Consider the following 56371-nt stretch of genomic DNA (forward strand, 5'->3'; position numbering starts at 1 on the left):
GCGATATGTTTCCCGAAACATATCGGAGGTGCCCCCGTGATCCGTCGTCGCGTTGCAATTGCCCTGGGCCTTGTTGCATCCCTCTATGTCTGTCTGCCGCTCTCCCTGCCGGCTGCCGCCGAAGAGCCCCCGGTCATAGCAGCAGCGGCAGATCTGCAATTTGCCGCGACCGAGATCGCCGCCGCCTTTGCCGCCGAGACCGGGAAAGAGGTGAAGCTGTCCTTCGGCTCGACCGGCAACTTCGCCACCCAGATCCGCGAAGGCGCGCCGTTCCAGATGTTCATGGCCGCCGACCAGAAGTTCATCGCCGACCTTCATGCCGAGGGGCTGACCCGCGATGAGGGCACACTTTACGCCGAAGGCCGCATCGTTCTGATGGCGCCGCATGGCTCGGCACTGAAGCCGGACGAGGCGCTGGACAATCTCGCTGCGCTGATCGAGGAAGGTAAGCTGACGAAATTCGCCATCGCAAACCCCGAACATGCCCCTTATGGCCTGCGCGCGATGGAGGCCTTGCAGCATCGCGGCCTGTGGGAGAAGATTCAGCCTTACCTCGTTCTGGGCGAAAACGTCAGCCAGACTGCGCAGTTCGCGCTTTCCGGCAATGCCGAGGGTGGGATCATCGCTCTTTCTCTCGCGCGTGCCCCCGAAGTTGCTGCCAGGGGCGAGTTCGCGCTGATCTCGCACGACTGGCACGAACCGCTGTTGCAGCGCATGGTTCTGTTGAACAACGCGGGCCCCGTGGCCGAGGAGTTCTATGCCTACATCCAGTCGCCCAAGGCGCGCGAGATCATGGTGAAATACGGCTTTGTTCTGCCAGACGAGGGCTGACCTTGGACTGGACTGCCCTTACCCTTTCGCTGGAACTGGCCGCCTGGACGGTGGCGATCCTTCTGCCGGTCTCGGTCCTGGCAGGCCGCTGGCTGGCCTATGGCCGGTTCAGGGCCAAGGGCGCGGTCGAGGCGCTGGTGATGCTGCCCCTGGTGCTGCCGCCCACGGTGTTCGGCTTCTACCTGCTGGTGGCCTTCGGGCGGAACTCTCCGGTCGGGGCCTTCTGGCAGGAAACCTTCGGACACCAGCTCGTGTTTACCTTCGAGGGGCTGGTGGTCGCCTCGGTCATCTTCAACCTGCCCTTCGCGATCCAGCCCGCCCAGCGCGGGTTCGAGGCCATCGCGGTGGAACTGCGTGAGGCGGCGGCGACCTGCGGCATGTCGCCGTGGCGCAGCTTGTGGAAGGTCGAACTGCCACTTGCCTGGCCGGGGCTGATGACGGCGATGGTGCTGACCTTTGCCCATACGCTTGGCGAATTCGGCATCGTGCTGATGGTCGGAGGGTCCATCCCTGGCGAGACCAAGACCATCGCCATCGCCATCTACGACCGGGTGCAGGGCTTCGACATGCGCGGTGCCGGCATCATGTCGGCGGCGCTGGTCGCCATCTCCTTCACCGCCATCGCCATCACCTACTGGCTTTCGGCCCGCATCGGGCGGAGGCTGGCGTGACGCTCTCCGTGGCGCTTCAGGCCAAGGCGCCTATCCCGCTGGACGTGGCCTTCTCGGTCGCGCCGGGGGAACTTCTGGCGCTTGTCGGCCATTCCGGGTCGGGCAAGACCACGATCCTGCGCAGCATCGCCGGGCTGTGGCGACCCGCGACCGCCCGGGTCGCGGTGGATGGCGAGGTCTGGCTCGACACCGGATCCGGCATCGCCCTGCCCACGCATCGCCGGCATGTCGGTGTGGTGTTCCAGAACTACGCGCTTTTCCCGCACATGACGGCGGCGCAGAACGTGGCAGCCGCCATGGACCGCCCCGACCCTTCCGAAGCCGCGCGGCTTCTGGACCTCGTGAACCTCCACGGCCTGTCCGACCGCAAGCCCGCCCAGCTTTCGGGTGGCCAGCAGCAACGGGTGGCTTTGGCCCGGGCGCTGGCGCGGAAACCGGCGGCGCTTCTTCTGGACGAACCCTTCTCGGCGGTGGACCGGGCCACGCGGGAACGGCTGCATGCCGAAATCCTTGCCCTGCGCGCCCATCTGAAGATGCCGGTGGTGCTGGTCACCCACGACATGAACGAGGCGCAGCTTCTGGCCGACCGGATGCTGGTGATCGAGAAGGGCAGCGTCGTGCGCGAAGGCACCACCGCCGCCGTGATGGCCGACCCCGACGCCCTGCGCGCCATGGGCATCCGCGAGGTCGCGGCCCTGCTGCCCGCCATCGTGGCCGGCGAGGAGGAGGACGGCCTGACCCGTCTGACCACCGCCACCGGGCCGCTGTTCCTGCCGGGCATCGGCAGTCCGCCCGGTACGCGGCTGCGGGTGCGGATCATGGCGCATGAGGTGATCCTGTCCCGAACCAGGCCCGAGGGGCTGTCGGCGCAGAACATCCTGCCCTGCACCGTCACGACGATCCGCCCCGGCGACGGACCGGGCGTCATGGTCCACTTGGCCGTGGGGGCGGACGAGATCCTGGCGCGCATCACCCGCCGCGCCGCTGCGCAACTGGCCCTGCAGCCGGGTGATGCGGCCCACGCGGTTCTGAAATCCCTGTCCGTCGCGCGCGACCACATCGCCGCCGAACGTGGTCGGGGCTGAGCCGGCATTGGGCCCTGTCTGCCACAGCCTTGTGGCAGACAGGCCGTCGGGGTGTTGACGATCCGCTGTCCCAGGCCATAGGCGACTAAGCCGCGTCTGGCGCGCAGCGCGACCGGTGCCGGGTATCAGGTTTCCGGGCGACCGGGCTGAACGAAGATGGCCAGACGGCAAGACAAGGCCATGAGAGCTTGAACATGGAAGACGAAGAGCATCCGATCCTGAATGCCTTGCTGCGGGCGGGCCTGGTTCTGTCGCTTCTTGCGCTGATTGGCGGGTTCCTGGGCGGGCTGCATCCCCTTGGCGATTCGCTTTCGGTGGGGCGGGCCCATGCGGCCGGGGCGCTGGTCCTTTTCGCGCTGCTGGCGATCTGGGCGGGTCAGCGCCACACGGCCTTCGGGGCGCTTCTGGTGGGTCTGCTTGTCGGGGGGCAGGTTGCCCTGGTCTATCTGTGGCCTGGGCCGCCGGGGCGCTTCCTGCTGTATCAGAAGAACCTTCGCTACGATAACGCCCGGCTTGTGGAACTGGAGGCCGACATTCGCGCCGCCGAGCCGCTGGCAGTCACGCTTCAGGAAGTTTCCGCTCCGAACCTGTCGCTTCTGTCGTCTCTTGCGGATGTCTATCCGCATCAGCACCACTGCCCGGGGCGCGCGGTCGGGGGGCAGGCCATCCTGACCCGGCTGACACCGGTCGCGGGCAGCGGCACCTGCGCCAGGGGCCTTGCCGCAGTGCAGGTGGAATGGCAGGACCACAGGATCTGGCTTGTGTCGCTGCATCTGCAGTGGCCCTGGCCCTATGCCCAGGCCGAACATGTGGCCGAAATCCTGCCGGTCCTGCGCGGGCTGGATGGGCCGGTGCTGCTGGCCGGCGATTTCAATATGGTGCGATGGGCACACTCGGTCGAAGCGCTGGCCGAGGCGGCGCGCGTGATTCCGGCCAGCCCGACGCGCGGAACCTTTCTGGGCTTCGACCCGGTGCTGCGTCTGCCGATTGATCACGCCTTTGCACCCGCGGGCGGGCGGATCACGTTGCGGCCTGCGCTCGGGTCCGACCATCTGGGGATTCTGGCGCAACTGGAGCCCTGAGCATCGGTCGCAGTCCCTCGCCGCCGCGTCACCGTGGCCTTGGTCGCATGCTGCCGATCGCCGGTGGCTTCCGCACGCCCTGCTGGCGTCGGCTTAGCGCAAGGACAAGGTAATGCAAGCGGGAACCCGCCGGGCCAGATACGGCTAATGGCGTCTGTCGCGTTTGATCCCGGCCTGGCCCATAAGCCGCGGATCGAAGGGATAGGTGGTCAGCGTTTCGCAGCCCGTTTCGGTGATCAGCACCTGATCCTCAAGCTTGATCGAGAAGTCGCCCCCTTCGGGCGAGACAAGCGCCTCGACACACAGCACCATGCCGGGTTCCAGCGCGGCATCGAATGCGCCGGGGATCCAGCCGTCGGGGTAATGCACATAGGGCCATTCGTCGCAAAGCCCGACCCCGTGCATCTTGCAGGAATATTTCTGCGCCCAGTATTCCGGGGCAAGCTGGTGGCCCTGCATCACCAGCTCCTCGATCGTGACGCCCGGTTTCAGCCGCGCCTTGTGGTCGGCGATATGGTCCAGTGCATGGTGGAAGGCCGAGACCATCGCGTTCGATGGCCGAGCGTCGCCCACCCACCAGGTCCGGCTGATGTCGATGCAGAATCCATAACAGCCGATCAGGTCGGTGTCGAAGGCCACGATCTCGTTTTCCTGCACGATCCGCGGCCCGCATTCCTGGAACCAGGGGTTGGTCCGGGGCCCCGAGGCAAGAAGCCGCGTCTCGATCCATTCGCCCCCGCGCCGGATGTTGGCGGCATGCAGTTCCGCCCAGATCGCATCTTCGCTGACATTGCCCTTTGGCACGTTTTCCCGCGCGAAGGCCTCCATCTCGGCGACCGCGGCCTCGCAGGCGTGATGGGCGCAGCGCATGGCCAGGATCTCGTCCGGCGTCTTGACCGCGCGGACCCGTTCCGTCACCTCCTCGCCTTCCTCGACGGTGAAGCCCGCGGCCTCCAGCGCGCGCAGGCCGTGGACCATGATCTTGTCCACCGCGAGCCGCCGGTTGGTGCCCGCGTGTTCCCGCATCACCTCATCGACCTGCGCGGCAAAGCCCTTTGCCGCCTCCATCCCTCGGTCGCCGGTCGAGTTGTAGAAGAAGGTCGCGCCAGAGCGAATCTCCTTCACCAAGGGGTTGAAGGTCACGAGGAAGGGCGAGTTCTTGTATTCCCACATCACCATGTGGCCGTCGGCGCAGATCAGGCAGGCGCGGAACGGGTTGTGGGTGTTCCAGAGCTGCATGTTCGTCGTGTCGGTCGCATAGCGGATGTTCAGCGGGTCGAACATCAGCAGGCCCCCGTAATCCCGCGCCACGATCCCCGCGACCAGCCTTTGCCAGCGGTCGTGCCGCATCCGCCCCAGATCGGGAAGGCGCAGCCCTGCTGCCTCCCATTCCCGGAAGGCCAGTTGCGTCGGCCCGATCTCCACCCGGTCGTTGTCGTTGGGCGTCCCGTCCCCCAGCCGCGGCCCGCGCGAGGGGTCAATCTTCCGGCGGTCGCGGTGATAGTCGGTCATGCGGGCCTTCTCCCTGTTCGGGCAAGCATGCCGCCTTGGTCGAATCCGGCCTTGGCCAGCAGCGACGCCCCTGGTCGCAAACGTGTTGGTTGCAGCCGCGCGTGCGGCGTGGTCAAAGACAGCCATGGTCAATCCGATGCAAGACGCGCCGATCCTTCAGGACCGGCTTCCGCTACACCCATGGGCCGACCCGGTGACGCGGCGCCTGCCTGGCATCCAGCCGGTGCAGGGTCGCGACTGGTTGCGTGTTGACGAGGCCTATGCCGCCCAGATGGCGCTGCGTGACCGTCTGATCGCGGCGCAGCCCCAGGTCGTCCACGCCCTGCTGCCCGAAGCACGTCCGGCCGCGGACGAGCTTTACGTCACCGTGCTTGACTGGCTGCGCGGTGAACCGGGCTTTTCCGTGACCGACCACAGCGTTACCCGCCCCGATGGCGAGACGGTCGCCCTGGATGCGACTGAACCGCTGCTGACACTTGGGCGTCTGGTCCAGCAGGATCTTTGCTTGATGGAGGCGCAGGGCGACGAATACAGCCTGACGGGGGCGATCCTGTGTTTCCCCGCAAGCTGGACGCTGGCGCAGAAGATCGGCCGTCCCATGACCGGCATCCACGGCCCGGTGAAGATCTATGATGCCCAGCTTGCCGCCCGCGTTCATCGCCTGCTCAGCGCAATCCGGCCAGAGCAGCCGCTCTGGCGGATGAACTTCTTCACCTACGACGATTTCATGTTGCACCACCCGCGAGTGGAAGGCGACTGGCGACGGCAGCCCACCGGGCAATCCTATGTCCGCTGCGAACGTCAGACGCTTCTGCGCCTGCCGCAGACCCGGGCGGTACTGTTCGCCATTCACACGATTGTCGTCGATGCACGTCAGATCAGCGCCGAGGACTACGCGGCGTTGCGCGCGGCGCTGCACTGAAGGACAGGCAATGCCCGGACTGATCCGCAGAACCCTTCTGGTCGGTGGTGCCGCAGCGGCGGCCGGTGGCCTGGCCCTGTGGCGCTGGCGGCCGGAACGGGCAGCCGAGGTTGTCTATGGCCCCGACCCCAGCCAGGTCATGGACATCACCCGGCCGCGTGGAACGGCGCCTGTCCCCGTGCTGGTGATGATCCACGGCGGGGCCTTCCGCACGGGCGACAAGGCCGATCTGCCCGTCTGGCCCGAGTTTCTGGATTCCGGAATCGCTGTGGTGCGTGTCAATTATCGCCTTTCCGGCACCGCTCGCTGGCCTGCCCAGGGCGATGACTGCCTCGCCGCCGTTGTCCACTTGCAGCGTCATGGGGACCAACTGGGGATTGCGCCGTCCCGAATGGTGCTGCTGGGCCAGTCGGCGGGGGCGTTCCTGGCAGTCTCGACGGCGCTGAGCCTGGTCGAGGTGGGATTGCCGCCGAAAGGGGTGGTCAGTCTTTACGGGCCGATGGATTTTTCGACCATGGATCGTGACATGGCCACCTTGGGCCGAACGCCCGCCATGGGCTCCGCCGATGCAGCCGACAGCCCGGAAAGCCAGCTTCTGGGATATGCCGTGGGCGAAAACCGCCCCAAGGCGCGCGCGGCGGGGCCGATCGGGCGGCTCGACCGCCTGCGCGAGCCGCTGCCACCGCTGTTCATCCGGCACGGCGACGCAGATCCTCTGGTCGCCGACCTGCAATCGAAGCGCTTGCGCGAGGCCTGGATTGCCGCCGACCCGGATGCGCGCATCGACTACAGGCTTGTCCCCGGTGCCGGCCACGGTGGCAACCTGTTCGAGACCGATCCGGTGCGCGGCGAACTTGTTTCCTTCGTTCGCTCGGTGCTTGCCTGACTGGCCTCGGGGTCTTGCGGTCCTCTGGCCGGATCCGGCGAAGGTCTGGTGCCTTAGGTCATTCCGACCGCGCAGATTCCGGATCTGCTGCCTGCCGCACCATCTGGACGATGGGTCGGACGGGTTCGCCGAACCCATGCGGCACGGTGGCCAGCGTCCGCATGCCTGAATGAAGAAAGGGCGCCCGAAGGCGCCCCTTTGCCCCTGTGTCCGAAGGACTTAGCAGGAGTAGTACATCTGGTATTCGACCGGGTGGGGCGTATGCTCGTAGGCGTAAACCTCTTCCCATTTCAGCGCCATGTAGGCTTCCAGCTGGTCCTTGGTGAACACATCGCCCACCAGCAGGAAGTCATGATCGGCTTCCAGCGACTCCAGTGCCTCGCGCAGCGAACCGCAGACGGTCGGGATTTCGGCCAGTTCTTCCGGCGGCAAGTCATAAAGATCCTTGTCCGATGCCGGACCCGGGTCGATCTTGTTCTTGATGCCGTCCAGACCCGCCATCAACAGGGCCGAGAATGCCAGATAGGGGTTCGCCGACGGATCGGGGAAGCGGGCTTCCACACGCTTGGCCTTCGGGCTTTCGGTCCACGGAATACGGACGCAACCCGACCGGTTGCGGGCCGAATAGGCACGCAGCACCGGCGCCTCGAACCCGGGGATCAGCCGCTTGTAGCTGTTGGTCGAGGGGTTGGTCAGCGCGTTCAGGGCCTTGGCATGCTTCAGGATGCCGCCGATGAACCACAGGGCCTCCTGGGAAAGGTCGGCATACTTGTCGCCGGCGAAGAGCGGCTTGCCGCCCTTCCAGATCGACATGTTGACGTGCATGCCTGACCCGTTGTCACCCTTCATCGGCTTCGGCATGAAGGTCACGGTCTTGCCGTAGGCGTGCGCCACGTTGTGGATGACGTACTTGTACTTCTGGATGTTGTCGGCCTGCTCCACCAGCCCGCCGAAGATCATCCCCAGTTCGTGCTGGCAGGTCGCGACCTCGTGGTGGTGCTTGTCCACCTTCATGCCCATCCGCTTCATGGTCGAAAGCATTTCGCCACGGATGTCCTGGGCCTCGTCGATCGGATTGACCGGGAAATAGCCACCCTTGTGGCCCGCGCGGTGGCCGTAGTTGCCGCCTTCGGTCACGGTGTCGGTGTTCCACGCGGCGGCCTCGGCGTCGATCTCGTAGGCCACCTTGCGCGGCGTCACCGAATAGCGCACGTCGTCGAAGATGAAGAATTCGGCCTCGGGGCCGAAATAGGCCGCGTCACCGATGCCCGAGGATTTCAGGTAGGCTTCCGCCTTCAGCGCGGTCTGGCGTGGACAGCGGCTGTAGGCCTCGCCGGTGTCGGGCTCGACCACGTTGCAGTGCACGGCCATGGTCTTTTCGGCGTAGAACGGGTCGATATAGACCGAGGCCGCATCCGGGATCAGCTTCATGTCGGACTGGTCGATCGACTTCCAGCCCGCGATCGACGAGCCGTCGAACATGAAGCCTTCCTCGAAGAAATCCTCGTCCACCAGGTCCGCGACCAGCGTCACATGCTGGAGCTTGCCCTTAGGGTCGGTGAAGCGGATGTCGACGTATTCGACCTCCTCGTCCTTCATCAGTTTCAGAGCCTTGGCAACGGCGCTCATCTGACTGCCTTTCACGATTGAGTGGTTGATGGTTCAGGCCCTTGGGGGGCCGGTTCAGACTGCATCGTCGCCGGTTTCGCCCGTGCGGATGCGGATTGCTTGCTCGATGGGCGAGACGAAGATCTTGCCGTCGCCGATCTTGTCGGTGCGTGCCGCGGAAACGATCGCTTCGATGGCGGTGTCCACCATGTCGTCCGACAAGACCACCTCGATCTTCACCTTGGGAAGGAAGTCCACGACATATTCGGCACCGCGGTAAAGTTCGGTATGCCCCTTCTGACGACCGAAGCCCTTGACCTCGGTGACCGAAAGACCCTGGATGCCGGCTTCCTGAAGCGCCTCCTTCACTTCATCCAGCTTGAACGGCTTGATGATTGCTTCGATTTTCTTCATTGGGCAGGCTCCCCCCGCTTGCGTCTTGCCCCTCTGATCACTTCCCAGCACGGGGGGCAATGTGACAGGGTTGCCGCAAAGGGCAGGGGCGGGGAATTCCCGAATATCTGCTATTTTTTTGTGCAGAACGCCCTTCAGTTGGGCAGAGTGAAAACGGTATGCCGCGAAAATGACCGAACTTCTGACCGCAGCGCAGATGCGTGCCATCGAACAAACGGCAATCTCTGAGGGCGAGGTTACGGGCCTGGATCTGATGGAACGCGCCGGACGCGGCGTGGTCCAGGCGATTTTCGACGAATGGCCAGAACTGAAGGCCACCCCGCACCGGGCGGTGGTTCTGTGTGGACCGGGCAACAACGGTGGCGACGGTTTCGTTGTGGCGCGGCTGCTGCGCCAATGGGGCTGGGACGTGCGGGCATTCCTTTACGGCGATGCAGGGCGTCTGCCGCCAGACGCGCGCGCGAACCACGAAAGATGGAGGGCCCTGGGAAGCGTGGAGCCGCTTTCCGCGCTTGACCGGTCGGCCTTTACGGATGCTGCCGTGGTCATCGACGCGCTTTTCGGCACCGGTCTGTCGCGGCCGGTCGAGCAGGCGGTCTGGGCGGTTCTGGCGATGGCGCAGCAGGCAGGAGCGCGCCTCGTGGCGGTCGATATTCTAAGCGGTATTTGCGCCGACAGCGGAAGGATCATCAGCCTGGGCGGTTTCGTCGAGACCTCCGCCGCGCTGACTGTCACTTTCGAACGCGCCAAGCTGGGGCACGCGCTGGCGGATGGTGCCATGCTGTCCGGTCGCCTCTGCATCGTCCCGATCGGCCTGGAAGGGCAGATGAATGCGCTATGTGGCGGATCGCGCTCGGATGACATCGTGATGGTCGCGCAGGCGCCGATCCTGCGGCTGCGAAAGGCTCAGGGCCACAAATACACGCATGGACATGCCCTTGTCCTGTCTGGTCCCGCTGGCCGTGGCGGTGCTGCACGGCTTGCGGCGCGAGGTGCCCTGCGCATCGGGGCGGGCCTGGTGACAGTGGGTTGCCCGCCAGAGGCAAGCGCCGAGAACGCCGCGCGGCTGGATGCGGTGATGCTGCGAGAAGTGGCGGATGGCCCGGCCCTTGCCCGGACGCTTGAGGACGGAAGGATCAATGCACTTTGCCTGGGGCCGGGGATGGGCACCGGGGCGCGGGAGGCGGGGCTCGTGGCGGCGGCGTTGCAATGGCGGGCTTCGGACGGGCATTCGCAGCGCAGCCTGGTCCTGGATGCCGATGCCCTTACCATCCTTTCCCGAAACCCGGACCTTTTCGCCGCGCTGCACACCGGGTGCGTCCTCACCCCCCATTTCGGAGAATTCGCCCGGCTATTCCCCGATATTGCCGAAAGGCTGGCGGCCCCTGCTACCGAAGGGCCGGCCTATTCGAAGGTAGATGCCACGCGAGAGGCGGCACGACGCGCAGGGTGTGTGGTGCTTTTCAAGGGGCCTGATACGGTGATTGCCGAGCCCTCGGGGCGCTGTGCCGTGAGTCCCGCCTGTTTCGACAGGTCGGCACCCTGGCTGGCCACAGGCGGGTCGGGTGATGTGCTGGCCGGGTTCATCACCGGACTTCTGGCCCGGGGCTTGCTGCCGTTCGATGCCGCCTGCACGGGCGCCAGGCTGCATCTGGAATGCGCCCTGTCCTTCGGGCCTGGGCTGATCGCCGAGGATCTGCCAGAGACCTTGCCGAGCGTCTTGCGCTCACTTGGGGTCTGAATCAGCGCTCTGGCCCACAGACCGTTTCGATCAGGTCAGCAGCTTCCATGCCGCGACCAGCGCCATCAGGGCAAGGGCGATCCCCGCGCCAAGAAGATAGCCCTTGTTCGCTTCAAGAAAGCCGGGACGGCGCGCGGCTGCGATGTGCGCGGTGTCTGGCCGCGCCAACGGTTCGGGTGCGTGGGTAAACAGGCCCTTTTCACCCTGTTCTATCATGTCCAGCCATTCCTGGGCGCTTTGAAGCCGGTCGCGCGGCATCACGCGCATTGCCTTGTCGATCGATTCCAGAAAGCCGGCAGGATAGCCAGGGAAGCGGCCCGAAAGCGGCTGGCAGGGGTCGGACGAACCTTCCGCCACCATCGCCAGACGCCGCTGGCTTTCGGGCGCTGCCTTGCCACTGATCACATGGTAGAAGGTGGCACCCAGCGCATAAAGGTCGCTTGCCGGGCTTTGCTGCGCGCCCGACAGGTAGAATTCCTGCGGCGAATAGCCGTCCTTCACGACGCGTCGTCCTGTCAGCACCCGAGTGGCCCGCATGACCTGTTCGCTGGCCGCGCCAAAGTCGATCAGCACCGGGTTTCCGGTCTGGTCGATCAGGATGTTGTCGGGCGAGATGTCGCGATGCAGGATCCCCGCCTGGTGAATGAAATCGACCGCACTGAGTAACTTCTTCAACATCGCCACGGTTTCTTCCGGCGTGAAGGCCTGGTCGGTCGATTCCAGGATGTCGTGCAGATCCTTGCCGTTGATGAAATCGATTGCCATGTAGGCCGTGTCATTGTCCTCGAACACCTGATGCACGCCGACAATGTTCGGATGCACCAGGCGGGCAAGGCTGCGGGCCTCGTCGATGAAGCCCTGGACGAAGCCGCGGAAATCCCCCGAATGCTTGCGCGAGCGGGCGCGGACGATGCCGCCGGACCTTCGGCAGAGCGTGTTGGGGAAGCACTCCTTGATGACGACGGTGCGATCAAGCGAATCCTTGGCAAGATAGGTGATTCCGAAACCGCCAGAGTTCAGGAAGCCCAGAATTGTGTATTGACCATCCAGAAGCCTTGTGCCCGGTTTCAGATCGTCAGCAAAGACTTCCGGGCCGGCGTGATATCCGTCCGGGTCCAGGCTGGGGTCGATCCGTGTCGGGCCTTGCATCTTGTGTGGTCCGGTCTGCTTTATGTCCTGTCCGGCACTTGTAGCGAGAGCATCGTCCCGACGAACCAAGGGCAGTGCCCAGTGGGGACGTCTGCAATTGGCGATCAGGATACAGACCCGGCCGGTCCGCAGGAAACATGGCCTTGGCACTCCAATTGGCGCATCGCATTGCATCAGGGCGGCCGGATTTCGGCAGCGTCAGAGAGCAGAGCTTTTTCGATATCTGGTAACATTATGTATCATATGAATAATTCGTTCGACTGGCCTGTCTGCCCATACCGGGCGGCTTCGCTATTGCGTCTCGGATCGGCTCCGGCATTGTTGCCTGAAATCAACAGCCTCCGCCGAAAGCCCTGTTGTGGCGGCGGCAAGCAGCATGCGCCCCGAATATTCAGGGTTGCAGGGGTGGCATGAGTTCAATCTGCAAGGGTGCCGCGCAGGCCGCGCGTGATGTTCGCCCTGATTCGCGTCAGCCCGGCGTCCAAGGTCTGGCTCCTGTATCGGGGCCCAGGATGTGGAAGGTGCCGGCAGGAAGCGAATGCCAGTCGCCCGCCGTCCCGTCGGGCCAGATGACCCGCAATTCCGCCCGCTCTGCCGCGCCAAGACCGAAATGCAGCCAGCCGACAGAGCCCGAGACGTGCCCGCCCCCCGCGGCGATCTCGTGGCGCTCGACCGCAGCGCCACGACGGATTTCCACCACCGATCCGATGGCGTTGCGATTGGGTCCGGCCTGTTCCAGCCTGACCTGCACCCAGTTGCCGCCGGGTTCGCCGGTCTGACGCCAGACTTCGGCCGGGGTCCACCGGATGACCACCACCAGGTCCAGAAGGCCGTCGAGGTTCAGGTCCACGACCTGCGCCCCGCGCGCAACGGACATGCTGGCGATGCCTGCACGGTCCCCGGCTTCGACGAAGGTGCCGTCCCCGGCGGAAAGCAGCAGGTTGTTCGGGTCGCGCTCGGCAAAATCCGGCATCTTCGCGACGTTGCCCTTGGCCACGAAAATGTCCAGCTGCCCGTCGTTGTTCACGTCGGCGAACTGCGGATGCCAGGCTGTCGAGGGGCGCAGGTCGCCCCCGGTATAGGGCCGATGGGCCGTGACGCCAGAACGGAAGGCCAGATCGGCATAATCGGGTTTGCCCGAGGCCGGATCCTTCAGGAACTGCAACTTGTTGTCGGCCATCGAGGTCAGGTAGTAGTCTGGGTAGCCGTCCAGGTTCACATCCGCCGTGGCGATCCCCATTCCCCAGATGCGCAGACGCTTCCAGCCCTCGGCCTCGGTATAAAGGCGCGGCGGCAGGCCCGGGTCGAGGTGCCACAGCTGTTCCTGCCCGCCCTTGTAATATTCGCGGTCGTTCGAAACCCGCAGCGCCCACTGGCCCGAGCGGTTCCAGTCGGTGAAGATCATGGACAGCGCGCAGAAGGATGGGGTCAGCGCAATCGGCGGGGCAAAACGGGTGCCGTCAGGGCGATGCAGCCAGTTGTCGGTGCAGGATCCCCAGGGAAACGCCTCTTCGTAACGATCGACGTAGTTGCCGATGGCGATGGTCGGCCAGACCTGGCCCTTTTCCCAGATCGCGGCAAAGGCGGTGGACCAGGCATCGCCGCCATCAAAGCCCCAGGTCTCGGTCGCATCCTCGAACCGGCACTCGCCCAGCCCCCGCATCAGCCGGTTCGACCCGTGCCGCAGCACCACCAGGTCCATCATCCCGTCGCTGTCGATGTCCAGCGGATAGGCGCCCAGCACGGCATCCAGCGCGATGCTGTCCGTCTTTTCGAAAGTCAACGGACCGCCCTGCATGCTGCGGTTCCAATAAAGGCCCGAAGGCCCCGCGCCACCCGAAAGAAAGACTTCGGGAAAGCCGTCACCAGAGCAGTCGAAAGTGGCCACACCACCGCCCACCATGTATTCCCAATCGCCCTCGTAGATCGTGGTCAGGCCCGCTGTTGCGGTCTCGTCGGCGAAGACGGGAACGGATGGCTCGGCCAGGGCAGGGCCGGCAAGGACCACCAGGGCAATCGTGGTGCGCATCAGGCCTCGGTCTTCAGAGCGGCGGCATAGGCCCCCACGGCGCGGCCCTGATCCAGGCCGCGTTCGTTGCCGAAGCGGAAATGGATGCCGCCGTAAAGCCGGGACATTGCAGCCTCTTCTGCCGCCGCGGCAAAGGACGGGAAGCTGCGGACCGGCAGGCCTTCGTCCTCGTGCGTCGCGTCGTCGAAGGCGAACCCTTCGCCAAGAACCGAGGTCAGCACGGTCATTGCCGCCCCCGACTGCGTCGAATGGCCCGACGTGTATTCCGGGAACGGCGGGGTGATGAGAAAGGGTTCCCAGGAAGGGTCGATGTGGCGATTGATGTAGGTTACTGGCCGCAGCAGGTTGTACCTGAATTTCGTCGACCAGCACGAGATGAACGCATCCGCCTGCGCCACGCCCAGCTTGGCCAACGTGGCCGAGATCGCTTCTGCCGGCAGGCTGTCGCGGTCCGCGATCTGCAGCACGATCGAGATCCAGTGTCCGGCCGGTGTCGGTGTCAGCATCGGGTCGTCCGACCAGAACCGCGCGATCAGTTTCTGGTCCTGGGTCAGGTTGCGGCTGGTCTCGTAGACCTCTAGCGCGGCGTCGTGGAAGGCGGATCCCGGCGCTTCGTCGTAATCGGGGTGCGGCGGCGCATCGCAGGCGTCCGAGGATGGCAGGGCAAAAGGCCGGCAATTCGACCACCCGGGCAGAAGAGGCGCCTGTTGCAGACGGATCAGGTTCGTAGGCACCCAGTCCTGCGGGCGGGTGCCGGGGGTGTAATTCATGGGAAAGCCCATGTTCTCGATCACCGCGCCGCCGTCGGCGGCAGCCCATGCAAGGATCCGCTCAGCAATGGCTTCCCCGTGCGCGACACTGCGCGCCACCACCGCGCCGTCGATCCCCGTGCTTGCGGTCTCTCCCATCTTGCGGCCCATCGCCTGCATGGCGCGCAGGCCGGTCGGACCTGTGTTGGCGAACAGTTCGCCTACGACCGCCTGAAGCGCGCCATGCAAGACGCAAGCTTCGTCATGGACGCCGCTTGCGCGTGCGGGCAAGGGGGCAAGATCGCTGAGCTGGCCGGCAAGACTGCGCAGGGCAGGGTTGCCGGATGACAGCGCCTCGTGCGCGGTGATGCCGACATATGCGAAGGCGCGGGCCGCCACCGGGGGCACATAGGTAGCGGTATGGCGGACCAGTTCCAGAACAAGCTTGTGCCAGGTCAGCAGAACCTTGCGCGAGACATCTGCCCTGTCGGCCGCAAGGGCGGGCGGAACGCGCAGCAGGGCTGGCGCGGCAAGCGCAAGGCCAAGAACCTGACGGCGGTGCATCGGCATCGTGTCCTCCCGTGCCATGGGGCCTTTCTGTCATGCGCCAAAGTGTCGGGCAACATCAACCCTTCGTGATCTACCCGCGCCCGGTCAGCCAGTTGCCCAGGGTTGCCAACTTCGATGGCCCCGCGCCGGCCCGGTCCTCGCGCCTGTCAGCGGCGTTCAGCAGGGCATACATGCCGTGCACGCCAAGCCAGCGGAAGGGTTCCGGCTCCCAGTCCCTGACGCGGCGGTTCACCCAGGGAAGGTGCACAAGATCGGTGTCGCGCCCCAGCACCAGATCCGCCAGCGTGCGTCCGGCAAGGTTCGAGGTCGAGACGCCCACCCCGACATAGCCACCCGCCCAGCCAAGGCCGGTCGCCGGGTCAAGACCCACCGTTGCGCACCAGTCGCGCGGCACACCCAGGACGCCGCACCATGCATGGTCGATCCTTGCTTCGCCTGCATCGGGGAAATGCCGGCGCAAGATCGCGACCAGCCGGCGGATCGTTTCGGGGTCTGGCGCGCCGTTGGTGTCGAGACTGGATCCGAACCGGTAGGGCACCCCGCGTGCTCCCACAGTGATGCGCCCCTCGCGCGTACGCTGGCAATAGCAGTAGGCGTTGGCGAAATCGCCCACGATCTCGTGCCCTTGCCATCCTATCCGGTCCCAGAGCTCGACCGGTAGCGGTTCCGTCGCGATCTGGGCCGAGTTCATCGGCAGCCATTCGCGTTTGTGACCCGGCAGGCCTGCCGTGAAGCCTTCGGTGCAGCGGAGGATCAGCGGGGCCCGCACCATGCCCCGATCGGTCGTCACAAGGCCTGTTTCGTAAGAGGTGACGGCCGTCCCCTCGACCAACCGGACCCCGAGCCGCTCTACTGCGGCGGCAAGGCCGCGCACCAGTTTCGCAGGCTGGATGCGCGCCACGTTCGTCACCACCATGGCCCCCAGCGCGCCAGGGATACGAATGCGCGCGGCAAGGTCGCGGGCGTTCATCTGGAAGACCCTGTCCTCTTCTCCCCAGTGCCGGCGATGCGCGACCTCGGCCTGCATCCGGGCGACCTGCGCGGGCTTTGTCGCCACCATAAGCTCGTCGGTGCGGTGGATGTCGGCGTCGATGCCCTCGGCCTCGGCCACGCGGATCACTTCGTCCACGGTGCCGTTCATAGCCTCGACCATGGCGCGGACCTGGTGTTCGCTGGATCCTTCCAGATAGCGCCGGTGGTTCCAGGCAAAGCCCCCGGTCAGCCAGCCGCCATTTCGGCCCGAGGCGCCGAAGCCCGCGAATTCCTTCTCGATCACCAGCACGTCCAGCGCCGGCTGAATTTTCTTCAGATAGTAGGCCGTCCACAGGCCGGTATATCCTGCCCCGATGATCGCCACGTCGGCCGTGGTATCGCCGGAAAGGGACGCGCGGCGATAGGGCAGGCCGATATCGGCATACCAGAAAGAAATGTCGCCGACCTTCATCGCCCCCCGCGGGTGAATGGTAGGCCCGGAGGGATTCGAACCCCCAACCAAGGCGTTATGAGCGCCCTGCTCTGACCGTTGAGCTACAGGCCCGTAGCATGTCCTGCCTAGTCAGATGCGGGCACACGGTCAAGCGGCGCGCGTTGCGCGGGCCGGGCCAATCGTCTATGCGGGCCGCAGGGGCGAATCCGGTGATGGGGGCTGGCAGATGACCAAGGGGCAGAACGGGCTGACCTATGCCGACGCGGGTGTGGACATCGACGCCGGAAACGCGCTGGTCGAGCGGATCAAGCCGGCCGCCAGGGCCACCAACCGTCCCGGCGTGATGGGCGGGCTTGGCGGGTTCGGGGCCCTTTTCGACCTGAAGGCGGCGGGCTACCATGATCCGGTCCTAGTTGCCGCGACCGACGGCGTTGGCACAAAGCTGCGCATCGCCATCGACACCGGCCATATGGATACGATCGGCATCGACCTGGTCGCGATGTGCGTGAACGACCTGGTCTGCCAGGGGGCCGAGCCGCTGTTCTTCCTGGATTATTTCGCGACCGGCAAACTGGAGGTCGATCAGGCCGCCCGCATCATTGCAGGCATCGCCAAGGGGTGCGCCGACAGCGGCTGCGCCCTGATCGGGGGCGAGACGGCGGAAATGCCGGGCATGTATCACCGGGGCGATTTCGACCTGGCGGGCTTTGCCGTCGGCGCGATGGAGCGTGGCGGCGAACTGCCCTCGGGCGTGCAGGCGGGTGATGTGATCCTGGGCCTCGCCTCGAACGGGGTGCATTCCAACGGCTACAGCTTTGTCCGCAAGGTGGTGGAGCTGTCCGGCCTTGGATGGGACGCACCCTCGCCCTTTTCGGACGGCAGCCTGGGGCAGGCTCTGCTGACGCCGACGCGGCTATACGTCAGGCAGGTGCTGGCCGCGATCCGTGCAGGTGGGGTGCATGGACTGGCGCACATCACCGGCGGCGGCCTGACCGAGAATCCGCCACGCGTGCTGCCGGAAGGGCTGGCCTGCGAGATCGACCTGTCGTCCTGGACCCTGCCGCCAGTCTTCCGCTGGTTGGCCACCACCGCGAACATGGCGGAAGCCGAACTTCTGAAAACCTTCAACTGCGGCATCGGGATGATGCTGGTCGTGGGCGCGGATCGTGCGGAACCACTTGCCGCCCAGCTTGCCGATGCGGGCGAAACCGTCACCGCCCTTGGTCGCATCGTCGAAGGGCAGGGGGTCATCTACCGCGGAAGGCTTCTGTGAAACGCGTTGCCATCCTGATTTCCGGGGGTGGCTCCAACATGCTGGCGCTGGTCCGGGACATGGTGGGCGACCATCCCGCCCGCCCCGTCCTGGTCGCCTCGAACGATCCGGCGGCCGCGGGGCTGGCCAGGGCCAAGGCGCTGGGCATCCCCACTGTTGCCGTGGATCACCGCGCCTTTCCCAGCCGCGAGGCGTTTGAAGAAGCCCTGGCGCGCCACATCGACGCCGCGCATCCCGACATCCTGTGCCTTGCGGGGTTCATGCGAATCCTGACCCCCGGCTTCATCCGCCGCTACGAAGGCCGGATGCTGAACATCCATCCCTCGCTTCTGCCGAAATACCCCGGCCTGCACACCCATGCCCGTGCCCTCGCCGCGGGGGATGCCGAGGCCGGATGCACAGTCCACGAAGTCACGGCCGAGCTTGACGCAGGCCCTATCCTGGGGCAGGCGCGCGTGGCGGTCCTGCCGGGCGACACCGAGGAAACCCTTGCCGCCCGCGTCCTCGCCATGGAGCACCGGCTTTATCCAGCGGTCCTTCGCCGGTTTGCCTTGGGCGACCGCAGCCCGGTGACACTAGCCTGACGGGCCGTCCGGCCGCGTCAGCACAAAGCCGCAGCCGACCGCGATCAGGGCGCCCTGCGCCAGCAGCCACGGCCAGGAAAGCCAAAGCAGCACCGATGCTGCCAGGACTGCCGCAATGCTGACCACGGCAAGCCGCTTTGCCGTACGCGAGATGGCGCCGTTTTCCTCCCAGTTCCGCAGCGGTGGGCCGAAGACCGGATGCGCTGCCAGCCAGCCGTGCAGCCTGGGCGATGATCTGGTGAAGCAACCTGCCGCCAGCAGCACGAACGGGGTTGTCGGCACGACGGGCAGCGCCAACCCCACCAGACCCAGGATCATGAAGACCCCGCCCAGAAGAACCTTGATCAGCTGCATGTCCACCTGCCAGCTGCGTGGCGGCATCAACGCACGGTCCGGTGCGAGGCTTAAGCCCCAGACCCCTTTCCTTTTCGGTCATTGCCCCCTATAGCGGCGCGAAACCCTGCGGGATAACCCCGCGACGAAAGACGGCCCATGCGCACCATCACCACGACCGACGACCTCGCCGCCTATTGCGAGGCGGCCAAGGCAGCGCCTTACGTCACCATAGATACCGAGTTCCTGCGCGAACGCACCTACTGGTCGAAGCTCTGCCTTATCCAGATGGCGCTGCCCGGCCAGGGCGAGGCCGTGCTTGTCGATCCCATCGAGGGGCCCGAGATGTCGCTGGAGCCCCTCTACGACCTTTTCCGTCACGAAGGCACGGTCAAGGTCTTCCATGCCGCCCGTCAGGATCTGGAAATCTTCTTCGTCGAGGGAAAGGTATTCCCCAAGCCCCTGTTCGACACCCAGATCGCCGCCATGGTCTGTGGCTTTGGCGAACAGGTCGGCTACGAGACGCTGGTGAAGAAGATCGCCAAGGCCAACCTGGACAAGACCTCGCGCTTCACCGACTGGTCGCGCCGTCCGCTGTCCGAGGCGCAGAAGGACTATGCCCTGGCCGATGTCACTCACCTGCGGGTGATCTATGAATGGCTTGCCGCGCAGATTGCGAAGAACGGCCGTGCCGACTGGGTGGCCGAAGAGCTTGCGATCCTGACCGATCCGGCGACCTATACGATCGACCCGGAAGAGGCCTGGATGCGCATCAAGACCCGCACCACGAGCGGGCGCTTCCTGGCCGTGGTCAAGGCGCTGGCCCGCTTCCGAGAGACCTATGCGCAAACCCAGAACATCCCTCGTTCGCGCGTGATGAAGGACGATGCCCTTCTGGAACTTGCCTCGACCCGGCCGACGACGATCGAGGAACTCGGGCGCTCGCGTCTGCTGCTTCGGGAAGGTCGCAAGCCTGAGATTGCCGAGGGCATCCTTGCCGCCGTGAAGGAAGGGCTTGAGATGCGGCCCGAGGACATGCCCCGCATCGACCCCGGCCGAGAGCAGATGCAGGTTAATCCGGCGCTCGCAGATCTGCTGCGCGTTCTTCTGAAGGCCAAGTCGGAAAGTCTGGGCGTTGCGCCGCGCCTCATCGCCTCATCGTCGGAACTGGACCAGATCGCCGCGGGGGGGCGGGATGTGCCCGCGCTGTCCGGCTGGCGACGTGAGGCCTTCGGTGAAGACGCGATCCGGCTTTGCCGGGGCGAGATTGCGCTGTCGGCCAAGGGGAACGAAGTCCGGGTCGTCCGTCTCTGACCCTGCGCAACGCAATCATTTCTTGGGGCCGTGCCCGGCTGTGGCCTTGGCAAGGAAAAGACGAAGCTGCCCGACCAGCTGTTCGCGCTAGCGCCGCGCAGACCTTGCGTTGGTTGCGCCCTGCACCACGATCTCGCGCACGCGCTCCAGGCGAATGTCGGAAATGTAGATGGCCACATCAACTTGCCGGGACTGCGGCGTATTCACATCGGTCTTGGTCACTGGCGGCTGCAGCCGGAATTCATAGACCAGCACCTCGTTGTCGTCGATCGGCATTGGCACCAGCTCTGCCTGCCACCAGCCCTGTGTAGGCGTCTGTCCCCGGGCCCTGACTATGGCCCCGCCGGGGATTGCCTCGACCGACATCGACAGCACGACATCGACCAGCGGGCGTGTTTCCCTGTTTTCGGTGGGCAGAACGATGGTCTCTCGCGGCTTGGATCGCCCGAACCAGTTCCGGGGATTCAGGCGGCTGTCGCGGAACCCGCCACAGCCGGCAAGCGCGGCAACCATCGAAAGGGCAAACAGGCGGCGGGACAATGGCATGGCAGTCTTCCTGATCGGTTGCCACTTGGGTAGCCCATGGCACCGCGTTTGAAAAGCGCATCTTGGGCTGGACCTTTGCCGACCCGCGCCTTACCTGACTGCCATCAGCCGGAGCGGACCATGGCGACCGAAGCATTTGAAGAGATTGCCGAGACCTTCGAGTTCCTCGATGACTGGGAGGACCGTTACCGCCATGTCATCGAGCTTGGCAAGGCGATGCCGCCGATGGATGACAGCTTCAAGGTGCCGGCGCTGAAGGTTCAGGGCTGCGCAAGTCAGGTCTGGCTGCGACCGATCATCGAGAATGGACGCTTCGATTTCCAGGGCGACAGCGATGCCATGATCGTCCGCGGCCTGATCGCTGTGCTGCATGCGCTTTATGCCGGGTTGCCTGTCGAGGAAGTCGCCAAGGTTGATGCCACGGCCGAACTGGCCCGGCTGGGGTTGAACGAACATCTGTCGAGCCAGCGTTCGAACGGACTGCGCGCCATGGTGCAGCGCATTCGTGAAACAGCTAGCAGCGCCTCACGGTGATCTTGTCGGGATAGAAGGCGAGGTATCCTGCGATCGCGGCCATGCCGGGCAGTGGGGTCTCGTAGGACCAGACCGCGTTCTCCAGCAGGGTTGCGGGAAGAACGACCGAGTAATAGCTGGCCTCACCTTTCCAGGGGCAAGTCGTCCGGTGCCGGGTTTTGGTCAGTCGCGCCATGTCGATGTCCTGCCTGGGCACATAGATCACCGGTGGGGCGCTGCCTTCGCGCAGCTCAAGTGCACGGTGGCTGGTGCCGATGACGACCCCGGCCGCCTCGACAGTGACCGGGCCGAAAATCGGCGATACGGTGATGTGGCTGGCCATTGGCCCCCCTTTCAGATCGGCGCACAAGCCCGCCTCAGCCACGCAAGCGTATCCGCGCCGACCCTGCTGCCAAGCCTTTTCAGCACCCCTGCGTGATAGGAATCCAGCCAGTCGCGTTCCCCCGGGGCCAGCCGTTCGGCCAGGATCAGCCGGCGGTCGAAGGGCACCCACGTCAGGGTCTCGAAGCCGAGATGCGACCGGTTGTCGCCCATGGCGGGGGCCTCCTCGACCACGATCAGGTTTTCCAGCCGGATGCCGAAGTCGCCCTCGCGGTAATAGCCAGGCTCGTTCGACAGGATCATGCCGGGCTCCAGTGGCACCTCGGACAGGCGCGAGATCCGCTGCGGTCCTTCGTGCACCGAGAGGAAGGCGCCCACGCCATGGCCGGTGCCATGGTCGTAATCCTGGCCCGCCAGCCAAAGGGGGTAGCGGGCGAGCGCGTCGATGTCGCGCCCGGCAAGTCCCTTCGGAAAGCGTAGACGGCTGATCGCAACAAGGCCCTGAAGGACACGCGTATAACATTCCCGCGCCTCGTCGCCGGGGTCGCCGATGGCGATGGTGCGGGTAATGTCGGTCGTGCCATCCGCATACTGCCCGCCCGAATCGACCAGCAGAAGCTCGCCCGCCCTGACGGGGCGGTTGGTCTGCTCGGTCACCCTGTAATGGATGATCGCCCCGTTCGGCCCCGCGCCGCAGATCGTGTCGAAGCTGATGTCGTGCAGGGCATTGGTGGCGCGGCGGAACCCTTCCAGGGCCTGTACCACGTCGATTTCCGTCAGCCCTCCCTTCGGCGCCTCGCGGTCCAGCCAGAACAGGAATTCGACCATTGCTGCGCCGTCGCGCAGGTGCGCCTCGCGTGTTGCGGCGATTTCGGCAGCGTTCTTTCGCGCCTTCGGCAGCCTGCAGGGGTCATCGCCCCACTGCACCTCGACCCCCGCTTCCCGCAGGATGTTCGCCACCGCAAGCGGTGCCGAACCCTTGTCCACCCGAACCGGACCGGTCATCCCGCGCAGCGCGGACGAGAAGTCTTCCGGCGGATGCAGCGTCACCTCTGGCCCCAGATGCGCCCGCACGGCAGCGTCGAATTTCGCGGGGGTCGAGAACAGCTCTGCCCGAGCGTCGTCATGCAACAGGAGAAAGCCGTGTACGACAGGATTCCTTGGCACATCCGCCCCCCGGATGTTCAGCAGCCAGCAGATCGAATCCGGCAGCGTCAGCACTGCCGTGCGCTGCCCGGCTTGCCGCAGCGCCTCGGCCAGGCGCCGGCGCTTGACGCCGTGGCTTTCTCCGGCCAGTGCCTCCGGCTGGACAAAGACTCTGCCCAAAGGCGCCGCAGGCTGGTCCAGCCAGATCTGGTCAACCGGATTCGTCCTTGTAGGGCAAATTCCTGCACCGGAATCCTTCAGTGCCTTCTCAAGCTTTTCGACCTCATCAGCCGTGTGTAGCCAAGGGTCGAACCCAACCAGGCCCGCGGTCAGGTTGTTCCTGATCCAGTCTCCGGGCTGAACTTCTGGCCAGTGTACCGGCGTGAAGGCCGCAAGGTCCACCTGAGCCTTGACCTGGGTGCGATAGCGTCCGTCGATGAAAAGGCCGGCCCGGTCGGGCAGCACGATGCAGAACCCGGCCGACCCGGTGAAGCCGGTCAGCCATTGAAGCCGTTCGTCCCTTGGTGCGACATACTCGCCCTGATGCGCATCCGTGCGCGGCACGATGAAGCCCTGAAGCCCCATCTCTGCCAGCCTTGCCCGCAACAAGGCCAGACGAGGTGGGCCCTGATCAGGCGAAGAATGGCTTTCAAAGCTTTGAAACATGACCCTTTTCCCTTCGCCGACATCCTGGTGCCCAGGCCCTGGCCTGATCCCCGGCTGCGGCAGGCCGCGCCCTATCCGGCCCGCCGCAGCCCTAGCGCCCGGGCGCGCTTTTTCGGATCGACCTCGAACAGCGATGCAAGCTGTTCCGTCATTGCGCCAGCGAGCTGTTCGACATCGGTGATCGTGACCGCGCGCTGATAATAGCGGGTCACGTCATGGCCGATGCCGATGGCGATAAGTTCCACCGCACGGCGGCGTTCCACCATTGCGATCACGTCGCGCAGGTGCTTTTCCAGATAGTTCGCAGGGTTGACCGAAAGGGTCGAATCGTCAACCGGCGCCCCGTCAGAGATGACCATGAGGATCTTGCGCGCCTCGGGCCGCATCAGCATTCGGCGGTGCGCCCATTCCAGCGCCTCGCCGTCGATGTTCTCTTTCAGCAACCCTTCCTTCATCATCAGGCCGAGATTGGGCCGCACCCGCCGCCAGGGGGCATCGGCCGACTTGTAGATGATGTGGCGCAGGTCGTTCAGGCGCCCCGGCATCTGCGGGCGCCCCTGCGCCAGCCAGCGTTCGCGGCTTTGCCCGCCCTTCCAGGCGCGGGTCGTGAAGCCCAGGATTTCCACCTTCACGTCGCAGCGTTCCAATGTCCGCGCCAGCACGTCGGCGCAGATCGCGGCGATCGAGATCGGGCGTCCGCGCATTGAGCCAGAGTTGTCCAGCAGCAGCGTCACCACCGTATCGCGGAATTCGGTGTCCTTTTCCCATTTGAATGACAGGGGTGTGGTCGGGTTCGCCACCACACGCGCAAGGCGTCCTGCGTCGAGGATGCCTTCCTCCTTGTCGAACTCCCAGCTGCGGCTCTGCTGGGCCTGAAGCCGACGCTGCAACTTGTTGGCCAGACGGCTGACCGCGCCCTTCAGGGGTTCCAGTTGCTGGTCCAGATAGGCGCGCAGACGTTCCAGTTCTGCGGGCTCCGCCAGCTCTTCTGCCCGGATTTCCTCATCGAAATCCGTGGTAAACACGGTATAGTTCGGGTCGGCATCCGAATGTGGGGCGGGGGGAGGGGGCTCCAGCGGCGCCTCGCCCTCTGGCAGTTCCGCCTCGTCGCCCTGTTCCATGTCGGCGCTGTCCTCCATCGTGACCTGCGCCTGGGACTGGTCCTGCTGTTCCTCCTGGCTCCGTTCCGGCGAGGCCTCGGCCTCCTCCGACTCTTCCTGTTCCTCGCCTGCGGTGTCGGGGGCGTTCTGATCCTCTTCCGCCTGATCGTCACCGGCCTCTTCTTCCGGCGCGTCCGGGTCGTCGCCCAACTGGTCGCCATAGCCGAGGTCGGCGATCACCTTCCGCGCAAGTCTTGCGAAGGCCGCCTGATCGCCAAGCACATCGTCAAGGTTGGCCAGCGTCTCGCCCGCCTGTTCCTCGACGAAGCCGCGCCACAGATCGGCGGCATGCTCGGCCGATTTCGGCAAGGCCCGCCCCGTTGCCATCTGCCGCACCAGATAGCCTGCGGCCACCGGCAGCGGTACTTCGCTGGCCTGCGTCACCTGGCCATAGCCCTTGCGGTCGGCCTCATGCTGGATCTTGGCGTCGATGTTGCCGGCGGTTCCCGGCATGTCGCGGGCCCCCACGGCCTCGCAGCGGGCGTTCTCCATCGCCTCGAAGATGTCGCGCGCCATGGGGCCGACCGGCGCGTAGCGGGCTGCCACCGCATCGTCGTGATACTTCCGCCGCAGCGCGAACGAATCTGCCGTGCCCCGCGCCAGCAGCACCTCTTCCCGGGTCATCCGGCGGCTGACCTGCGGCAGGCGCACGCCTTCGGCGTTCATGCCGGACGGGTCGACCGAATAGGTGACCGTCATCTCCGGGTCATCCGCCATTGTGCGGGTTGCCTCGGCGAGGGCTTTCTTGAACGGATCGGCGGGGTTGTCGGCGGGCTTGTTCATGGGCTCAGCCTAATGCGGGGAGCTTGCGGCTGCCAGAGGCCAGATCGGCCAAAATCGCCACATGCACGTCCAGCGCGTCGATCACTCGGTAGGGGGGCTCTTGCCCGTCGAAGGCAAGGCCAAGGTCCGTCCCCGCCAGAACCACCGCCTCGGCCCCGGAATCGACCAGCCGCTGCCCAGCATCCAGAAACCGCGCCCGGGTGGCCGCCCCGCAGAAGCCCTGTACCGCCATCTCCTGGTACAGTTGGCCCAACTCTTCGATATCATCCTCCAAGGCGATGGCGCGGGTCCGGCGCAATTGGCCGTAAAGCTTTGTCCGCATCACCACGCGGGTTCCCAGAAGACCCACGCAGCCGATCCCCTCGGCCCCGAAGAAATCGTCCAGCGGCTCCACCGCCGAGACGAGAGGCAACGAGGACAGCGCAACGGTCTCGGCAAAGCAGAAATGCCCGCCGATCGAGGTGATCGCCGCGCAGTCAGCCCCGGCAGCCTTCAGCCTGTCGATCAGCTCGGCAAAGATCTCCGCCTGCGCCTCCCGCCGGTCGGCCAGGTTGTTGGCGATCAGCTCGTGGATGTCGGCCTGCACCAGCGTCAGCTCCAGCGGCTTGCCCCGGGCGGCCATCACGGCGCAGAGTCTCTGGTAATAGACCACCGTCGCCGCCGGGCCGATGCCTCCGATCAGTCCGATGTGCATCGAAATCTCCCCTCTCCACAGGTGTAACCGGTGGCAGCAACCCGCTTGCCGTGCGTCCATGCACAGAACCCGCGCGGCGCTGCTGAGTTGGCATCCAAGCCCCCGAGGCCAGATAAGAGCGAAGTGAATTCAAACCCGCAAGGACCCCGACCCATGGCCAACCCGAAAATTGCGATCATCGTCTCGTCCACCCGCCCGACCCGTTTCGCCGATGTGCCCACCGCCTGGATAAAGGCCCAGGCCGAGGCGCGCGGCGACATGGAGGTCGAAGTCGTCGATCTGCGCGACTATCCGCTGCCCTTCTTCGACGAGGTCGCCTCGAACGCATGGGCACCCAGCCAGAACCCTGTTGCACAGAAATGGCAGAAGAAGATCGGCGAGTTCGACGGCTACATCTTCGTCGTCGCCGAATACAACCGCTCGATCACCGGGGCGCTGAAGAACGCGCTCGATCAGGCCTATGTGGAATGGGCGCGCAAGCCCTTCGGCGCGATCGGCTATGGTTCGATGGGTGCGGCGAACGCGCTGGGCCACCTGCAGAACATCGGGGTGGAGCTGCAGATGGTTCCCACCCGCAACAACGTCCGCATCGGTGGCAGCGACTTCTTCAAGGTGCATTCGGGCTTCGGCGGCTCGGGCAACCTGGCCGACATCGAGGCCACGATCGCCCCGGCCGCCAAGGCGATGCTGGATGATGTAGTCTGGTGGGCGCGCGCCACGATGGCCGCAAGAGCAGAAACCGCCAAGGCGGCCTGATCCCATCCCGAAACGGGACTTCGCACGGCCAGAGCCTCCGGCTCTGGCCGCTTCCATTTGGGGTGTTACCGCATCGCCATGCTGGCGGCGCTTTCCGGCAGTTCCTCGTTGAAGCAGCGCTGGTAGAACTCGGCCACCGTCTGCCGTTCCAGCTCGTCGCACTTGTTCAGGAAGGTCAGGCGGAAGGCATAGCCCACGTTGCGGAAGATCTCGGCGTTCTGCGCCCAGTTCAGCACCGTCCGGGGGCTCATCACCGTGGACAGGTCGCCGTTCATAAAGGCCGTCCGCGTCAGGTCCGCGACCGTCACCATCTGGCTGATCGTCTTGCGGCCCTTTTCGGTGTTGTAATGCGGGTTCTTGGCCAGGATGATCGCAGCCTCTGCGTCGTGAGACAGATAGTTCAGTGTTGCGACCAGTGACCATCTGTCCATCTGCGCCTGGTTGATCTGTTGGACGCCGTGGTAAAGCCCGGTCGTGTCGCCAAGCCCCACGGTGTTCGCGGTCGCGAACAGACGGAAATAGGGGTTCGGCGTGATGATCTCGTTCTGGTCCAGAAGCGTGAGCTTGCCGTCATGTTCCAGCACGCGCTGAATGACGAACATCACGTCCGCGCGCCCCGCGTCGTATTCGTCGAAGACGATGGCCACCGGGTTACGCAGCGCCCAGGGCAGGATCCCCTCGTGGAACTCGGTCACCTGCTTGCCGTCGCGCAGCTTGATCGCATCCTTGCCGATCAGGTCGATCCGGCTGATGTGGCTGTCGAGGTTCACCCGCACACAGGGCCAGTTCAGCCGCGCGGCCACCTGCTCGATGTGGGTCGATTTCCCGGTGCCGTGATAGCCCTGGATCATCACCCGGCGGTTATAGGCAAACCCCGCAAGGATAGCGAGCGTGGTATCGGGATGGAACTTGTAGGTCGGGTCGATTTCGGGCACGCGGTCGGTGCGCTCGGCAAATCCCTTGACGCGCATGTCGGTGTCGATCCCGAACATCTCGCGGACCGAAATCTCCTCGGTCGGTTTCATCGCCTGATCCAGCATCGCCTGCGTCCCTGGTAGCCGCCCGCGCCCCATTGCGCGTGGCCCGTCATCCTTGGAACATATCGCGAGGGGGTTCAAGGGGAAGGCAGGAGCCGCCCGACGTCAATCCCGGAAATACCGGCTGTCCTTAAGCTGTTCCCATGCCCAGACGACTTCCTGCAACTGTTCCTCGTGGCTGCGGTCGCCGCCATTCATGTCGGGGTGCAGGACCTTGATCAACCCCTTGTACACCTTGCGGATTTCGGTCTTCGTCATCGTGTCGCGCGCATCGAGGATCTCGATTGCCTTCCGTTCCGTCGGTGGCAGCTTGCGCGTTGCTGTCGGCGCGACCCGACCGGGGTTCTGTGTTGCCTTCTCGCCCAGAAGCGCCATGGGGTCGTCCACCCCCAGCCGCGCCCAGGCATTGCCGTCGCCAAGACGGCTGAAGGGCTTGGTCTCCCGCTCCCAGACGCGGTTCTTGTCAAGGAACTTCTGGAATTCCTCGTCCGTGGTTCCCTGGAAGAAGTTCCATTTCAGATTGTATTCGCGGATGTGGTCCTTGCAGAACCAGAAATATTCGTCCAGCAGCTCGGGTGACTTGGGGGCCCTGTATGCACCCTTCTCCTTGCAGCCCGGATAATCGCAGGGACGGTCGACCGTGTCGAAGGCACCAGACATGCCGCGACGGCCCGCCTTCTTGCGCTTCTTGTCCGCCGAGACGCGGATATCGAAATCGAAGGGCGGGCGGTTGGTCATGCGAAGGGGGCCTTTCCGACTCGGGGCCACGAGTTTAGGGATTTTACCGGCGGATTGAAGGGGGGTGACGCTGACATGGCGGTGAAGGACGAGATTGAAAGGCGGCTGATGGCGGCCTTCAAGCCCTCGGTGCTGGAAATCGTGAACGAAAGCCGTCGTCACGCGGGCCATGCCGGCGACGACGGTTCGGGCGAAAGCCACTTCCGCATCGTGATCCGTGCGCCTGCCCTGGCGGCGATGAGCCGGGTCAACCGGCATCGTGCGGTTCAGAGGGCACTGGGCGACCTGAACAGTCGCATCCATGCGATTTCGCTGGATATCGGCTAGCCTGCCCACAACGGCTTGAGGGGCGGGGCACGCTGTGGAACGCGGCCGGCCATGCGGCGCCGGCTTTGGCGGGCATTCGATCCGGCAATCTGTCAAGCCGTCAGTCTTTTCTGCATTGCCCGAAACTTCTTCCCCCGAATGTGGAAAGTCGGCATCTCGCCGTTCCTTGCCGTTGCGGCCGGCCTTGTCCTATCCTTCCCGCGATTATCGGAGGATAGTGGATGCCAGACCGCAGGGAACGCTTCGGGCTTCAGGTCGATGCGACGCTTGACCGTTTCATCACGGACGAGGCTCTGCCCGGCACCGGAATTGCCCCATCGGTCTTCTGGGAAGGATTCGCGGAACTGTTGCGCGATTTCGCTCCGCGCAACCGTGCTCTGCTGGCCAAGCGCGACGAACTGCAGGCACTCATCGACGCCTGGCACGTGGCGCGTCGTGGCCAGCCGCATGACCATGCCGCCTACAAGGCCTTTCTGTCCGAAATCGGCTATCTCTTGCCGGAAGGCCCCGATTTCACCATCGAAACGACGAACGTCGATCCCGAGATCGCACGGATCCCCGGCCCGCAGCTGGTGGTGCCGATCACCAATGCCCGCTATGCCCTGAACGCGGCCAACGCGCGCTGGGGCAGCCTGTATGACTGCCTTTACGGCACCGACGCGATGGGCAGCCCGCCGCCCACCGGGGGGTATGACCGCGGCCGCGGCGCCCGGGTCGTGGCGCGGGCGCGGGTGTTCCTTGACGAGGCCTTCCCGATCGCCGGGGCAAGCCACGCGGATGTGCGCCGCTATTTCGTGAAGGACGGCCAGCTTCTGGTGGATGACCTGCCGCTGGTCAGCCCCGAAAAATTCGCCGGCTACCGCGGCAATCCGAAGGCGCCTGATGCCGTCCTTCTGCGCAACCACGGGCTGCATGTCGAACTGGTGTTCGACCGTGCCCATCCCATCGGCAGCCGGGACCAGGCGCTTCTTGCCGATGTCCAGCTGGAAAGCGCGCTGACCGCGATCATGGACTGCGAGGATTCCGTCGCCTGCGTCGATGCCGAGGACAAGGTGGTGGCCTATCGCAACTGGCTGGGGCTGATGCGCGGCACCCTGTCCGAAACCTTCGAAAAGGCGGGCCGCAGGGTCGAGCGCCGATTGCACCCTGACCGCGAATATCTGGACCCCAATGGCAGCCCCTTCACGCTGAAGGGGCGGGCGCTGATGTGGGTAAGGAACGTGGGCCACCTGATGACCAACCCGGCGATCCTCTTGCCCGACGGGTCAGAAGTACCCGAGGGGCTTCTGGACGCGATGGTTACGGTAGCGATCGCGATGCACGATCTGCAGAAGGCCGAAGGGATGCGCAATTCGGTCACGGGGTCGGTCTATGTGGTGAAGCCCAAGATGCACGGCCCCGAGGAAGTGGCCTTCGCCGACGCGGTGATGGCGCGGGTCGAGGACATCCTTGGCCTGCCCCGCAACACGGTGAAGCTTGGGATCATGGACGAGGAGCGGCGGACCTCGGTCAACCTCAAGGAATGCATCCGGGCAGCGAAGGCACGGGTCGCCTTCATCAACACGGGCTTCCTCGACCGGACGGGGGACGAGATCCATACCAGCATGGAGGCCGGGCCCTTCAGCCGGAAGGATTTCATCAAGCGGAAGGCCTGGATCACCGCCTACGAAAATCTGAACGTCGATATCGGGCTGGAATGCGGGCTGTCGGGGCGCGCCCAGATCGGCAAGGGCATGTGGGCAATGCCCGACATGATGGCGGCAATGCTGGACGAGAAGATCGCCCATCCCCGCGCGGGGGCCAGCACGGCCTGGGTGCCATCGCCCACGGCGGCGACGCTGCACGCGCTGCACTATCACAAGGTCGATGTTCTGGCGGTGCAGGCGCGGCTGGCCAAAGGCGGCCGGCGGGCCCATGTCGATGGCATCCTCGACATTCCCTTGGCCAGCTTCCGGGCGTGGACGCCGGATCAGGTTCGCCGTGAGGTCGAAAACAACGCGCAGGGCATTCTGGGCTATGTGGTGCGCTGGATCGACCAGGGGATCGGTTGTTCCAAGGTGCCCGACATCAACGACGTCGGCCTGATGGAGGATCGTGCAACCTGCCGGATTTCGGCCCAGCACATTGCCAACTGGCTGCATCACGGGGTGGTGACGGGCCAGGAGGTGATGGAAGCGATGCGCAAGATGGCCGCCGTGGTGGACCGACAGAACGCTGGCGACCCGGCCTATCGCCCCATGGCGCCGGGGTTCGACGGGGCCGCCTTCCAGGCGGCTTGCGATCTGGTGTTCAAGGGGCGAGAGCAGCCTTCCGGCTACACCGAGCCCCTGCTGCATGCCTGGCGTCTGAAGGTGAAGGCCGGTCAGGGCCGAGGAAGCTTCGCGGCGGCTTTGCCGGCCCGGCATCTGTCAGAGCAATAGCGGACCTCTTCCCAAGCCTTTTCCCATTTCTTGCGCCAGGTGAAGGGCTTGCCGCAGGTTGCGCAGGTCTTTTGCGGCAGGTCGGCCTTTTTCACCCCGCGCGGCATGGTATCCCCTTTCCGTTCCTGGCCCGGTGTCCTGTCTTGGGCGCAGGGCTGCGCGAACGCCACCTGGCAGCCCGCCTGAGGCAAGGGATCTGCGTTGCCCGGCATGGGCCCGCCAACCAGGCGCAGATCCTGACCTCATCGTACGGTTTCACGGTCTTGCCCCCCATGTTCCCGTCCTCTTCGCTTCGTCTCTGTGCGCCGGGATCGAACGGTATTCTCCCCCTTATGCGCGGCGTCCGGCCAGGCGATCCGGCCTGTCCAGCACCCCCATCCCCTCCCCGCCAGGGCGGGAGGGGCGGCGCTTTCCCGGCCCGCCGCAGGAACCGGTCACAGATCCAGTGTAAGTTGCGCCGCATGCGATTGCCGCCGCGGGGTCCGGTCGTTGACGAAGCGCGGGTCTGCGCGGCTGGCATGCCGCTGGACGATCCGGGCCGCCTGCGCGGCAAAGGCGGGGGTCTTGCGTGCCGACCAGATCGCCTCGCGCGCTGTGCGGGCGGCGGTGGCAATGTCGATGATCGGCTCGGGGTAGCGCCGGAACAGCAGGCGCCGCGCCTCGGGCCATTTCCAGGGTTCGTGCAGGAAGACATCCGGTACCGGGGCCAGTTCCGGCACCCAGGCGCGGATGAAGGCGCCGGTCGGATCCTGATCCTTCCCCTGTTTCACGGGGTTGTAGATGCGGGGAATGTTGATGCCGGTGGTGCCGGACTGCATCTGAACCTGCGGCCAGTGGATGCCGGGTTCGTAGTCGGTGAACTGTCGGGCAAGATGCTGCCCCGTCACGCGCCAGTCGAGCCAGAGGTGATAGGAGGCGACCGAGGTCACCATCGCCCGCATGCGGAAGTTCAGCCAGCCGGTGGCGCGCAGGTAGCGCAGGCAGGCATCGAGGAAGGGCAGGCCCGTTTCGCCCGTGGCCCAGGCCGCAAGGCGCACTGGGTCGCTGTCGCGGGGGCGCGGGATGGCCAGGGGGTGAAGATCCTGCGTCTCGATCGATGGCTGATCCTCTAGCTTCTGGATGAAATGGTCGCGCCAGGCGAGGCGGGACTGGAAGCTGGCGAGCGCGCCCCCCCAACGCCCACCGGGGCGACCCGCCTGCCGGGCAGCGGCGGCCTGCACGACCTCGCGCACGGAAAGGGTGCCCCAGGCCAGATGCGCCGACAGGCGCGAGCAGGCGCGCTCGGCCGAAAGGGGCGAGGACATGGCGCTGCGGTAGGGTTCGCCCCGCCGCGTCAGGAAGCTGTCAAGCAGGTCGAGGCCGCGCTGCCGCCCGCCAAGCTGGCGGTGGGGGCAGGGGTCATCAGGCAGCTTCAGGCTGCGGGCGGTGGGAATCTGCCCCGGTTCAACCCCGGGAACGGCCGCCATGGCCGGGACAGGAAGCAGCGGCGCGGCCATGAAGCCGTCGCGCGCGGCGGCCCAACCGTCGCGGCTGGCAAGGCGTCGAACCACGCCCGATTGCGGCAGTTCGGTCCAGCGGATGCCGCTGCCCTTGGCCCAGGCAGCCACGGCACGGTCGCGGGCGTAGGTCGCCAGGTTGCCCGTCTCTTCATGGCTGATGATGCAGCCGATGCGGTGCTGACGGCAGAGGCGGGCGAGCACCTCGACCGCCTCACCGACGCGGACGACCAGGGGAAGGCCGAGGGCCGCGAGATCCGCCCGCAACTCCTCGAGGCATTCTGCGACAAAAGCCCACTGCCGTGCCGAGGCATCCGGCCCGGACCAGACCGAGGGTTCGACGACATGGACCGGCAGGACCGGGCCGATCCCGGCCGCCAGTGTCAGCGCCGGGTGGTCGGCAAGGCGCAGGTCGCGTTTCAGCCAGACTAGAACATTCATGGAACATAGATGTAGCCGCGTCAGGGGATTCGTAAAGCCGCAAAAGACTGTTCCGATCCGTGACCTTGCGCTTGCCGCACAAGGGCTTAGCTTGGCAGGCAAGGGAGTCCCGCATGTCAGACAGCCAGAACGCCGTTCATCTTTCCGATTACCAGCCCTTTACCCATTGCGTCGATCAGGTGGATCTGACCTTCCGTCTGGATCCGGCGGCGACGCGGGTCACCGCGAAGATCGGCTTTCGCCCGAACCCGGACCGACCGGGCCGGCATGACCTGCGACTTGATGGCGAGGGGCTGAAGCTGATCTCCTGCGCGCTGAACGGGAGGAAGCTGGCACCGAAACTGGATGCCGCGGGCATGACGATAGCTGCAAGCGATCTGCCCGAGGGGCCCTTCACGCTGGAGACCGAGGTCGAGATCGCGCCCGAGGGGAACACGGCACTGGAGGGGCTTTACATGTCGAAAGGCATGTATTGCACCCAGTGCGAGGCCGAGGGTTTCCGCAAGATCACCTATTACCCTGACCGGCCGGACGTGATGGCCCGTTTCCGGGTGCGGATCGAGGCCGATCTTCCGGTGCTGTTGTCGAACGGCAACCCGGTGGGAATGGGAGAGGGGTGGGCCGAATGGGATGACCCTTGGCCCAAGCCCTCGTATCTGTTCGCATTGGTCGCAGGCAACCTGCGTGCCCATTCGGAACGGTTCACCACGGCCTCGGGCAGGGCGGTCGATCTGAACATCTGGGTCCGCCCAGGCGACGAGGATCGGTGCGCCTACGCGATGGAAAGCCTGATCCGCAGCATGAAGTGGGACGAAGATGTCTATGGCCGCGAATACGACCTGGACGTGTTCAACATCGTCGCCGTGGACGATTTCAACATGGGCGCGATGGAAAACAAGGGGCTGAACATCTTCAACAGCCGCTACGTTCTGGCCAGCCCGGAAACCGCGACCGATGACGACTTTGCCCGGATCGAGGCGATCATCGCGCATGAATATTTTCACAACTGGACCGGCAACCGCATCACCTGCCGCGACTGGTTCCAGCTGTGCCTGAAAGAGGGCCTGACGGTCTTTCGCGACCATCAGTTTTCCGGAGACATGCGATCAGCCGCAGTGCGGCGGATCGAGGATGTCGTGGTCCTGCGCGCCCGGCAGTTCCGCGAGGATGCAGGGCCGCTTGCCCATCCGGTGCGGCCGGAAAGCTTTGTCGAGATCAACAACTTCTATACCGCCACGGTTTACGAGAAGGGCGCCGAGCTGATCGGCATGCTGAAAACCCTTGTCGGGGATCAGGGTTACAGGCGGGCGATGGACCTGTATTTCCAGCGCCACGACGGCCAGGCGGCAACGGTCGAGGACTGGCTGAAGGTGTTCGAGGATGCAACTGGGCGTGATCTGTCGCAGTTCAAGCGCTGGTACACCCAGGCCGGAACGCCGCATCTGAAGGTGGCCGAAGATTGGTTTGACGGCGTCTATACCCTGACTTTCACGCAGACCAACCCGCCGACGCCGGGCCAGCCGAAGAAGGATCCAAAGGTCATTCCGATCAACGTGGGCCTGCTGAACCCCAACGGTGACGAGGTCGTTCCCACGATCATGCTGGAAATGACGCGGGCGAAGCAGTCCTTCCGGTTCGAGGGGCTTTCGGCAAAGCCGATCCCGTCAATCCTGCGTGGCTTCTCGGCACCGGTGATCCTGGACCGGAAGGCCCCGCCCGAGGAACGAGCCTTCCTTCTGGCGCATGACACCGACCCCTTCAACAAGTGGGAGGCGGGGCGTGCCCTCGCCAAGGAGGTCATGGCAGAGATGGTGCTGAAGGGCGCGCCCGTGTCGCGGGCCTGGCTGGATGCCCTGGCGGCGGTGACTTTCGACGACAGCCTTGATCCTGCCTTCCGGGCGCTGTGCCTGCGCCTGCCGGGCGAAGACGACATGGCGCATACGATCCATGCCACGGGTCGGGTGCCCGATCCGATGCGGATCCACGCCGCCCGGCGCGAGATGGCCGGGGCACTGGCGGTCCGGCTGGGCGAGGGATTGCTGCGGCTTTACGAAGGGCTGGATGACGGGCTGCCCTTCACCCCGTCGGCGGCGCAGGCGGGGAGGCGTGCATTGCGGCTGGCGGCGCTGGCCCTGCTCACGCGGCGCGACGGCGGCAGGCTTGCCACCCATGCCTTCCATGAGGCGCGCAGCATGACCGAGGAAGTCGGCGCCTTGTCCGCGTTGCTGGACATTGGCGAGGGGCAGCCACAGCTGCGCGCGTTTGCGGCCCGCTGGGGCCATGACCACAACGTGATGGACAAGTGGTTTGCGCTGCAGATCTCCCATGCCGACCCGGACGAAGCGGCCGCCGTCACCGACCGGCTGACCCAAAGGCCGGATTTCGACTGGAAGAACCCGAACCGCTTCCGTTCGGTCATCGGGGCCCTTTCGGCCAATCACGCGGGCTTTCACCACCGGTCGGGGGCGGGCTACCGGCTGGTGGCCGACTGGCTGATCCGGCTGGATCCGCTTAATCCGCAGACGGCGGCCCGCATGTCCACCGCTTTCGAGACCTGGCCGCGCTATGATGCCAGGCGCCGGAGGCTTGCGAAGGCCGAACTTGGCCGCATCCTCGCCGCCCCGGGCCTGAGCCGCGACCTGCAGGAGATGGTCGAAAGGATGCTGGCGGCCGGATAGGCCGCTCAGCCTGCCTTGCAGTAGGGCTGTTCGCGTGTCCAGGCCGCCATCTGGGCGCGCTTCTCGCCGCTGCGCAGCGGCGCCCAGTCGCGCCCGATGCCGTGCGAGCCGTTGCCGGCGACCACGCCATCCTTTGCGACCTGGGTCGACATGATCTCGACCGCGCATTCCAGATTGGCTTCGCCGTCCTTCAGTTCACCCGGCGAGGTTGCCTCACAGCCGTAATTCGCGGCCGACCGGGGCGAGATCTGCATCAGCCCGATCCAGCGCCCGCCACCGCCGGAAGCTTTCGGGTTCCAGGTGCTTTCATAGCGCGCCACCGCTGAAATCAGCCCGGCCCAGAAGGCACGGCGTTCTTCGACCGGGGCTTCGGCATAACCGGGGCACCAGGTTTCGATGTCGGCCGGAACGCGCTCGGACAGGACTGGATCCTTGGTCGAAAGCGCAATCAGGGTTGATTCGGTCCATTCCTCGGCCTGGGGATGGTGGTCCCATTGCATCGGGGGGGCGACGAAGGACATTTCGTCCCTGGGTTGACTGCCCACGCAACCTGCCAATGCAACCGATCCCAAGAACAGGCACCCAAGCCGCGCAAGACCCGCGCAACCCTTTGCCATGTCATCCGAAATCCACTGCGATTTCATCATTCCGCCCTGATCTGGGACAAACCTGCGACAAATGCGACCGCACCGGGTCGCCCCGGAAACGAGTCGATGCTGATTACACCGTCACTTCTGCACGTGAAAACTCGGTCCGGCCGGCATCAGCAGGATCCTGCCAACCTGCTGCGGCCACGCGGCAAGGCTGCCGGGTTCGCGCCGGACGGAATGACCGCGGTCGAGATTCTGGCCCGACTTGATGTCGAGGTGATGGGACAAGGCCCGGAAGCGACCGAATGGCAATGTGTCCGCAACGACCACGCTGCGATGGCGGACGCAGGGGAATGGCATGATCTTCTAGACGCGCTGCGCTTTGCCGATCAGGACCGCACCATGGCCTCGGGCGGGCAGCGTGTTGCGCCGCTGATCAGCGAAGGCGTCAGGTCAACCCTGACCGCGGCGCTGGCGCGGAACGATTTTGCCCGTGCCGGTGACGAACTGGCCCGCTTCCAGGCGGTATTCGAACTTTCGCCGGGCGACCATGCCGCAGCTCATCTGCTGGCGCAGGCCCTTATCGACATTGGCGCCGCCAAGCGCGATGCCGCCGGTCGCGGGCAGATGTCGCAGGATCTCTGGGCCGAAAGCGCCGCTCACTATGCCGCGGCCGAGGAGATCCTGGATGCCTTCGACCCGATCGAGCAGATGTCGCCCCTGCTGGCAGCGACCCGCTATCAGCTCATTGGCGGGATTGAGGCGGGCGTCGAACTTTGCCGCGACTGGTTCGAGGACTGGTGCGACCTTGACCCAGAGGACGCCCGCGCCCATGCCACGCATGCGATCCACATGCTGCCGGGCTGGCATGGCTCGCTGACCATGTTCGAGAAGGAGGCACGCCGCGCAGCCCACATCACCCACGGCGTCACCGGCAAGGCGGCCTATGCGATCTTCCATCTTTCGGCGCTGGACAGGCTGGGCGATCTTCTGCCGTCGCTGGATCTTGAATTCTTCATCGAAGCCCTCGCGGACTATCAGGCCGCGACCGGGTGCCAGCACCGCGCGAATGTCGCCGCCAACATCCTGACCGAACTGGTGCGCGACTACCGGTTGGCCGGGCCCGCGGCCAACTATCAGCTGACCAAGGCCCGCACGGCGCTGTCCGACATCTTCTGGAACCGGCTTCACGAGGTGCATCTGAATCGCTGGGAACACCGGGCCGATAGCCTGGCCTTTGCCCTGTGGGAGGTGTTCGGGCCGGCGCTGAAACGCGGGGCACGCATCGCGCGGCGCGGCCAAGGCCTTTACACCCGCCTGCCCCGCAGCTGACGGCTTTCCCTTCCCGAACGCCCTTGCCCAGAAGCCGCGCGCGGCCTAAGACCGGCGCGCGACGATAGCCGTGAGGATGCGCCATGCTTGACCTGACCTATACCGCGCCTGCGCCCAAAGTGATCGCCGGGGCCAAGGCCGACTGGGAACTGGTGATCGGGATGGAGATCCACGCCCAGGTGTCCTCGAACGCCAAGCTGTTTTCCGGCGCCTCCACCGCCTTCGGGGCGGAACCCAATTCCAACGTCTCCTTCGTCGATGCGGCGATGCCGGGCATGCTGCCCGTCATCAACGAATTCTGCGTCGAACAGGCGGTGCGCACCGGGCTGGGGCTGAAGGCGAAGATCAACCTGGTCTCGGCCTTCGACCGCAAGAACTATTTCTACCCCGATCTGCCGCAGGGCTACCAGATCAGCCAGCTCTACCACCCGATCGTGGGCGAGGGCGAGGTGATCGTCGAGATGGGCCCCGGCATCGCCCGCCGCGTGCGGATCGAGCGCATCCACCTGGAACAGGACGCGGGCAAGTCGATTCACGACATGGACCCGAACCTTTCGTTCGTCGATTTCAACCGGACCGGCGTCGCGCTGATGGAGATCGTCAGCCGCCCCGACATCCGCGGCCCCGAGGAGGCGGCGGCCTATGTGACCAAGCTGCGCCAGATCCTGCGATATCTCGGCACCTGTGACGGCAACATGCAGAACGGCAACCTGCGGGCGGACGTGAACGTCTCGGTCTGCCAGCCGGGGGCCTACGAGAGATATCAGGAAACCGGCGACCACCGTCATCTCGGCACCCGCTGCGAGATCAAGAACATGAACTCGATGCGCTTCATCCAGCAGGCCATCGAGTACGAGGCGCGTCGCCAGATCGCCATTCTTGAGGACGGCGGCGCGGTGGTGCAGGAGACCCGGCTCTATGACCCCGACAAGGGCGAGACCCGGTCGATGCGGTCGAAGGAAGAGGCGCATGACTACCGCTATTTCCCCGACCCCGACCTGCTGCCGCTGGAACTGGATCAGGTCTGGGTCGATGACATCGCCGCGCGGATGCCGGAACTGCCGGACGCCAAGAAGGCGCGGTTCATGGCGGATTACGGCCTGACCGACTATGACGCGAACGTGCTGACGGCCGAACTCGACGCGGCGAACTATTTCGACGCGGTGGCTCGTGGCCGCGACGGCAAGATGGCAGCGAACTGGGTCATCAACGAGCTGTTCGGCCGGCTGAAGAAGGAAGGCCACGAGATCGCGGAAAGCCCGGTCTCGGCCGCGCAGCTGGGCGGGATCATCGACCTGATCGCCGCCGGCACGATCAGCGGCAAGATTGCCAAGGATCTGTTCGAGATAGTCTATACCGAAGGCGGCGACCCGGCCGAGATCGTCGAGGCGCGCGGGATGAAGCAGGTCACCGACACCGCTGCCATCGAGAAGGCGGTAGACGAAATCATCGCTGCCAACCCTGACCAGGTGGCCAAGGCGAAGGTGAACCCCAAGCTTGCCGGTTGGTTCGTGGGCCAGGTGATCAAGGCTAGTGGCGGCAAGGCGAACCCGGCCACGGTCAATGCGCTGGTGTCGGCAAAGCTGGGGCTCTGACCGGCGGGCTGTTGCCCACAGGGCGCGGTCAGGCGGGAAAGATGGCCGTCGCGGTTTGCGGGACGGGGAGCAATCCCGTATCACTTCCGCGACAGAGGCGGGAGAAAGCCGATGCAACGTTACGAGTACAAGGTCATACCGGCGCCGAAACGGGGCGAAAAGGCGCGCGGGCTGAAAAGCACCGAAGAACGCTTTGCCCATGCGCTGACCCGGCTGATGAACGAGATGGGGGCAGAGGGGTGGGACTATGTGCGCGCCGACGCGCTGCCCTGCGAAGAGCGGGTAGGTCTGACCGGGACAAAGACCACCTTCCAGAATGTGCTGGTCTTCCGGCGCGTGTCGGCCGGTCTGGCAACCGAGCCGGGCCCGCTTGCGCCGCTGCGCCTGACCGCAGAGCAGCCGCCTATCGCGCCGCCCCGTCTGGGCCCGGCCGAGGCGCCGCTGCCTGGCGCTGCTCCGGCCGTCGGTCCTGCGAAATCCGGCCTGGCTGCCGAGTGATCAGCCCGCGGCCTTCAGGGCCAGGGGCAGGGTTTCGGCAAGCATATCCAGCGCCGGTTCGTCGCCCAGGCTGATGCGGATGCAGCGGTCAAGCGGGGCCACGCCCGGCATTCGGATGAAGACGCCAAGCGCCCCAAGCTCGGCCAGCACCCGACGGGCAAAGTCGCCGTCGCGGCCGCAGTCGATGGTGACGAAATTGGTGGCCGAGGGCAGGGGCACAAGCCCGTTGTCGCAGGCAATGGCCGACAGGCGGGCGCGGGCGGCCAATGTCCTTTCCTGAACGCTGCGCAGCCAATCCTGGTCGGCCAGCGCGGCAAGCGCGCCGGCCTGGCTGATCCGGCTTATCCCGAAATGGTCGCGCACCTTGTCGAAGGCCAAAGCCAGGTCGGGACTGGTGATCGCATAGCCGACCCGCGCGCCCGCCAAGCCATAACCTTTTGAAAACGTGCGCAGCCGGATCACCTGCGGATGATCTGCCGGGATGGCGGGCACGCTGCCGGGCGGGGCGAGGTCGGCATAGGCCTCGTCCAGGATCAGAAGGCTGTGTCCGGGCAGGTTCGCCACCATGTCCTCGATCACGGCGGCGGGGTGGTGGCTGCCCATCGGATTGTCCGGGTTGGCCAGATAGATCAGCCGCGCCGCAGTGGACCGGGCGGCAGTCAGCAGGGCATCTGGATCTTCATGATCGCCCCGGTAGGGCACGCGCGTCAGCACCCCGCCGTAGCCAGCGACATGGAAGTTGAAGGTGGGATAGGCGCCAAGGCTGGTCACGACCGCAGTGCCCGGGGCCAGCGTAAGACGGCAGATCAGGCCCAGCAGGCCGTCGATGCCGGGGCCGACGGCAACGTGCGCGGGCGAAATGCCGTGATGCGCGGCAATAGCCTGTTTCAGATCGTGGTTTTCAGGATCGCCATACATCCAGGCGTCGCGCGCCGCTGCCTGCATTGCCGCGACGGCCCGGGGCGAAGGGCCGAAGAGGCTCTCGTTCGCCCCAAGCCGCGCGCGGAAGGAGATGCCGCTTCGCCGCTCCAGCGCCTCGGGACCGGTGAAGGGGACGGTAGAGGGCAGGGCGGCGGCATGGGGGGTGAGAAAGCGGTTCATGGCGCAGAGGCTGACACGGCTCGGGTGCCGCGCGCAAGCCTCAGCGCAGGAACTTCCGTCGCGACTCTTCCGCGATTGCTTGCAACATCTCCAGCCGGGCAAGCTCTGCCATTGAAGCCTTGCGCGCTGTTTCGTCGGTCAGTCCTGCCAGCAGTGCGCGCTGGGCGGCGACGTGCTTCTTCAGCACGATCTCCTCGGGCAGGACGCCGGCCTGTGCCATGATGCGGAAGCCCGCCGCGTCGCCAGGCGAGACGTAGACATCGCCCGGCCGGTCGGGCAGCGGCTTGCCTTCGCCTTCGAGGTTCCGAAGCTGGCCCTGCAAGCGGGCCTTCTGGATCTGGCGTTCGGCCAGGCGAGAGAGCCAGGACATGACTGCACGTCTTTCTACCTGAAGATGCGTCCGGCTGATGCTGCAGACAAGGGGGCTTTGCGCCCCCATTGCCCCGGAGCAAGTCCGGGGCTCACCCCCCCGCAGGATAATTTTCCACAGATTAAGATCAGGACAGGTCAGTGAGCCTTTTCAGCGCTTCAGTGATCTTCCGGGCTTCGTCTTGCCGGGCCTCGAGGTTCGCCTGTGCCTCCATCACCACGTCCTCGGGGGCGGACTTGACGAAGTTCGGGTTGTCGAGCCTGCCCTTCAGCCCGGCGATTTCCTTTGTCAGCTTGTCCAGCGCCTTCTGCAGGCGGGATTTTTCTTCGGTGATGTCGATAAGGCCTTCCAGCGGAATGGCGAAGGCCGCGCCTTCCGCCGTCACGGCGATCGACCCCTTCGGCGCTGCGCCCTCTGTGATGCTGTCCAAACGGGCGAGGCGCTTGATCAGCGCCTCGTTCCGCTGGAAGGCGGCCCGCGCCTCGTCGGTCAGCGAAGTGGCCACGAGATCGGCCTTCAGTCCCACCGGCACATGCACCTGCGCCCGGGCCGAGCGGATGTCGTCGATCAGCGTGGTGACGAAGGTCATTTCGCGTTCTGCGTCGCGGTCGATCAGGGTTACGGGAAGGTCCGGCCAATCGGTGTGGACAAGGAGTTTCTTCCGTTTGCCGGTGGTGCCCCAGAGCTCTTCGGTGATGAAGGGCATGAAGGGGTGCAGCAGGATCATCGACTGGTCCAGCACCCAGGCCATGGTGGCACGGGTTTCGGCGGCATCAGGACCGTCGAACAGCGGCTTGGCGAATTCGACATACCAGTCGCAGACCTTGCCCCAGACGAACTTGTAAAGCGCGTCCGCCGCCTGGTCGAAGCGGAAGTTTTCCAGCGCCTCGTTCACCTCGGCCAGGGTGCGGGCGGTTTCGCCGATGATCCAGCGGTTGGCGGTGGCCTTCGGCTGCGGCGCGGGGCCGGTCTCGTGGCCTTCCCAGACCCCGTTCATCTCGGCAAAGCGGCAGGCGTTCCAGAGCTTGGTGCCGAAGTTGCGGTAGCCGGCGATGCGCTGGGTATCGAGCTTCAGCACGCCCCCGAGGCTGGCCATCGCCGCATTGGCGAACCGCAGTGCGTCGGCGCCGTATTCGTCGATGATCTCCAAGGGGTCGATGACGTTGCCCAGCGACTTCGACATCTTCTTGCCCTTGGCGTCGCGGACAAGGCCATGCAGATAGACAGTGCGGAACGGGATGTCGTTCACCACCGCAAGCTGCATCATCATCATCCGGGCGACCCAGAAGAACAGGATGTCCTGGCCCGTCACCAGGACCGAGGTGGGGAAGTATTTCTTCAGCTCCGGCGTGTCTTCCGGCCAGCCCAGCGTGCCGATCGGCCAGAGGCCCGAAGAAAACCAGGTGTCCAGCACGTCCGGGTCGCGCCACACGGGATAGATCAGTCGGGTCGGATCCTGCGTCGTCTCGTATTCGGCAAGCGCGGCGGCCAGCATGTCCACCGCGGCGGCGCGGTCGGCGACTTCCACGACGCGGGCGGCATTCAGCGGCACCGGCAGGGCGGCAAGGTCGTCGCGGAAGCGTTCCGCGACCCCGGCGAAGTCGGCGGCGCAATGGAAGCGTGCGTCGCGCGTGACATAGCCGCCATCGCCCAGCAGGCGCAGCATCTCGACCGGGTCAAGCGCGCCGTCGCCTTCGTCGTCGGCAAAATCCGGGGCGGCAAGGTCGAGCCCGTACCAGACCGGGATCTGGTGACCCCACCAGAGCTGGCGCGAAATGCACCACGGCTCGATGTTCTCCAGCCAGTGGTAATAGGTCTTTTCGCCGCTTTGCGGGATGATCTTCGTCCGGCCCGTCCGCACCGCATCCAGCGCGGGCCCGACGATCTGCGCGGTATCGACGAACCACTGGTCGGTCAGCATGGGCTCGATCACCACCTTCGAGCGGTCGCCGAAGGGCTGCATGATCGGTTTGGACTCGACATAGGGCACCCGCTCCAGGTGTTCGGCGCCGGTTTCCTTGTCGATGCTCTTCCTCACCACGGTGACGGCAAGGCCCTCGGCCGTGATCTGTTCGACCACGCGCTTGCGGGCCTCATACCGGTCAAGACCGCGGAGGTCGTCGGGGACAAGGTTGATTGCGTCAACTTCCGCTTCGGTCAGGGTGGTCTCGCCCCTGGCGACGGCCATGGCGATGGCGGCCGCCTCGGCATAGGGCATGCCGTCGTCGCGCATCCGGGCGCGGGTGTCCATCAGTCGGTAGCAGGGGATGCCCGCGCGCCTTGCCACGGCATAGTCGTTGAAATCGTGCGCGCCGGTGATCTTTACGGCGCCTGACCCGAAGGTGGGGTCGGGGTATTCGTCGGCGATGATGGGGATCAGGCGGCGATGTTCCTTCGGACCGACAGGAATTTCACAGAACTTACCGATAATTGGCGCATAGCGTTCATCTGATGGGTGAACCGCAACCGCGCCATCACCAAGCATCGTTTCCGGCCGGGTGGTCGCGATGGAAATGTAATCCCGGACCTCACGGAAGGTCACGTTGCCTTCGGCGTCCTTCTCGACATATTCATAGGTTTCGCCCCCGGCCAGCGGGTACTTGAAGTGCCACATGTGGCCGGGCACCTCGATGTTCTCGACCTCGAGATCGGAAATCGCCGTCTCGAAATGCGGATCCCAGTTCACCAGCCGCTTGCCGCGGTAGATCAGGCCCTTGCGATACATGTCCACGAACACCTTGATGACGGCATCGTGGAAGTTGCCTTCCTCGCCCTCAGGCGCGCCGGGGGCGCCTGACATGGTGAAGGCTTCGCGGTCCCAGTCGCAGGAACAGCCCAGACGCTGCAACTGACCGATGATGGTCCCGCGAGATTTCTTTTTCTGTTCCCAGACCCTTGCAACGAATTTCTCGCGTCCCATCTCGCGGCGGGTTGGTTCGCCGTTCGCGGCCATTTCGCGTTCGGTGACCATCTGGGTTGCGATGCCGGCATGGTCGGTCCCCGGCTGCCAGAGCGTGTCGAACCCGCGCATCCGGTGCCAGCGGGTCAGGATGTCCTGCAGGGTGTTGTTGAACGCATGGCCCATGTGCAACGAGCCGGTCACGTTCGGCGGTGGGATCATGACGGAAAACGCGGGCGCGCCGGGTTTCGCATTGGCCCCCGCGCGGAAGGCGCCGGCATCGAGCCAGAGTTTCGAGATACGGGCTTCGGCCTCGGCGGCGTTGAAGGTCTTTTCCATCGGCATGCGCGTTCCCCCTGATCCGCGCGGGTTCTAGCGTGCCCGGCGCCGAAGGGAAAGACACAAGGGCGGTTGACCGGGGCGGGGCTGCACCCGACCGCTGAGGTCAAGGAGGCATCTGCCGGATGCCCCTTCCGAGGCCGCCCCGTCAGCCACTTGTTGCTGCCAGCCTTCCTGTGACGCGGCGGCAGACGGCTTTTACCAGCACGGAATGACTGCCACCTCTGAACCTGCCCAAGCTTGCCGCGCGGGATATCATCACGGTGCTTTGCGGGCTGCGCTTCTGGCTGCCGGCGGGTCAGCGCTGACCTCGAAAGCTTCTCGCCGTGCTCGGTGGCCAAGCGGGCCGGCGTCAACCGTGCGGTCCCCGCGCACCACTTCGGCGATGTTCGGGGGCTTTTGACGGCGCTGGCGGCGGAAGGATTCCGGCGGTTACAGGCGACCCTTGACGATGCAGATGCAGGCGCCAGCGATCCGCGCGACCGGGCGATCCGCGCGGGCCTTGGCTGCATGCGATTTGCCGTCACGCGCCCGGCGCCTCTGCGCCATCGCAAGGCGTTCGTCGCCATACTGCCGGCCATGGCCGGTTTCCGGGGCGATGGCGGCCTGGTGACGACGACCCGCAAGGGGCTGGTGTTTCTGCGGGCGATCTGGTCAGGGGCGTTCGGGCCGGTGGGCGGACTCACCCGCACGCCCTTCCGGCCGGTCTTCTTTCCGGTGACGTGCGGCGAGGCAGGCATGCGCCTTGCCCGGCCGCGCGGGCTGCCCCTTTCCGCCGCTTTGCCGCGCTTTACGGCCATTCCGGCCAACCGGCGCCACGCTTTTCCATGCGCCCGAGGCGGGGCTAACTATTGTCGCCACGGTCAATCGGGTGGACCGGGCGGGTACGGATTGCGGCTGATGCTGCGGTAATTTGAAGAGGCGTCTGCCCCTGAACGTCATTGCAGGGGGCGGTGCCGGGCGCCACGTTCCCCATGCCTTGGCTGTTACCCTCGCCATGCGCAATGCCTTGATACGAAAGCAGAGCTGGCCGGTCTGGTGCAATTTCGGGTGCGGACCGGTTCCTGTTTCTCGACATGGACATGGTGATGATGCGGCCCGCCCTGATCCTGGCTGAAGCCGAGGACGGAAAGGTTGCGATGTGCCTTGATACCATCAATGGCTGGAGCGAGCGGCACTCGCATTGGCAAGTGCTGTTCGGTGCGTTCGTGCCGGACGAGGTGACAAGCTATCCGCACGAAAATACCGGGCCTCCCCGGTTCCTGGCGGCTCACACCGCACGGTCGATCTTGGTGGACAGGTGGATCAGGCTTTCGGATGCGCGGACCCCGGTCATTGCGCCGATCTGGTCGAGGACCTGATCCAGTACCTGGGTGTTGGGGCAGGCGACCTGCACGAGAAAGTCGAAGCGTCCGCTGGTGGTGAAGACCCGCTCGATCTCGGGGATGGACTTGAGGCGGGTCAGCACGGCGGCCTGGCTGCGCGGCTCGATCGTCAAGAGGACAGAAGCTCGCAGCCGCCCCTCGCGCGCGCCTTCCCCCAGTTTCAGCGTATAGCCTGCAATGACCCCGCTGGTCTCCAGCCGCTCCAGCCGGGCCTGGATGGTCGATCGCGCGACCTTCAGCCGGCGCGAGAGTGTGGCCACCGACATGCGCGCGTCGGCCCCCAGCAGTGCGATGATATTGCGATCGAGTTCGTCCATTCAATCTGCCGTCGTTTTCGTCATTATAACGAAGTTTCGCCGCATTTATACAGTTTTGTTCGGTGAGATTGTAACCCATATGCGGCATCCTCGATTGCAGGAAAAGGGCGGCTCATACGCACCTGGCCTGGTTCACTTGAAACCACGCTGGTGCCCGGTCCCACTGCTGCAATGGGGAAGGGCGAAGCGTCTTGTTGGCAAAGGGAAATACGCCGATGGGACTCTCCAAGACGATCTGGACCAACCCCACTGAGTATCTGCGCACCCAGCAGCCGGAAAACCCGGTGCTGTTCTTCGCGCCGTCGGCCGCGCAGGCCGCGGCGCGCCGCTTCATCGACGGCTTTCCGGGAATGGTGACCTATGCGGTCAAGTCCAACCCCGGCGAGGCGATGATCGAGAATCTGGCCGCCGCCGGCATCCGCGGCTATGACTGCGCCAGCCCCTTCGAGATCGACCTGATCCGGCGCCTGGCCCCGGACGCGGCGATCCATTACAACAACCCGGTGCGCTCGCGCGCCGAGATCGCCCATGCGGTCGAACGTGGCGTCAAGTCCTACAGCGTTGATTCCAAATCAGAACTGGCCAAGCTGATCGAGATGGTCCCGACCGAGGGCACGGAAATCTCGGTCCGCTACAAGTTGCCGGTCGCGGGCGCGGCATACAACTTCGGGGCCAAGTTCGGCGCCACGGTGGAACTGGCGGTGGAGCTGCTGAAAGAAGTGGCGGCGGCGGGGTTCATCCCCTCGCTGACCTTCCACCCCGGCACGCAATGCACCGACCCCCACGCCTGGGAGGCCTACATTCGCGAAGGCGCCAACATTGCGCGGGCGGCAGGCGTGACGATTGCCCGGCTGAATGTCGGCGGCGGCTTTCCCAGCCACAGGCTGAATGCTGTCGTGCCGCAGCTTGAGGAAACCTTCCGGCTGATCGACCGGGTCACGACCGAAGCGTTCGGCGCCGACCGCCCGCTTCTGGTCTGCGAACCTGGCCGGGCGCTGTGTGGCGATGCCTACGCGCTGGCCGCGCGCGTCAAGGCGCTGCGCGACGGGACGCATGTGTTCCTGAACGACGGTGTCTATGGCTCGCTGACCGAACTGCCGATGATCGGCGTGATCGACCGGATCGAGGTGCTGTCGCCTGAAGGCGACAAGCGCAAGGGCGAACCGGTTCCGCGCATCGTCTTCGGTCCGACCTGCGATTCGGTCGATCGGCTGCCCGGTGAGATCCCGCTGCCAGCTGATCTGGCGGAAGGCGACTTCATCATTTGGCAGGGGATGGGTTCCTATTCCACCGTCACCAACACCCGGTTCAACGGGTTCGGTGACGTGCAGATGGCCACTGTCCTGTCGCTGAAAGTCTGACCAACGGAAATTGCACGAAAATCGGGCGCCCGGCTGGACAAATCCGGTCGGGCGTTCAAGCATGTGGGCGGAGGTGCCTGCCCATGGAACAGCTCAAGTTCGGTCTCGCCCAGCCCCTGAAGCGGCGCGAGGATCTGCGGTTTCTGACAGGAAACGGCCGCTATGTCTCTGACATCGTGCCTGCCGGTGCGCTCTGGGCGGTGTTCCTGCGGTCGGACCATGCGCATGGCGAGATCGCCTCGCTGGACGTGTCAGAGGCCAAGGCGATGCCCGGTGTTCATCTGGTCCTGACGGCGGATGATCTGCTGGCCCGTGGCGTGAAGCTGGGCATGAAGGGCGAGCGAATCGACACCCGTGACGGGGGGAAAGGCGCCGGGCCGGAACGCCCGGTTCTGGCGCACAGCCGGGTGCGCTTCGTTGGCGAGGCGCTGGCCGTGGTGGTGGCCGAAACGCCCGATCAGGCGCGTGACGCGCTTGAGGTGATTTCCATTGATATCAATCCCCTGGAACCTGCACTTCAACTGGACTGCAAAGAGCCGGCAATCCACCCCGAGGCACCGGCAAACCGCGCTTTCGACTTTCTGTTCGGCGACCAGCCGGGGACCGACGCGGCATTGGCCGCCTCGGCCCACCGCATCGCGCTGGAGGTGATCCACAACCGCGTCACCGCCGCGCCCATGGAGCCCCGCGCGTGCTTTGCCGAATGGGACGGCGAACGGCTGCATTTCTGCGTCAACGGCCAGGGCGTGTGGGTGCAGCGCAACGAGCTTTCCCGCATGCTGGGCCTGCCGCGCGAACGCATCCGGGTGACGAACCCCGACGTCGGCGGCGGCTTCGGAATGAAGGCGATGACCTATCCCGAATATGTGGCCATTGCCGAGGCCGCCCGGGCCCTGGGTCGCCCGGTTGCCTGGGTCTCGACCCGGACCGAAGGGATGCTGACCGACAATGCCGGGCGCGATCTTGTGGCGCGGGTCGATCTGGGGTTCGATACCGATCATCGGATCACTGGCTACAAGGTCAATCTGGTGACGAACCTTGGCGCCTACAACAGCCAGTATGGCCAGGCGATCCAGACGGAGCTTTTCGCCAAGGTGTTGACCGGGGTGTACAAGGTGCCGAGGGCTGCCCTGCTTGCAACCGGTGTATACACGAACAGCGTGCCGATTGACGCCTACCGCGGTGCGGGTCGGCCCGAGGCGATCCTGACCATCGAACGTGCGCTGGACCACGCCGCCAGGATTATGGGCGTTGATCCGGTCGAGCTGCGGCTGAAGAATGTGATCCGCGACTTTCCCCATACCACGATTGAAGGGGAAATCATCGATGCAGGAGATTTTGCCGGCCTGCTGGAAACGGTGGCTGGGCGCTCTGCGGGCTACGCCGAGCGTCTGGCTTCCAGCCGGGCGAAAGGACTGCTGCGCGGAATGGGCGTGGCCGCCTATATCGAGGCGATCCTTGGCGACCCGGACGAGATCGCGCGCCTGGTGCTGGATGAAGACGGGGGCGCGACGCTTTTCGTCGGCACCCAGTCGAACGGCCAAGGGCATGAAAGCGTCTATTCCCGGATGGTGGCCGAGGCGACCGGCATCCCGCAGGACATGGTGCGTATTGTCGAAGGCGACAGCGACCGCATTGCCAAGGGTGGCGGCACGGGCGGATCGCGCTCGGTCACTGTGCAGGGCACGGCGACGCGGGCGACGGTCATGGGCATGATTTCCGCCTTCGAAAGCTTTCTGGCCGCAGAATGGGGGGTAGAGGCGGTCAACTTCGCCGACCATCGTTTTGGTGCCCCGGGGACCAACCACCGCCTGACCCTGGCCGAGGCGGCGGCGCTGGCGCGGGCGCGGGGGCGGCTGGATCTGGTCGACCGCAGCGAAAAGATCGTGCTGGACGGGCGATCTTTCCCGAACGGAGTGCATCTGGCCGAGGTCGAGATCGACCCCGAAACCGGCGCCCTGCGGCTGGACCGCTATTCGGTGGTCGATGACTTCGGTGTGCTGGTGGCACCGAACCTGGTCGAGGGGCAGGTGCATGGGGGCGTGGCGCAGGGCTTCGGCCAGGCGGTAACCGAATGGCTGGTGCAGGATGAAGGCGGGCAGGTGCTGACCGCCAGCTTCATGGATTACGCCCTGCCGCGCGCCACGGACCTGCCGTTCATCTCTTTCGCCGAACGGGGCGTGCCTACCCGAACCAACCCCCTCGGCATGAAGGGCTGCGGCGAGGCCGGTACGGTCGGGGCCCTTGGCGCGATCTCGAACGCCGTCCGCGATGCGCTGGCGCCGCTGGGCGTGACGCGGGTCGATATGCCCTTCACCCCCTGCAGGATCTGGACCTGGATTGAGGAGGCCCGCCACGCGACTGCTTGAGCGCCTGCGTAGCTTTTTCCGCCGGCCCCCCGAGGTCACGGCAGAACCGGCTCCCGCGCCCGAACCGGGACGGGTGCGGGGACGGGTCGATCATGTCGTGATCCTTGACGGCACCATGTCCAGTCTGGAACCGGGGCACCGCGGCAATTGCGGGATACTTTTCCAGCTGCTGCACGAGATGGGCCATCACGCGAACCGGCGGCTTTATTACGAGCCGGGGATGCAATGGGAAGGATGGCTGCGAAGCCTGGCCATTCTGGAAGGACGCGGAATCGCGCCGCAGATCCGCCGGGCTTATGGCTGGCTGGCCTCGGGCTACCGCGAGGGCGACCGGATCTTCCTGTTCGGCTTTTCGCGTGGTGCCTATGCGGTGCGATCCCTGGGCGGGATGATCGGCCGGGTCGGGCTGTTGCGGCGGGAACATGCGACTGAGCGTGCAGTCACGCTGGCCTGGCGGCATTACGAACGCGGGGGCGAAAGTGGGCCTGCCCGTGCCTTCACGCAGCGATTCTGCCATGATCGCGCCCCGATCGAGATGGTCGGGGTGTGGGACACGGTGAAAGCCCTTGGCCTGCGGCTGCCGTTCTTCTGGATGTTCACGCCTGACCGTCACGCCTTTCACAGTCACCAGCTTGGCCCCTCGATCCGGCACGGCTTTCACGCGCTGGCGCTGGACGAGACACGGATGGCCTTTGCCCCCGTGATGTGGGAATGCCCGCCGGGCTGGGAAGGGAACGTGGAACAGGTGTGGTTCCGCGGGGCGCATGGTGACATCGGCGGTCAGATCGGCGGGTTCCGCCTGGCGCGGCCCTTGGCCAACATTCCCCTTGTCTGGATGCTGGAACGGGCCGAGACGCTGGGCCTGGCCCTGCCGGAAGGCTGGCGCGCGCGCTTCCCCTGCGACCCCGACGCCCCCATGGTCGGCACTTGGCGCAGCTGGGGCAAGGCCTTCCTCTGGCGCCGCCGCCGCGTCGTCGGGCACGACCGGTCGGAACGCTTGCACGCCACGGCCGTCAAGGCCGCGGCAGGGCGCTGGCCGAACGCGCTGTCGGCTGAACAGGGCTTTTCGTCGTCCGGCCCGCGCGTATAACCTTCTGCCCGACCCGCAATCTGCCCGAGGCCAGCCATGAGACATCTCACCGTTGCCGCAACCCAATTCGCATGCACCTGGGATCTGCCCGCCAATGCCGACCGTGCCGAGGCGCTGGTGCGCCAGGCCGCAGGGCAGGGGGCGCAGGTGGTGCTGATCCAGGAACTTTTCGCAGCGCCGTATTTCTGCATCGAGCAGCACGCCCGCTATTTCGACCTCGCGCAACCTGCCGAGGGGCACCCGCTGATCGCGCAGTTCCAGTCCCTCGCGCGTGAACTGGGGGTGGTCATCCCGGTCAGTTTCTTCGAACGCGCGGGGCCTGCCTTCTTCAACTCGGTCGCCATGGTCGATGCCGATGGACGGATGCTTGGGATCTATCGCAAGAGCCACATTCCACAGGGCCCGGGTTATGAAGAGAAATACTACTTCTCGCCTGGTGATACCGGCTTTCGCGCCTGGGACACGGCCTACGGCCGGATCGGTGTCGGCATCTGCTGGGACCAGTGGTTCCCGGAATGCGCGCGCGCCATGGCGCTGCTGGGGGCAGAGGTGCTGCTTTATCCCACCGCCATCGGGTCGGAACCCCAGGCGCCCGGCTATGACAGCCAGCCACACTGGGAAATGGTAATGCGCGGGCATGCCGCGGCAAACATCGTGCCGGTCGTGGCCTCGAACCGGATCGGCACGGAAGTCGCGCCCGAGGGGCGCGAGGTTACCTTCTACGGGTCCAGCTTCATCGCCGATCACACCGGGCAGTTGCTGGCAAAGGCGGACAGGACGACAGAGGCCGTGCTGCTGCACCGCTTCGATCTTGACGCCATCGCCGCATTGCGGGCGAGCTGGGGCCTTTTCCGCGACCGGCGGGTGGATCTTTATGGTCCGGTCGCCACACTCGACGGCCGCGGCTGACCTGCTTTCCGTGCGCGGCGTGTGCCGGGCTCTGCCCAGAGCCCGGCGCTGGTGTCAGCGGTGGCGCAGGTCGACGTAGTCGCGTTTCTGCGGACCGATGTAAAGCTGCCGTGGACGGCCGATCTTCTGGTTCTTGTCGGCGATCATCTCCTTCCACTGGCTGATCCAGCCAACGGTGCGCGAAATCGCGAAGATCGGCGTGAACATCGAAGTCGGGAAGCCCATCGCCTCGAGGATGATGCCCGAATAGAAATCGACGTTCGGATAAAGCTTCTTCGAGACGAAATAATCGTCTTCAAGCGCGATGCGCTCCAGCTCCTTGGCGACCTGAAGGGTTGGGTTGTCCTCGATGCCGAGAAGGCCCAGCACCTCGTCGGCCGATTCCTTCATCACCTTGGCGCGTGGGTCGAAATTCTTGTAGACCCGGTGGCCGAAGCCCATCAGCCGGAAGCCGGAATTCTTGTCCTTTGCCTTGGCGATGTATTCCGGGATACGGTCGACGGTGCCGATTTCCTTCAGCATTTCCAGGCAGGCCTGGTTCGCCCCGCCATGGGCCGGCCCCCAAAGGCAGGCGATGCCGGCGGCGATGCACGCGAAGGGGTTGGCGCCCGAAGAGCCCGCCAGCCGCACCGTGGAGGTCGAGGCGTTCTGTTCGTGGTCCGCATGCAGCATCATGATGCGGTCCATCGCCTTTTCCAGGATCGGCGAGACGACATATTCCTCGGCCGGAACGGCAAAGCACATGTGCAGGAAATTGCCTGCATAGCTGAGCGCGTTCTTCGGATAGACGAAGGGCTGGCCCAACGAATACTTGTAGGCCATGGCGGCGATGGTCGGCAGCTTGGCGATCATGCGGATCGCGGCAACCTCGCGCTGCCAAGGATCATTGATGTCGAGGCTGTCGTGATAGAAGGCCGACATCGCGCCGACCACGCCGACCATTGTCGCCATCGGGTGGCTGTCGCGCCGGAAGCCGCGGAAGAAATAGTGCATCTGTTCATGCACCATCGTGTGCCGCGTCACGCGCTGGGTGAAATCGGCCAACTGGGAAGCGGTCGGCAGTTCGCCGTAAAGCAGCAGATAGCAGACCTCGAGATGGGTCGATTTCTCGGCCAGCTGCTCGATCGGATAGCCGCGATACAGCAGTTCACCCTTGTCGCCGTCGATGTAGGTGATCGCGCTTTCGCAGGAAGCGGTCGAGGTGAACCCGGGGTCGAAGGTGAAGACATCCGCCTCGGTATAGAGCTTGCGGATGTCTACAACTTCGGGGCCGATGGTGGGTTTCAGGACGGGAAGCGCATAGGTCTTTCCATCCAGTTCAAGCTTGGCGACTTTGTCCGACATGGTTCTCCCCGGTCATGGCGGTCGCACCCCGGGTGGGGCGCGGCCATTTGCTATCCTGCACCCCGGTCGGGGCGGCTTCAAGGCCGGGGGCGGGGGTCAGCCCGCCGCATCTTCCAGCCGTCGAACGGTTTCATCGCGACCGATGACCAGCATCATGTCGTAAACCGAAGGTGTAACAGTCCTGCCCGCGAGCGCGGCCCTCAGAGGTGCGGCCAGTTTCCCGAAGCCAATGCCGGCTTCGGCGGCTGCCTCGTTCAGGATCGGCTCCAACGAGTCCTTTGTCCAGCTAGCATTTCGCAGGCGCGGCGTCAACGATTTCAGTATACCACGGGATACCGAATCCAGCGCCTCGGCAGCTTTCGCCTCGGGCACTATGGGCCTGTCAATCAGCAGAAAATGCGCCTTTTCCATCAGTTCCGGGAAAGTCTTCACAGACTTTTTCAGGAAGGGCAGGGCGGCCTTCATCCGCGCTTCCTGCACATCGGTCAAGGGTTCGCGCCCCGCCGCCGCAAGGAAGGCCTTCAGTTCTTGCAGCAGTGCGGCGTCGTCTGCCATGGCCATGTGATGGCCGCAGGTGTTTTCCAGCTTCTTGAAATCCAGCCGCGCCGGGGCCCGCCCGATGCCGGAGAGGTCGAACATCTTCATCGCCTCCTCGCTGGTGAATATCTCGGCATCGCCATGCGCCCAGCCCAGCCGGGTCAGATAGTTACGCATCCCCGCCGCCGGATAGCCCATGGCCTGGTATTCCTCGACCCCCGTGGCCCCGTGGCGCTTCGACAGCTTCTTGCCGTCCGGGCCATGGATCAGCGGGATATGCGCCCAGACCGGCACCTGCCAGCCCATCGCATCATAGACCATCTGCTGGCGCGCCGCGTTGTTCAGGTGGTCGTCGCCGCGGATGACGTGGGTCACGCCCATGTCGTAATCGTCCACCACCACCGCCAGCATGTAGGTGGGGGTTCCGTCACTGCGCAACACGATCATGTCGTCCAGCGTTTCGTTGCGGATCACGACGCGGCCCTGCACCTTGTCGTCGATCACGGTTTCGCCGGTCCTCGGCGCCTTCATGCGGATGACATAGGGCGCGTCTGGGTGGGTTGCGGGGTCTGCGTCGCGCCAGGGCGACAGGAAAACGGGATAACGCCCCTCGGCCTCTTCCGCGGCGCGGAAGGCAGCGATTTCTTCCTGCGTGGAAAAGCACTTGTAGGCCGTTCCTCTTGCAAGCATCTGATGCGCAACCTCTGCATGACGGTCGCGCCGGGTGAACTGGCTGACCACCTCGCCGTCCCAGTCCAGCCCCAGCCATGTCAGGCCCCGCAGGATCGCCGCCGTCGCCTCGGGTGTCGATCGTTCGCGGTCGGTGTCCTCGATCCGCAGCAGGAATTTGCCCCCGCGTCCGCGCGCGTAAAGCCAGTTGAACAGCGCCGTCCGCCCGCCGCCGATATGCAGATACCCGGTAGGTGAGGGTGCGAAGCGGGTAACGACCTGAGTGGACATCTGAAGTTAACCTTTCGGAAACCATGGCGGGCTTAGGCTTGGGGCAGGGTTTAGGCAATCGCGGGGCGGGAAACAAGGTGGCGGCGCGGGCGGTCCATGCGGCGCTGGCGGGGTTGCAGGCAGAACCGGGGGCGCTGTTTCCTTGGATACCGGTGATGATAGGCTGCGGCATCGGCGCCTGGTTCTCGTTGACCGAAGAGCCGGTGGCGGGCAGCTACGCGCTGGCCGCGATGCTGCTGGCCGGGGGGGCTGCACTGGCCTTGGTGCATGATCTTGCACGGCCGGTCGGGGTGGCGGTGGCGGCACTGGCAGCGGGATGGCTTGCCGCAGGCATCCGCGCGCACATCCTTGACGCGCCAATGCTGGAATTCCGCTATCACGGCCCTGTCGAAGGGCGCATCGTGGGCATCGACCGGTCGCAGTCCGATGCGCTGCGCCTGACGCTGGACCGGGTGGTGCTGCGCGATCTGCCGCCCGCCCGGACCCCCGCGCGGGTCCGTGTTTCGCTGCAAGGGGACCAGCCCTGGTTGCAGCCGGCCCCCGGCCAGGTAGTCATCCTGACGGCTAGCCTTGCCGCGCCCGACGGCCCGGTGGAACCCGGCGCCTTCGATTTCCGGCGAATGGCCTATTTCGACCAGCTTGGTGCCGTGGGCTACACGCGCACGCCCGTCCTGCTGCTGGCGGAACCAGAGGGCGGCGCGCTGCCGATCGACCGGCTGCGTCGCAATCTGACGCAGGCCATGCTGGCGCGGATGGACGGGCAGGCCGGCGCCTTTGCCGCCGGCGCGATGACCGGTGACCGGTCCGCCATCACGGAAGAGACGGTCAGGGCGCTGCGCGACTCTTCCCTGGCGCATCTGCTGGCGATCTCGGGGATGAACATGGCCTTCCTCACCGGCTTCGTCTTTGCGCTGATCCGCTACGGGCTGGCCTTGGTGCCGTTCGTGGCGCTGCGGCTGAATTCGAAGAAGGCGGCTGCGTTGGCCAGCCTCGGGGTGGCCTTCTTCTACCTGCTGCTGTCCGGGGCCAATGTCGCGACCGAGCGCGCCTTCATCATGATTTCCGTCTTTCTGGGCGCGATCCTGCTGGACCGTCGCGCGCTGACGCTGCGTTCTGTGGCCGTGGCGGGTGCGATCCTGCTGCTGCTGAAGCCGGAAAGCCTGCTTGAGCCGGGGTTCCAGATGTCCTTCGCAGCGACTGTGGCGCTGATCGCGGGATTTGCCGCGATCGACCGCGGCCTCTATCGCGAAGCGCTGCCGGGCTGGGTGCGGCCCGTCTTTGCGCTGGTCCTGTCCTCGCTGATCGGCGGGTTGGCGACTGCGCCCTACGCAGCAGCCCATTTCAACCGGTTCACCGACTTGGGCCTCTTGGCCAACCTGCTGACCGTGCCGGTCATGGGGGCGGTGGTGATGCCGGCGGGTGCCGTCGCCGCATTGCTCGCGCCCTTCGGACT

At 65.4% G+C, this 56371-nt stretch carries 48 protein-coding genes and 1 tRNA gene (1 of these 49 cut by a window edge); 24 read left to right on the forward strand and 25 right to left on the reverse strand.

Going from position 1 to position 56371, the window contains the following annotated elements:
• The first annotated feature begins 36 nt into the window (after positions 1-36).
• From modA to EZM81_RS00280, 4 genes are all read left to right on the forward strand, one after another.
• Complete coding sequence (gene modA, locus EZM81_RS00265; RefSeq protein WP_248298084.1) at positions 37-831, forward strand: molybdate ABC transporter substrate-binding protein; 795 nt, start codon at positions 37-39, stop codon at positions 829-831.
• Between the two features lie 2 nt (positions 832-833).
• Positions 834-1502: a molybdate ABC transporter permease subunit gene (gene modB, locus EZM81_RS00270; RefSeq protein WP_135447382.1), complete on the forward strand. Its 669-nt coding sequence runs from the start codon at positions 834-836 to the stop codon at positions 1500-1502.
• Positions 1499-2587 (forward strand): molybdenum ABC transporter ATP-binding protein, encoded by a 1089-nt coding sequence (gene modC, locus EZM81_RS00275; RefSeq protein ID WP_136644367.1) that lies wholly within the window; start codon positions 1499-1501, stop codon positions 2585-2587. The genes modB and modC overlap by 4 nt, the downstream gene beginning before the upstream one ends.
• A gap of 194 nt (positions 2588-2781) precedes the next feature.
• A complete protein-coding gene (locus EZM81_RS00280; protein ID WP_136644368.1) occupies positions 2782-3669 on the forward strand; it encodes an endonuclease/exonuclease/phosphatase family protein in 888 nt (295 codons plus the stop codon).
• A 144-nt stretch (positions 3670-3813) separates the two neighbouring features.
• Here EZM81_RS00280 and dddP read toward each other — a convergent pair whose 3' ends face one another.
• Positions 3814-5181: a dimethylsulfonioproprionate lyase DddP gene (dddP, locus tag EZM81_RS00285; RefSeq protein ID WP_136644369.1), complete on the reverse strand. Its 1368-nt coding sequence runs from the start codon at positions 5179-5181 to the stop codon at positions 3814-3816.
• 136 nt (positions 5182-5317) lie between these two features.
• Between dddP and EZM81_RS00290 the strand changes: the two genes are divergently transcribed.
• A complete protein-coding gene (locus EZM81_RS00290; protein ID WP_135447481.1) occupies positions 5318-6103 on the forward strand; it encodes a DUF3445 domain-containing protein in 786 nt (261 codons plus the stop codon).
• A 10-nt stretch (positions 6104-6113) separates the two neighbouring features.
• Complete coding sequence (locus EZM81_RS00295; RefSeq protein WP_169052263.1) at positions 6114-6989, forward strand: alpha/beta hydrolase; 876 nt, start codon at positions 6114-6116, stop codon at positions 6987-6989.
• 219 nt (positions 6990-7208) lie between these two features.
• Here the strand turns inward: EZM81_RS00295 and glnA are convergent, their stop codons facing one another.
• A complete protein-coding gene (glnA, locus tag EZM81_RS00300; protein WP_135447372.1) occupies positions 7209-8618 on the reverse strand; it encodes a type I glutamate--ammonia ligase in 1410 nt (469 codons plus the stop codon).
• A 54-nt stretch (positions 8619-8672) separates the two neighbouring features.
• Positions 8673-9011 carry a P-II family nitrogen regulator gene (locus tag EZM81_RS00305; RefSeq protein WP_135447370.1) on the reverse strand — a complete coding sequence of 113 codons (339 nt, stop codon included), beginning with the start codon at positions 9009-9011 and terminating at the stop codon, positions 8673-8675.
• A gap of 169 nt (positions 9012-9180) precedes the next feature.
• On the opposite strand from EZM81_RS00305, the gene EZM81_RS00310 reads away from it, so the two are divergent.
• Positions 9181-10752 (forward strand): NAD(P)H-hydrate dehydratase, encoded by a 1572-nt coding sequence (locus EZM81_RS00310; protein ID WP_136644371.1) that lies wholly within the window; start codon positions 9181-9183, stop codon positions 10750-10752.
• A 30-nt stretch (positions 10753-10782) separates the two neighbouring features.
• On the opposite strand, the gene EZM81_RS00315 is transcribed toward EZM81_RS00310, so the two are convergent.
• The 5 genes from EZM81_RS00315 to EZM81_RS00335 all read right to left on the reverse strand — a co-directional run bounded on the left by EZM81_RS00315 (position 10783) and on the right by EZM81_RS00335 (position 16786).
• Entirely contained in the window at positions 10783-11901 is a 1119-nt protein-coding gene (locus tag EZM81_RS00315) for a serine/threonine-protein kinase (protein ID WP_136644372.1), read from the reverse strand.
• A gap of 469 nt (positions 11902-12370) precedes the next feature.
• Positions 12371-13930 (reverse strand): CRTAC1 family protein, encoded by a 1560-nt coding sequence (locus EZM81_RS00320; protein WP_136644373.1) that lies wholly within the window; start codon positions 13928-13930, stop codon positions 12371-12373.
• Positions 13930-15267 carry a vanadium-dependent haloperoxidase gene (locus tag EZM81_RS00325; RefSeq protein WP_211195369.1) on the reverse strand — a complete coding sequence of 446 codons (1338 nt, stop codon included), beginning with the start codon at positions 15265-15267 and terminating at the stop codon, positions 13930-13932. Before EZM81_RS00325 ends, EZM81_RS00320 begins: the two co-directional genes overlap by 1 nt.
• 52 nt (positions 15268-15319) lie before the next feature.
• On the reverse strand, positions 15320-16693 hold the full coding sequence (locus tag EZM81_RS00330) for an FAD-binding oxidoreductase (RefSeq protein ID WP_136644374.1): 1374 nt from the start codon (positions 16691-16693) through the stop codon (positions 15320-15322).
• A gap of 17 nt (positions 16694-16710) precedes the next feature.
• Positions 16711-16786 (reverse strand) — tRNA-Ile (locus EZM81_RS00335).
• Between the two features lie 115 nt (positions 16787-16901).
• On the opposite strand from EZM81_RS00335, the gene purM reads away from it, so the two are divergent.
• Together purM and purN are read left to right on the forward strand one after the other, a co-directional pair.
• Positions 16902-17948, forward strand: a complete 1047-nt coding sequence (purM, locus tag EZM81_RS00340; RefSeq protein ID WP_136644375.1) for a phosphoribosylformylglycinamidine cyclo-ligase — start codon at positions 16902-16904, stop codon at positions 17946-17948.
• A complete protein-coding gene (gene purN / locus EZM81_RS00345) occupies positions 17945-18532 on the forward strand; it encodes a phosphoribosylglycinamide formyltransferase (protein ID WP_135447357.1) in 588 nt (195 codons plus the stop codon). The genes purM and purN overlap by 4 nt, the downstream gene beginning before the upstream one ends.
• Here purN and EZM81_RS00350 read toward each other — a convergent pair.
• On the reverse strand, positions 18524-18913 hold the full coding sequence (locus tag EZM81_RS00350; RefSeq protein ID WP_248298085.1) for a YbaN family protein: 390 nt from the start codon (positions 18911-18913) through the stop codon (positions 18524-18526). The two genes, purN and EZM81_RS00350, sit on opposite strands and share 9 nt — an antisense overlap.
• A gap of 111 nt (positions 18914-19024) precedes the next feature.
• Between EZM81_RS00350 and rnd the strand changes: the two genes are divergently transcribed.
• Positions 19025-20179 (forward strand): ribonuclease D, encoded by a 1155-nt coding sequence (gene rnd / locus EZM81_RS00355; RefSeq protein WP_136644376.1) that lies wholly within the window; start codon positions 19025-19027, stop codon positions 20177-20179.
• A gap of 87 nt (positions 20180-20266) precedes the next feature.
• Here the strand turns inward: rnd and EZM81_RS00360 are convergent, their stop codons facing one another.
• The gene (locus EZM81_RS00360; RefSeq protein ID WP_248298086.1) at positions 20267-20725 is read right to left on the reverse strand and encodes a hypothetical protein; all 459 of its coding nucleotides are present in this window, start codon (positions 20723-20725) and stop codon (positions 20267-20269) included.
• 120 nt (positions 20726-20845) lie between these two features.
• Between EZM81_RS00360 and EZM81_RS00365 the strand changes: the two genes are divergently transcribed.
• A complete protein-coding gene (locus EZM81_RS00365; protein ID WP_135447353.1) occupies positions 20846-21259 on the forward strand; it encodes a SufE family protein in 414 nt (137 codons plus the stop codon).
• Here EZM81_RS00365 and EZM81_RS00370 read toward each other — a convergent pair.
• The 4 genes from EZM81_RS00370 to EZM81_RS00385 form a co-directional block, all read right to left on the reverse strand.
• Positions 21240-21581, reverse strand: a complete 342-nt coding sequence (locus EZM81_RS00370; protein ID WP_135447351.1) for a DUF427 domain-containing protein — start codon at positions 21579-21581, stop codon at positions 21240-21242. The genes EZM81_RS00365 and EZM81_RS00370 overlap by 20 nt on opposite strands.
• 11 nt (positions 21582-21592) lie before the next feature.
• Positions 21593-23392, reverse strand: a complete 1800-nt coding sequence (locus EZM81_RS00375) for an aminopeptidase P family protein (RefSeq protein ID WP_136644377.1) — start codon at positions 23390-23392, stop codon at positions 21593-21595.
• 71 nt (positions 23393-23463) lie between these two features.
• Entirely contained in the window at positions 23464-25335 is a 1872-nt protein-coding gene (gene cobT / locus EZM81_RS00380; RefSeq protein WP_136644378.1) for a cobaltochelatase subunit CobT, read from the reverse strand.
• Positions 25336-25339: 4 nt separating this feature from the next.
• A complete protein-coding gene (locus tag EZM81_RS00385; protein WP_136644379.1) occupies positions 25340-26029 on the reverse strand; it encodes an aspartate/glutamate racemase family protein in 690 nt (229 codons plus the stop codon).
• 153 nt (positions 26030-26182) lie between these two features.
• Between EZM81_RS00385 and EZM81_RS00390 the strand changes: the two genes are divergently transcribed.
• On the forward strand, positions 26183-26785 hold the full coding sequence (locus tag EZM81_RS00390) for an NADPH-dependent FMN reductase (protein ID WP_136644380.1): 603 nt from the start codon (positions 26183-26185) through the stop codon (positions 26783-26785).
• A gap of 65 nt (positions 26786-26850) precedes the next feature.
• Here the strand turns inward: EZM81_RS00390 and cobS are convergent, their stop codons facing one another.
• Both cobS and EZM81_RS00400 read right to left on the reverse strand, forming a co-directional pair.
• Positions 26851-27825, reverse strand: a complete 975-nt coding sequence (gene cobS / locus EZM81_RS00395; protein ID WP_167850875.1) for a cobaltochelatase subunit CobS — start codon at positions 27823-27825, stop codon at positions 26851-26853.
• Positions 27826-27927: 102 nt separating this feature from the next.
• Entirely contained in the window at positions 27928-28560 is a 633-nt protein-coding gene (locus EZM81_RS00400) for a J domain-containing protein (protein ID WP_136644381.1), read from the reverse strand.
• A gap of 75 nt (positions 28561-28635) precedes the next feature.
• Here EZM81_RS00400 and EZM81_RS00405 point away from each other — a divergent pair, with 75 nt between their 5' ends.
• Both EZM81_RS00405 and EZM81_RS00410 read left to right on the forward strand, forming a co-directional pair.
• Positions 28636-28887 carry a BolA family transcriptional regulator gene (locus tag EZM81_RS00405; RefSeq protein WP_136644382.1) on the forward strand — a complete coding sequence of 84 codons (252 nt, stop codon included), beginning with the start codon at positions 28636-28638 and terminating at the stop codon, positions 28885-28887.
• A gap of 221 nt (positions 28888-29108) precedes the next feature.
• Entirely contained in the window at positions 29109-31307 is a 2199-nt protein-coding gene (locus tag EZM81_RS00410; protein ID WP_135447338.1) for a malate synthase G, read from the forward strand.
• Here the strand turns inward: EZM81_RS00410 and EZM81_RS18730 are convergent.
• Together EZM81_RS18730 and EZM81_RS00420 are read right to left on the reverse strand one after the other, a co-directional pair.
• Positions 31250-31519: a DUF2256 domain-containing protein gene (locus EZM81_RS18730; RefSeq protein WP_371685701.1), complete on the reverse strand. Its 270-nt coding sequence runs from the start codon at positions 31517-31519 to the stop codon at positions 31250-31252. The genes EZM81_RS00410 and EZM81_RS18730 overlap by 58 nt on opposite strands.
• A 222-nt stretch (positions 31520-31741) precedes the next feature.
• Positions 31742-33244 (reverse strand): FAD-binding domain-containing protein, encoded by a 1503-nt coding sequence (locus tag EZM81_RS00420; RefSeq protein ID WP_136644383.1) that lies wholly within the window; start codon positions 33242-33244, stop codon positions 31742-31744.
• Between the two features lie 113 nt (positions 33245-33357).
• On the opposite strand from EZM81_RS00420, the gene pepN reads away from it, so the two are divergent.
• A complete protein-coding gene (pepN, locus tag EZM81_RS00425; RefSeq protein ID WP_136644384.1) occupies positions 33358-35922 on the forward strand; it encodes an aminopeptidase N in 2565 nt (854 codons plus the stop codon).
• A 5-nt stretch (positions 35923-35927) separates the two neighbouring features.
• Here pepN and EZM81_RS00430 read toward each other — a convergent pair whose 3' ends face one another.
• On the reverse strand, positions 35928-36443 hold the full coding sequence (locus tag EZM81_RS00430) for a transglycosylase SLT domain-containing protein (protein WP_240783915.1): 516 nt from the start codon (positions 36441-36443) through the stop codon (positions 35928-35930).
• A gap of 192 nt (positions 36444-36635) precedes the next feature.
• Between EZM81_RS00430 and EZM81_RS00435 the strand changes: the two genes are divergently transcribed.
• The 3 genes from EZM81_RS00435 to EZM81_RS00445 all read left to right on the forward strand — a co-directional run bounded on the left by EZM81_RS00435 (position 36636) and on the right by EZM81_RS00445 (position 39937).
• Positions 36636-37844: a hypothetical protein gene (locus EZM81_RS00435; protein ID WP_211195370.1), complete on the forward strand. Its 1209-nt coding sequence runs from the start codon at positions 36636-36638 to the stop codon at positions 37842-37844.
• Between the two features lie 83 nt (positions 37845-37927).
• Positions 37928-39439 (forward strand): Asp-tRNA(Asn)/Glu-tRNA(Gln) amidotransferase subunit GatB, encoded by a 1512-nt coding sequence (gatB, locus tag EZM81_RS00440; RefSeq protein WP_136644386.1) that lies wholly within the window; start codon positions 37928-37930, stop codon positions 39437-39439.
• 111 nt (positions 39440-39550) lie between these two features.
• Complete coding sequence (locus EZM81_RS00445) at positions 39551-39937, forward strand: DUF4177 domain-containing protein (protein ID WP_136644387.1); 387 nt, start codon at positions 39551-39553, stop codon at positions 39935-39937.
• Here the strand turns inward: EZM81_RS00445 and EZM81_RS00450 are convergent, their stop codons facing one another.
• The 3 genes from EZM81_RS00450 to EZM81_RS00460 all read right to left on the reverse strand — a co-directional run bounded on the left by EZM81_RS00450 (position 39938) and on the right by EZM81_RS00460 (position 44652).
• Positions 39938-41038, reverse strand: a complete 1101-nt coding sequence (locus EZM81_RS00450) for a pyridoxal phosphate-dependent aminotransferase (protein WP_136644388.1) — start codon at positions 41036-41038, stop codon at positions 39938-39940. It lies immediately after the preceding gene.
• 40 nt (positions 41039-41078) lie between these two features.
• Complete coding sequence (locus tag EZM81_RS00455) at positions 41079-41408, reverse strand: DUF1992 domain-containing protein (RefSeq protein ID WP_136644389.1); 330 nt, start codon at positions 41406-41408, stop codon at positions 41079-41081.
• A 127-nt stretch (positions 41409-41535) separates the two neighbouring features.
• Complete coding sequence (locus tag EZM81_RS00460) at positions 41536-44652, reverse strand: valine--tRNA ligase (RefSeq protein ID WP_136644390.1); 3117 nt, start codon at positions 44650-44652, stop codon at positions 41536-41538.
• A 234-nt stretch (positions 44653-44886) separates the two neighbouring features.
• On the opposite strand from EZM81_RS00460, the gene EZM81_RS18400 reads away from it, so the two are divergent.
• Entirely contained in the window at positions 44887-45558 is a 672-nt protein-coding gene (locus EZM81_RS18400; protein WP_211195371.1) for a TetR/AcrR family transcriptional regulator, read from the forward strand.
• Between the two features lie 358 nt (positions 45559-45916).
• Here the strand turns inward: EZM81_RS18400 and EZM81_RS00470 are convergent, their stop codons facing one another.
• Entirely contained in the window at positions 45917-46348 is a 432-nt protein-coding gene (locus EZM81_RS00470; protein ID WP_136644391.1) for an Lrp/AsnC family transcriptional regulator, read from the reverse strand.
• 215 nt (positions 46349-46563) lie between these two features.
• Here EZM81_RS00470 and EZM81_RS00475 point away from each other — a divergent pair, with 215 nt between their 5' ends.
• The 4 genes from EZM81_RS00475 to aguB all read left to right on the forward strand — a co-directional run bounded on the left by EZM81_RS00475 (position 46564) and on the right by aguB (position 52077).
• On the forward strand, positions 46564-47709 hold the full coding sequence (locus EZM81_RS00475; RefSeq protein ID WP_136644392.1) for a type III PLP-dependent enzyme: 1146 nt from the start codon (positions 46564-46566) through the stop codon (positions 47707-47709).
• Positions 47710-47792: 83 nt separating this feature from the next.
• Complete coding sequence (locus EZM81_RS00480) at positions 47793-50078, forward strand: xanthine dehydrogenase family protein molybdopterin-binding subunit (protein ID WP_136644393.1); 2286 nt, start codon at positions 47793-47795, stop codon at positions 50076-50078.
• On the forward strand, positions 50050-51168 hold the full coding sequence (locus EZM81_RS00485) for a DUF2235 domain-containing protein (protein WP_136644394.1): 1119 nt from the start codon (positions 50050-50052) through the stop codon (positions 51166-51168). Before EZM81_RS00480 ends, EZM81_RS00485 begins: the two co-directional genes overlap by 29 nt.
• A 36-nt stretch (positions 51169-51204) precedes the next feature.
• Positions 51205-52077 (forward strand): N-carbamoylputrescine amidase, encoded by an 873-nt coding sequence (gene aguB / locus EZM81_RS00490; RefSeq protein ID WP_136644395.1) that lies wholly within the window; start codon positions 51205-51207, stop codon positions 52075-52077.
• Between the two features lie 54 nt (positions 52078-52131).
• Here the strand turns inward: aguB and EZM81_RS00495 are convergent, their stop codons facing one another.
• Entirely contained in the window at positions 52132-53421 is a 1290-nt protein-coding gene (locus EZM81_RS00495) for a citrate synthase (protein WP_135447305.1), read from the reverse strand.
• 96 nt (positions 53422-53517) lie between these two features.
• Positions 53518-54918: a glutamate--tRNA ligase gene (gene gltX, locus EZM81_RS00500; RefSeq protein ID WP_136644396.1), complete on the reverse strand. Its 1401-nt coding sequence runs from the start codon at positions 54916-54918 to the stop codon at positions 53518-53520.
• Positions 54919-54995: 77 nt separating this feature from the next.
• On the opposite strand from gltX, the gene EZM81_RS00505 reads away from it, so the two are divergent.
• A protein-coding gene (locus EZM81_RS00505) for a ComEC/Rec2 family competence protein (protein WP_371685702.1) crosses the window boundary here: on the forward strand, positions 54996-56371 show its 5' portion. It continues 700 nt past the right edge of the window; 1376 of the gene's 2076 nt are visible here — the first part of the coding sequence; its start codon is at positions 54996-54998; its stop codon lies beyond the right edge, outside the window.

This window comes from Tabrizicola sp. YIM 78059, assembly GCF_004959785.1.
GTDB classification, from domain to species: Bacteria; Pseudomonadota; Alphaproteobacteria; order Rhodobacterales; family Rhodobacteraceae; genus Tabrizicola; species Tabrizicola caldifontis.

What these genes read in the sequence shown, in the direction of transcription:
- EZM81_RS00420 (WP_136644383.1), bottom strand. Translation starts at nt 33,244, where the DNA reads ATGAATGTTCTAGTCTGGCTGAAACGCGACCTGCGCCTTGCCGACCAC.
- EZM81_RS00350 (WP_248298085.1), bottom strand. Translation starts at nt 18,913, where the DNA reads ATGCCGCCACGCAGCTGGCAGGTGGACATGCAGCTGATCAAGGTTCTT.
- EZM81_RS00360 (WP_248298086.1), bottom strand. Translation starts at nt 20,725, where the DNA reads ATGCCATTGTCCCGCCGCCTGTTTGCCCTTTCGATGGTTGCCGCGCTT.
- EZM81_RS00410 (WP_135447338.1), top strand. Translation starts at nt 29,109, where the DNA reads ATGCCAGACCGCAGGGAACGCTTCGGGCTTCAGGTCGATGCGACGCTT.
- EZM81_RS00470 (WP_136644391.1), bottom strand. Translation starts at nt 46,348, where the DNA reads ATGGACGAACTCGATCGCAATATCATCGCACTGCTGGGGGCCGACGCG.
- pepN (WP_136644384.1), top strand. Translation starts at nt 33,358, where the DNA reads ATGTCAGACAGCCAGAACGCCGTTCATCTTTCCGATTACCAGCCCTTT.
- EZM81_RS00450 (WP_136644388.1), bottom strand. Translation starts at nt 41,038, where the DNA reads ATGAACCGCTTTCTCACCCCCCATGCCGCCGCCCTGCCCTCTACCGTC.
- rnd (WP_136644376.1), top strand. Translation starts at nt 19,025, where the DNA reads ATGCGCACCATCACCACGACCGACGACCTCGCCGCCTATTGCGAGGCG.
- EZM81_RS00430 (WP_240783915.1), bottom strand. Translation starts at nt 36,443, where the DNA reads ATGTCCTTCGTCGCCCCCCCGATGCAATGGGACCACCATCCCCAGGCC.
- EZM81_RS00365 (WP_135447353.1), top strand. Translation starts at nt 20,846, where the DNA reads ATGGCGACCGAAGCATTTGAAGAGATTGCCGAGACCTTCGAGTTCCTC.
- EZM81_RS00495 (WP_135447305.1), bottom strand. Translation starts at nt 53,421, where the DNA reads ATGTCGGACAAAGTCGCCAAGCTTGAACTGGATGGAAAGACCTATGCG.
- EZM81_RS00475 (WP_136644392.1), top strand. Translation starts at nt 46,564, where the DNA reads ATGGGACTCTCCAAGACGATCTGGACCAACCCCACTGAGTATCTGCGC.
- EZM81_RS00390 (WP_136644380.1), top strand. Translation starts at nt 26,183, where the DNA reads ATGGCCAACCCGAAAATTGCGATCATCGTCTCGTCCACCCGCCCGACC.
- EZM81_RS00455 (WP_136644389.1), bottom strand. Translation starts at nt 41,408, where the DNA reads ATGTCCTGGCTCTCTCGCCTGGCCGAACGCCAGATCCAGAAGGCCCGC.
- EZM81_RS00460 (WP_136644390.1), bottom strand. Translation starts at nt 44,652, where the DNA reads ATGCCGATGGAAAAGACCTTCAACGCCGCCGAGGCCGAAGCCCGTATC.
- EZM81_RS00320 (WP_136644373.1), bottom strand. Translation starts at nt 13,930, where the DNA reads ATGCGCACCACGATTGCCCTGGTGGTCCTTGCCGGCCCTGCCCTGGCC.
- dddP (WP_136644369.1), bottom strand. Translation starts at nt 5,181, where the DNA reads ATGACCGACTATCACCGCGACCGCCGGAAGATTGACCCCTCGCGCGGG.
- EZM81_RS00375 (WP_136644377.1), bottom strand. Translation starts at nt 23,392, where the DNA reads ATGTTTCAAAGCTTTGAAAGCCATTCTTCGCCTGATCAGGGCCCACCT.
- EZM81_RS00325 (WP_211195369.1), bottom strand. Translation starts at nt 15,267, where the DNA reads ATGGCACGGGAGGACACGATGCCGATGCACCGCCGTCAGGTTCTTGGC.
- EZM81_RS00305 (WP_135447370.1), bottom strand. Translation starts at nt 9,011, where the DNA reads ATGAAGAAAATCGAAGCAATCATCAAGCCGTTCAAGCTGGATGAAGTG.
- EZM81_RS00435 (WP_211195370.1), top strand. Translation starts at nt 36,636, where the DNA reads ATGCTGATTACACCGTCACTTCTGCACGTGAAAACTCGGTCCGGCCGG.
- gatB (WP_136644386.1), top strand. Translation starts at nt 37,928, where the DNA reads ATGCTTGACCTGACCTATACCGCGCCTGCGCCCAAAGTGATCGCCGGG.
- EZM81_RS00290 (WP_135447481.1), top strand. Translation starts at nt 5,318, where the DNA reads ATGCAAGACGCGCCGATCCTTCAGGACCGGCTTCCGCTACACCCATGG.
- purM (WP_136644375.1), top strand. Translation starts at nt 16,902, where the DNA reads ATGACCAAGGGGCAGAACGGGCTGACCTATGCCGACGCGGGTGTGGAC.
- cobT (WP_136644378.1), bottom strand. Translation starts at nt 25,335, where the DNA reads ATGAACAAGCCCGCCGACAACCCCGCCGATCCGTTCAAGAAAGCCCTC.
- EZM81_RS00370 (WP_135447351.1), bottom strand. Translation starts at nt 21,581, where the DNA reads ATGGCCAGCCACATCACCGTATCGCCGATTTTCGGCCCGGTCACTGTC.
- EZM81_RS00295 (WP_169052263.1), top strand. Translation starts at nt 6,114, where the DNA reads ATGCCCGGACTGATCCGCAGAACCCTTCTGGTCGGTGGTGCCGCAGCG.
- EZM81_RS00315 (WP_136644372.1), bottom strand. Translation starts at nt 11,901, where the DNA reads ATGCAAGGCCCGACACGGATCGACCCCAGCCTGGACCCGGACGGATAT.
- cobS (WP_167850875.1), bottom strand. Translation starts at nt 27,825, where the DNA reads ATGCTGGATCAGGCGATGAAACCGACCGAGGAGATTTCGGTCCGCGAG.
- glnA (WP_135447372.1), bottom strand. Translation starts at nt 8,618, where the DNA reads ATGAGCGCCGTTGCCAAGGCTCTGAAACTGATGAAGGACGAGGAGGTC.
- EZM81_RS18730 (WP_371685701.1), bottom strand. Translation starts at nt 31,519, where the DNA reads ATGCCGGGCAACGCAGATCCCTTGCCTCAGGCGGGCTGCCAGGTGGCG.
- EZM81_RS00445 (WP_136644387.1), top strand. Translation starts at nt 39,551, where the DNA reads ATGCAACGTTACGAGTACAAGGTCATACCGGCGCCGAAACGGGGCGAA.
- EZM81_RS00400 (WP_136644381.1), bottom strand. Translation starts at nt 28,560, where the DNA reads ATGACCAACCGCCCGCCCTTCGATTTCGATATCCGCGTCTCGGCGGAC.
- EZM81_RS00385 (WP_136644379.1), bottom strand. Translation starts at nt 26,029, where the DNA reads ATGCACATCGGACTGATCGGAGGCATCGGCCCGGCGGCGACGGTGGTC.
- EZM81_RS00310 (WP_136644371.1), top strand. Translation starts at nt 9,181, where the DNA reads ATGACCGAACTTCTGACCGCAGCGCAGATGCGTGCCATCGAACAAACG.
- EZM81_RS00405 (WP_136644382.1), top strand. Translation starts at nt 28,636, where the DNA reads ATGGCGGTGAAGGACGAGATTGAAAGGCGGCTGATGGCGGCCTTCAAG.
- aguB (WP_136644395.1), top strand. Translation starts at nt 51,205, where the DNA reads ATGAGACATCTCACCGTTGCCGCAACCCAATTCGCATGCACCTGGGAT.
- EZM81_RS00280 (WP_136644368.1), top strand. Translation starts at nt 2,782, where the DNA reads ATGGAAGACGAAGAGCATCCGATCCTGAATGCCTTGCTGCGGGCGGGC.
- EZM81_RS00480 (WP_136644393.1), top strand. Translation starts at nt 47,793, where the DNA reads ATGGAACAGCTCAAGTTCGGTCTCGCCCAGCCCCTGAAGCGGCGCGAG.
- EZM81_RS00330 (WP_136644374.1), bottom strand. Translation starts at nt 16,693, where the DNA reads ATGAAGGTCGGCGACATTTCTTTCTGGTATGCCGATATCGGCCTGCCC.
- gltX (WP_136644396.1), bottom strand. Translation starts at nt 54,918, where the DNA reads ATGTCCACTCAGGTCGTTACCCGCTTCGCACCCTCACCTACCGGGTAT.